Source organism: Microbulbifer maximicatervae (SeqCode), assembly GCF_052467825.1.
The window spans coordinates 640143-697813 of record NZ_CP174327.1 but is presented as its reverse complement, the minus strand read 5'-3'; the positions used below and the strand labels follow the sequence as shown (position 1 = coordinate 697813).

The following is a 57671-nucleotide window of genomic DNA, read 5'->3' as shown; positions in this document are numbered from 1 at the left end:
AGTATGTGGCTGGCGAGTGCACCAAAGGCCTGGCTCAGGTATCCATGAATACTGGCATTCCCGTCACCTTTGGCGTGCTGACAGTGGACTCCATTGAGCAGGCTATTGAACGCTCAGGCACCAAGGCTGGCAACAAAGGTTGTGAAGCCGCCGAAACCGCCCTGGAAATGGTTTCCCTACTCGGCAAGATTTAATTGCCGGCGCGCCGGCACAAAAGGTGTGTCGGTGCAGCCCATTCTGTGAAGTATCTACCGGAAAAGACAATGACCGTAACTGCATCCGCCCGCCGTAAGGCACGTCACTACGCCATGCAGGCGCTCTATCAGTGGCAGATGGCCGGCGCCAGCCTTAATTCCATTGAGGCCGAGTTTCACGCCGATAATGATATGAGCAAAACCGACGTGGAATATTTTCGTGATATTTTCCACGGCGTAGCGAAAAACCTTGATGAGGTAGAGGGCGCTTACACGTCGCACCTGGATCGCAAAGTGGAAGATCTGGACCCTGTATCCCGCGCGCTGTTGCGCATGGCCACTTACGAGCTGAAAAACCGTATCGATGTGCCTTACAAGGTTGTCATTAATGAGGCGGTGGCACTGGCGAAAAAATTTGGTCCCACCGATGCCTTCAAGTTTATCAATGGCATTTTGGATAAGACCGCTGCGGACCTGCGCTCGGCAGAGGTAGCCGCAGACAAGAAGGGCTGAGCCAGCAATTATGTCTAAAGCGCCGGGGGAGTTTGAGATCATCCGCGATTACTTCGCCCGCGCTCCCCAGGGCGAAGGTGTAGCCCTGGGGATTGGCGATGACTGCGCGCTATTGCAAGCACCTGTCAGCGGGCAGTTGGCCACTTCTATGGACACCCTGGTAGCAGGCCGTCACTTCCCCGCAGGTGCTGACCCATTCATGGTTGCGAGCCGTGCACTGCGTGTGAATATCAGTGATCTGGCGGCAATGAATGCCCGCCCCCTCTGGTTTACCCTTGCCCTGACCTTACCCGCTAGCGACTCCGTTTGGCTGGAGAAATTCGCCAGTGGCCTGCTGGAAACTGCTGGCAAGTTTGGGGTTTCCCTTGTGGGTGGTGACACCACCGCTGGCCCCTTGTCCATTACGATTCAGGTGATCGGCCATACCGAAAAGCCCCTCCGGCGGGGCGGCGCTTCTGTCGGCGACAATATTTATGTGAGCGGCCCACTGGGCGCTGCCGCGGCAGCCCTGCCCGTTGTTTTGGCAGAGCGGAATGTGACTGAGTCAGTGCGGCGGGAAGCGGAGCAGGCTTTCTATTTTCCCGAGCCGCAATTAGAAACTGCCAACGCGATTGCAGGCATTGCTACCAGTGCGTTGGATATTTCCGACGGATTATTGGGGGATCTGGGCCATATCTGCAAAGCGAGCGGTGTGGCAGCAGAAATAAACCTGGAGTCTCTGCCCATAGCCCCCCTGGCCAATCGATTGGCAGCTGATACTGCCGTAGAGCTGGCGGCCTGTGGAGGGGATGACTACCAGCTCTGTTTTACCGCACCGGCAGCCGCAGTTGAGCAAGTTCGTCAGCTGGGTTTCACACCCATAGGAAAACTCGTTGAGGGGGAGCCGCAGGTACGCTGCTCCTATCACGGGAACCCCTGGGTTGCTCAATCGCCAGGCTATAGGCACTTTTAAGTCATTGTGTAGACCATAGTGCCTTTGTGAGAATTCAATAACATGAGCATTAACAACCCGACATTTTCCCAGCTGTTGCGCGATCCCACCTTACTGTTGGCATTTGGGTTCGGCTCCGGGCTGGCACCCAAAGCGCCGGGTACGTTTGGTACCCTGGCAGCGATTCCTTTTTGGTGGTTGATGAAGGATTTGCCTCCATTCTGGTATCTGGCCATTGTGTTTGTTACCGGTGTGGTAGGTTGCTATCTATGTGGTGCAGCTGCCAAGAAAATGGGAGTTCACGATCACGGCGGTATTGTTTGGGATGAAATGGTGGGCTACTGGCTCACCATGTTTATGGCTCCTGCAGGTTGGGCTTGGGCGCTATACGGTTTTGTCCTCTTCCGGATATTTGATATTGCCAAGCCCCCGCCCATTGGTTGGGCTGATCGCAAGGTGCAAGGTGGCGTTGGGATTATGCTCGACGATATACTGGCCGCCGTTTATGCGTCCCTGATACTGCAATTAACGGCGTGGGTACTGGGCGCTTAGATTGATAGGGAAGATCAATGCGCAGCTATTTTGTATTTTTTTTAAGTCTCTTGATTGCTCTGAGTGCTAATGCACAGCAGGTTCAATTAAAGGGATTATTTGGCGATAGCGCCATGCTGGAAATTGATGGCCGCCAGAAAATTCTTAAGGCGGGACAAAAATCCCCAGAGGGTGTCACCCTGTTGGAAGCGACTACTCGTTATGCACGGATTAGTGTGTCTGGACGGGAGCAAAAGCTGACCTTGGATGCACCTATAGCAACCAGTTTTGCCAAGGCGGCGAAAGCAGAAGTACGGCTTCCCGCCGATAGCCGTGGACATTATTTAACAAATGCCTGGGTCAATGGCCTGAGAGTGCCGATGATGGTGGATACCGGCGCTACCAATATTGCTATTAATTATCCTACCGCTCGTCGCCTAAGGCTGAATCTGGATAATGCTGAGGAAGTACTAGTCTCTACTGCTAATGGTATTACTAGTGTTTATCGAGTGAATCTTAGCAGTGTCACCATAGGTGGAATCAAAGTTCACAATGTTGATGCGACAGTTCATGCCGATGACTTCCCCCAGGTGGTACTTCTTGGCAACAGCTTTCTCAGCCAGGTTGATATGGAACAGCAGGGCGGTGTGCTGGTACTGCGCGCCCGACACTGATTTAAAGAGGTATTAAGTTGACCATTCGTTTTGTGGAATCCTCAAAACTGCCCACCTCTTGGGGTATGTTTGAGATGCACGGTTTCGAGGAAGTGGAAACCGGAAAAGAGCACGTGGTACTCACCATGGGTGACTTCGATACCGAAGAGCCTCTGTTGGCCCGTATTCATTCTGAGTGCCTGACCGGAGATGCACTATTCTCCCTGCGCTGTGATTGTGGTGCCCAGCTACAACATGCGATGCATCGCATAGCGATGGAGGGGCGTGGAGCTATTTTCTATCTCCGCCAGGAGGGCCGCGGTATCGGTCTGTTAAATAAGATTCGCGCTTACCACTTGCAGGATTGTGGTGCGGATACGGTGGAAGCCAATGAGCAGTTGGGCTTTGGCGCGGATATGCGGGATTACTCAATTCTGAAAGCAATGATCGAACACCTGGGTATTCATGCCATTCGCTTGATGACCAATAACCCGCGTAAGGTAAAAGCGCTGGAGGACTTGGGCATCAATGTGACTGAACGCCTGCCGCACCAGTCTGGGCGCAATCCCCACAATGCCAAGTATTTGTCCACTAAAAAAGGCAAACTTGGTCACCTGATCGAAAATGAGGATGAAGAAGGAAAAGAGGAAAACTAACTTTCACTTTTCTTTAAGCACCCCAATAAAAAAGGCCGGAGTTATCCGGCCTTTTTTATTTTGTAGAAATTAATTAAAACTGGGTTCGAATATTTTAATTTCGCTATTAAACTATTCAGAGGCTTTTAATTCTTAAAGACCTTGCCCCCTTTCATCACAAAATCCACATCTAAAAGTTCATCGATATTATCCAGTGGCGAGCCATCGGTGGCGATAATATCGGCGTACTTACCGGACTCAATGGTGCCCAGTGAATCGCTCATATCGATCAGGTCGGCGGCGTTAACGGTAGCGGATTGCAGGATGGCCATATTGTCCATACCGGCTTCACTCATCAGTACCGCCTCGCGGGCATTGATGCCGTGCTTGGATACACCTGAGTCGGTACCGAAAGCAATTTTTACTCCGGCATTGACCGCTTTACGGAAATTGCCGCGCATGTCTGTGCCAACACGAATGGCTTTTTCCTTCTGAGCCTCAGATAAGACATCGGTATTTTTTGCCAGCTGTACCACAGTATCGCCGGCGAGAAGTGTCGGAACCAGATAAGCGCCGGTTTCTTTAAATAACTTATGGGCGCGGGGACCTGCGTAGGTGCCGTGCTCAATACTGTCTACACCAGCCTCCAGTGCGGCGATAATGCCTTCTTCCTGATGCGCATGACTGGCCACCTTGCGGCCCATACGTTTGGCTGCAAGGACCACCTCTTTTAACTCATCCATTTCCATCTGCTGACCAGTTCCGGTAGCGCGATCGGTGAGCACACCACCGGTAGAGGTAATCTTGATAAAGTCAGCACCATATTTGATCGCATGGCGGGTCGCGCGTCGGCACTCGTAGGGGCCGTCGCATACAGTTTTGGTCTTGTCATCATGCAGCTCCATTAGCTCTGGACTGACCCCGCTGATATCTGCGTGGCCACCAGTTATTCCCACCCTGCCGGCTGCAACAATTCGCGGGCCATCTACCCAACCTTTATTGATCGCATCGCGCATCGCATACATTTCTTCACCACTGTTACCAGCATCGCGCACAGTGGTAAAACCAGACCCCAGGGTTCGCATGGCAAACATTTGCGAGCGCATCTGGGTCAGCGGCATGGACATCTTGAGAGCCTCGGTATCATTTTTAGGGCCCAGCTCACCTTGTAAATGCACGTGCATATCCATTAAGCCCGGCATTACGAAACTATTCTTAAGATCAATGACTTCAGCGTTATCCGGGCTTACATAACCGGATCTGACAGCACTGATCTTGCCGTCCTCGATAATTACACTTTGCTCTTGCAAAGGTTTCTCACCGGGAACGGCGAGGAGTGTGCCTGCATGGATAACAGTAGTTTTTGCCAGTGTCGCGGATGAGAGAAGAGTTGCGATGCCGCAGAGAAGGAGACGCTTCATGATTTGTACACCTATTTATTATTTAGGTACACGCTAAATCAATCTGCGGAATATGACAATTGCGAGCTGATTACTTGGTGAGAGCCGGGAAATTAGTTTCTAAAAAATGAAAAAAAGGCCGGAAAATCCGGCCTTTCAAAATTTATAAAGAATTAATATCTACGGCGTGGCTGCACAAATACTGTGGTAGTTCGGCCGGGCAGAGTAAAGGTGCCGCTGCTCCTATCAAATTTTACTTTGTGCAGGCGTGAGTCTACTGATCGGCGCTGACGTGGGTGCTTGAATAGGTACTCACCAATAAGGTTTTCGCTGGTAAATTCCAATGATTCGTCATCGCCATTAAACAGCACCACAATTCGTTCAAAGCGGCGATCGATGCTGCCACTGGAATCGGATAACTCCATTACAATCAGCCCAGGAATCTGGTCGGGTCCGGTGTTGAGGAAATTGAGATGTGCCTCTACGGACTCTGCATCAGACAAGCGGAACAGGGGAGAGCTGTTGCGAATCGCCAGCTGCTCGCGGAATAGAGCAGAGCTCCACAAGCGGTGCCGGCGCTCGGGAGCCAATTCCGGGTTTGCCAGTAAAGGTTGCATCAGGGACCAGTTATCTTCGTTTTTATCTGCGATAGGTAAACCCGCACCCCAATTATCGGTGGCGAGGCTGAAGTCCAGCGCATTAAACCAGTCACCGGAGTTGTAACTGTCCCGATCCATCGACTTTGAGCGCAGGAAATCCTGGCCTGCGTGGATAAACGGCACTCCCTGGGCGAACAGAACCAGGGAATTACTGAATGCCTGGATACGCACTCGTTCAGCCAAGTCGGCGCTGTCACTGGCTTTGATCTGTACTCCGTCGAACAGCGTCTCGTTGTCGTGGGCGGCAATATAATTAATGGATTCCTGCGGGTCGGCGGTATAGCCGGTGGGCTGGCCGTTATAGACCAGCTCGCTGCCGGTAATGATATTGCCGTTGGCATCTTCAAAAGGATAATCCGCCAGGTTGCCGGCTAGGGAAACGCGGACTTTATCTGCCAGGGTTAGCAGTGTGGCACGCTCATCTTCTCCCTCAAACTTACCGTTGCTGTCGGTGAACAGACCGGTACCAAAGCCCTGCTCCTCAAAGCCTCCGAAGGGGTTGCCACCACGCACGGAATCGCGCAGGCGGTCGTTAAAGGTGCCGATACCGCTGCCGGCCATATTGCCCTGGCGGGCCTGTACAAAGCGAGCATCGTCAGCCACCTCGCCAAAATTCCAGCCCTCGCCGTACAAATAGATAGCGTTGCCATCGACACCATCGGCTGCCGGGGTCAGTGATTGCAGTGCCGCTTGCGCCTTGAGGATATTGTCGAGGCTGTGATGTCCCATCAGATCGAAACGGAAGCTGTCCACCTTGTAGGCCTGGGCCCAGGTGACCAGGGAATCGATCATCAGCTTTTCCATCATGGCGTGCTCACTGGCGGTATTGGCGCAGCAGCTACTCATTTCCACACCGCCTTCCAGATTGCGGCGGTGATAATAGCCGGGGACGATTTTATCGAGTACGGAGTTGTCGTATTGGCCATAGGAGCTGGTGTGGTTGTAAACCACATCCATTACCAGTCGCAGGCCGGAGCGGGATAGCCCCTGCACCATTTGACGGAATTCGCGAATGCGTGCAGGTCCATCGGGAGCGCTGCTATAGCTGCCTTCGGGGACCGTGTAGTGCAATGGATCGTAGCCCCAGTTAAAGCCATCGGTATCGCGAATTGCATCTACCTGGGCCTGCTGCTCGCTGCTGTCCGATGCGTAGTCTGAGAGGTCCGGTGTTTGCTGCTGCTGCATGCGATCCTCATTGACTGTGGCAAAGTCAAAGGCCGGCAGCAGGTGGATATGAGTGAGGCCGGCGCGGGCCAATTTATTGAGGTGGCGCATGCCGTCGCTGTGCTTGCGGGTGAAAGCCTTGAAGGTGCCGCGCTCTGCTTCGGGGACAGTTTGATCCGCAATACTGAAATCGCGTACGTGCAGCTCGTAGACACTGATATCTTCCGGCTGGGTTAACCTGGGCTTGCGCAGGCGGTCCCAACCGCGCGGCTTCAGGTCCCGGTCATCCAGCTTGACGATCTGGCTTTTGCCGCTATTGATGGAGAGACTCAGGGAGTAGGGGTCGGTGACCAGGTTGGTTTCAATCTGACGGCTGAAGTAGGAATACACCTCGACCTCGTAGAGGTAAAAGCTGCGGTCCCACTGCTTATCGATATCGGCACTCCAAACCCCGGTAGATTCATCGCGCAGCATGGATACCACGTGATCGGCGCTATCGCTGCTGGGGTCTGTAAACAGGTGCAGCTTTACTGCCCTTGCAGTGGGTGCCCAAAGATCGAGTTGGATACTCTCCTCGCGGACACGGGCACCGAGTTCACCGTCGTAGTAGAAGCGGTCATCGAGGGCTCCGGCCATCTGCACACCAGTTGCATCCAGTAACTTGCCCTTCGCATCGTAAGCGGCGAGTGCGAGTTGCTGGGTGACCAGATCACTGATGGAGGCCTGCCCTGGCAATTGCCAGGCACTGAAACTGGCCAGGTGCGGGAATTTTTGTTGGGCGCTGCCGGGCAGGGTGGCGAGAGGGGGGAGATCGATGGTGCCATCGGAACGGATATCACCGTCCTCCAGTTTTAGCTCGGCGCTGTTGCTGTAGTGCAATTTAACCTCGATACCTTCCTGCACCTGGATATCCCAGGCAAAGCTGCTGGTATCCACCCAGTGAGCTCTATCGCTGCTCAGGTCACCCTTGGCGAAGCCATCACTGCTGACGGAGACTTCTTTACTATTCGAGTCAAAAGCAAAGTAGATTTCGTCGTAATCGGCAGCCACGGTAAAGCTGACGTTAGCTCCATTGTTGCCGTAGCTCTCCTCCCAGCCTTCGTGCAAGGCTACCTTGAATTCATAGGAACCGGCAGGCAGTGCTGAGGTGATAAAGGTGTAGGTGCCATCTCCATCGGCATCCTGCATCCAGCTGCGCAGGCAACTGGGTTGCCAGTCTCCCGGGCACCCCAGCAGGGATTGGAAGTTGCCGGCTACAGTGGCGACCACGCTACTGTGGTTGTCGGTGATCCAGTGACTCTCGTGGTCGTAGATAAATTTAACTTCGCGGGCCTCATCCAGGCTAAGGGAAATATTACCGCCGTCCCTCTGGCCGCCCCAGCCATAATTTTCATCCCAGCTGCTGTTGAGAGCGGCTTTGTACTCCCAGTTGCCGGCGGGTATCCAAAAGTTGCCTTGCCATTTGTCGTCTTCGCTGTCATAGCTGAGCAGGGTGGCGACACAACCTGGTTGCCAGTCGCCATCGCAGCCCAGTTGGCTTTGTAGGTTGCCGGGAATATTGACCTCTGTGGGGTCTGGTGTGTCAGATGCCCACACCGGTATTTGGATGGAGCAGAAGACTGCCCCCAGAATCAGCCCCGCCTTTGTGCCGGGCCCTGTAAATTTTGTTGTTGGCATAGCGCTTCCCATTTTTTTTGTACTTGTTGCGGTTCTCTCAGTTGGTATTGAATCGCAGTCACGCATTGACGGCCTCCCACCCCGAGGAGGTGGAGGTCTGGGGGAGGTGGTTGGGGGTGTCATAAAAGCTTTATAAATTCGTCACTTGGTGGAAGCACCCGCAGGAGAAGATGCTTCTCGAGTAAACGCGATGGCGAAAGAAAAAGCCGGATCTATACTCAACTGATCGGGTTATGGTGAGTCGAGAAAGGTGATGCACTCGCTGTAATCGGATTCGAAGGCCGGCTTTTGCCGGCTTTGCTTTTTGTGGCGGGGCAATTACTAAGAGGCTTCCCGGGATTATCCTTGCTCCTATCCCCGGGTAGTGCTAATTTGCCCATAGCCCGCCAGGTACTTTGGCGGAATCCAGAACTCAATGACTGCGGAGGATGATTGATGATTGTTACAACCCTCCGTCGGGTCCAGTAGCAGCCTCCAGCTGCCCACGCCCGGCGATAGATTCCTAGACGTCGGGCTTTCCCTGAGAAAGCTCTGTTGGCCGCGTATCTGCGGTCGCTTGGTGCTTTGTTGCGCCCAGAGGGTTTCAATCTTGAGTAAATCTCACTTTACCCGCCGGTCTGTTAATAGATTCGGCACTAATTCCCTATCTATCAAAATTGAGCGGGAAGCTTCTCCGCTACAAAAACTCGGTTGGAAGTCTTTTTTCCAACAGCAGCTGACGCTCGAAGAACTCGAGCAGTGTTTGCCGCTGCGGATTATGGCTGTACACCGCAGTCGCCTGGAATTGGCCGGCGAGCAGGGGGCTGTGTCCCTTCCGCTAACCGGGAGTCTTGTGGCTAATTTGCCCGCAGTGGGGGATTGGCTGTTGCTAGAGAAGAGCAGTGGATATTTCGTGCGTTTGTTGAGCCGCAGCAGCCAGTTTGAGCGCATGGCACCTGGGGGGCATCAGGTGCAGATGATCGCCGCCAATGTCGATAGTGTTTTTATTGTTTCGTCCCTGAATGATGACTTTAACCTCTCACGTATTGAGCGCTATTTGGCTCTGGCTCGGGAGTCCGGTTGCAGCCCACACCTGATACTGACTAAGGCCGATCTGTGTGAAGACATTGCCCCTTTTCTTCAGGCTTTGCGCCCATTCGGTGAATTACCTGTTGCAATGGTAAATAGCCTGGATCGAGAAAGCGTGGCACAGCTGCGCCAGTGGTGCTTACCTGGGGAAACTATCGCGCTGTTAGGTTCTTCTGGAGTGGGTAAATCCACTTTGCTAAATGCGCTGTCTGGCGAATCCCTGGCTGAGACTGGTACCATTCGCGAAGCCGATAGTAAAGGGCGTCACACTACACGGAAACGCTCTCTTCACTCCCTGAGTTGGGGAGCGCTGTTACTCGATAGCCCTGGAATGCGGGAGCTAGGGTTGGTGCATGTTGAAGATGGCGTGGCGGAGACTTTTTCTGATATTGAGGCCTTGTCCAGAGAGTGTCGCTTCTCTGACTGCCAGCACCAGTCAGAGCCAGGCTGTGCGGTACAAGAGGCAATAACGGGCGGTTCGTTGGATGATCGGCGCTTGCGCAATTGGCAAAAACTGCAACAGGAACTAAGCCGTAACGGTCAAACTCTCGCGCAGAAACGGGCAGGGGAGAGAGCGCTATCCCAGATGTATCGATCTGTGCAAAACCAGGCACGTAAACACAAATATTCAGAGGATTAATAGAACTGGCGCCCGGGAATTTTCCCGGGTGCTTCTCAATTAATGAGAGAGTTTTAACGTGACAACGCCTAAGATAATGAGCAAAACTCCCAGGTAGCGTCCAAGGCTGGTGGAGTCTCCAAAGAACAGCACTCCTACCGCAAAGGCTCCGGCGGCACCAATTCCTGTCCAGACCGCATAGGAAGTACCAATAGGTATCTCTCGCTGCGCCAGCCACAGAAGAAATCCACTGACCCCAATAAATACCACAGCCATAACCACACCCAGAAGGCGGGTGTTACTGCCCTGTGAAATTTTCAGTCCCAGCACCCAACCAATTTCGCATAGTCCGGCGAGTATTAAGTAGAACCAGGCCATGATATTCCTTTAAAGAGACTCGGCGATTTGCTTCTAGCGGAGAAATCAATGTTGACATGTCAGTAAACAAGTCTTTCCCGTATTAGAACAGATATAGTTGAGAATAGCTGAGATGGCTTTATTGAAAGTCAGGTGGAGAGCTGTGCCTCGCTCCCATCCAGTAATTAATCTCAAAGTGCAGCCGGACCTGTTTGAGTTCTTAAAACGCTATCTATTAGTTACATTGCCAAGTGCATTGTTTCGGAGGAAGTTGGAGCATGCTAAATAAATAAAATCTTTACTGAGAGGGCTTTGCATCGTTTTCCAGATGAAATCTGGAAAACGATAAAACTGTGCGAAAGTCTATTTAAATCAGAGCCCAAACTTGCGCGAAATGAATTTTTCTATATCATTGTAATGATAATTATTATCATTTGGTGCTGATTCAACACCCCTGTAAATTTAAAATAACTATCAGATAAAGTAATTAAAACTTATGTCAAATAGATTGCCACCTGAATGGGCCAAGCAAGATGCAATAATGCTCACTTGGCCCCATGCGGATACTGATTGGAAACCGATACTAAGCGAAGTAGAAGCGGTTTATGTTTCTATTTGCGAAGCTATAACTGCTCGGCAAAAACTGGTAGTCGTTTGTCATGATGAGGTTTTAAAAATACATATTAGCCAGTTATTACATAGGGCTAATGTAATAATTCAGAATATTCAGTTTGTTATTGTTGCCACAAATGATAGTTGGGCGAGAGATCATGGCCCAATTTCAGTAGTGAACAGCCAAGGAGAAGTTGTTGCTCTCGATTTTACGTTTAATGGATGGGGAAGCAAATACCCGGCTGATTTAGACAATCAGATTAACCAGGAAATGTTTAAGCAATTGGGTATCTGTAATTGGCGAAAAATTGACGTCGTTCTTGAAGGTGGAGCAATAGATATTGATGAAAAGGGCAACCTTTTAACGACTGAGCGCTGTCTGCTAAATAAAAATCGTAACCACCGCATGACAAGAGCGGATATCGAGGGACTGCTAAAAACTGAGTTAGGTGCAAAGAATATTCTATGGCTGGATCATGGCGCATTAGAGGGCGATGATACAGATAGTCATATCGACACTCTTGCACGGTTCGCACCTGGCCAAACTATTGTCTATCAGGGCTGTAATGAAAGTGGTTATCGTTTTTTTGATGAGCTTGAGAAAATGAAGCAGAGTTTAGTACAAATGCGCTCGCTTGATGGGAAATCATTTAATTTGCTGGAATTACCATGGCCTAGCGGACAAGCAAATGTAAGTGGCGAGCGTTTACCTGCCACTTATGCCAACTTTCTAATTATCAATGATGCGGTACTAGCTCCTGTATATGATGTTGAAGAAGATACTGAGGCGTTACAAACTCTCCAGGTGGCATTTCCGGAGCATCAGATAGTTGCGGTTAATTGCCGGCCCATTATCGAACAGTTCGGTAGTTTGCATTGTTTAACTATGCAGCTGCCGAAAAACCTCTTGGCTAATTAGGCGTTAAAAATAATTTTTTGCATCTAATCTAAAATTAAACAATCTAGCGAATTTATTAATGAGTAACATAGTTAAAGTGGCACTTGTTCAACAAAATAACACTGTTGATTGCCAACAAAATATTGATAGGTCAACTCAGGGGATACGTGCCGCAGCGAGTGAAGGTGCTGATTTAGTAGTGCTGCAGGAGTTGCATCGTAGCCTGTATTTTTGTCAGTCAGAAGATGTGAATTTATTCGATTTAGCTGAGACGATCCCTGGACCCAGTACGGATTATTTTGGAAGACTTGCAAAAGAACTCGGCGTGGTCATAGTGACTTCTCTATTTGAAAAGCGTGCTGCAGGTATTTATCACAATACTGCAGTGGTATTGGATAAAGATGGCTCTATTGCCGGAAAGTATCGAAAAATGCATATTCCGGACGATCCTGGATTTTACGAAAAATTTTATTTCACGCCTGGTGATTTAGGCTTTGAAGTTATAGATACGAGTATTGGCAAGTTGGGCATATTGGTTTGTTGGGATCAATGGTTTCCTGAAGCTGCCCGACTGATGGCAATGGCTGGAGCAGAATTACTGATTTACCCAACCGCAATTGGATGGGACCCGCGCGATGATGCGGCTGAGCAGCAACGGCAACTTGAAGCCTGGAAAATTGTACAAAGGTCCCACGCGGTAGCGAATGGCGTACCAGTTATTAGTTGTAATCGTGTGGGCCATGAAAGTGATTCCAGTGGAAGTTCTGCCGGCATTGATTTCTGGGGTAATAGCTTTATCTGCGGCCCACAGGGCGAGCTACTTGTCTGTGCAAGTGAAAGTGATGGTGAGATACTAATTGCGAATATAGATATGGAGAAAAGTGAACAAGTACGCCGTATTTGGCCATACTTGCGAGATAGACGTGTCGATCATTACCAAGACTTAACGAAAATTTACCGTGATTAAGAGTTGATAGCTTGGGTCTGCCAGATTTCCTAGAAATTAGCAGACCCAATTTACTAAATGGCTAGTGGTTCGCGACACTGCTGAAGTTGTTGAATTAGGTATCTATCTCTAGCTAGTATTTCTTTACAGTCATCACCAAACCATTCCAGTGAAGCTTCAATGTTGCGGACTCTCTTGTCTGGATGTTGACTAATATGACTTACAAATTCCTGATAGTTAACAGCGCCATCAAACAGCGGGACAATACCTTCCCGCGAGCCAGAAGCAGAATATACATTAGCAGGCGAGAACACATTCAGGAATTCTGCAGAACTTACATTCTTTAAGTGGATATGATTAATATTATCTTTTAAAGCCTCAAAAGCTGGGATCACTTCAGTTTTTGATTCCCAGACATGGAGTACGTCAAAATTGATTTGAAGATTGTCACAAGCAACGCTCTGTAATAAATGCTTTGTTGCTGGGACGGAATCCGCATATGTATTGGGATGTGTTTCAATAATCAAATTGAGGTCATGTCGGGACATCCAATGACAGACCTTGCGCAACGTCTTTGTTAATCGTGCAAAGCCATGCTCAGATATGTTTGCGCTTGCTTCGGAGCCGGCAAAAGTCCTAATTTTCTTAGCGCCCCAATGTTTTGCTAAGTAACATAAATGTTCTACTTGTTTATGTAACTCTGCTTCAGTGGCATATAGCGCTAAATAATCACTTAACATCGTGATTTTTAGGCCGTAGTCCGCCAACCAATCTTTATTATATTCTGGTTGAGAGGCGAGATTTTTTGCGTGAGTTCCCCACAATTCAATACCCTGAAAATGATTATGCTTCGCCCACTTTGCCAAATGATCAATTGAAACCAGTTGATGGCGAAAAGAGATTGTACAGATAGATAAAATCATATGCACACCTCATTGGAACGTTCTTTATTAGTAATAGCTACATGGTTTTGCCATTGTTGAAATAATGTATGTAGCTGACGTTTGATTTTAAATTCTCGCTGATCTTGTTGATCCAGTAGCTGCATGATTTCTGTTTTAATATCTGTCGATGATTCGGATGGATAGTTTCCTTCAGTAGCGTAATTCGCAATTTTCATAGAGCGAAATTGAATCTGTTTATAGGTGGAAACTAACTCTTCAATAATGTTGCACCATGTTTCAAATTCATCAAAATCCAAATTCAGCTGCAACATAAAATATGCTAAGCCATGTTCGTAGGCATACTTTCGAATAGCCAATACGGGAAGCTGAGTGAGAGCATGGCTTAAATTAGAGGGGCAGAGCTGACTTTCAGGAGCCAAATGTGCCTTGACAATTTTTCGCACAGCATCCGTCATCGGATTATTGTTTAAGTTCAAACAGGAAGTAAAATAGTCATGAATTGCCTGATTGGAGCTTGGTTTAATTTGGCTGCTATCAAAGATATAACCGCCAGCAACAGCATCCGACTCAATTGCGTGTAATACTTGTTTTTTATTTTGCTCTCCTTCCCAGCGAAAATCAGGATCCCACATAAATAACATTTCTGGATTTTGGCTATTTTCCAGCATTACGTAGTGAGGGAATGGATTCTGGTTAAACTTATTTTCGCGTTCTGGCAACCTATACATATCTAGCATTACCATTATGTTCTGACTGGCAGATTTATTGTCTAGTAATGTTAGTAAGGCATTAATATTATCGCTTTTGGATAAGCCTTGGTTGTACCAGGACTTTACCTCGACACCATAAATTTTCTCGAACCAGTTTCGAAAGAAGTCATGGTTCAAATTCTCAGCGTGATAGTTGATACAATAATCATTATCAACTACAACATCGGCGTCCCATACACCAAAATAAAATGGTCTATGGTCAACATAATCATTTGCTTTGATACACTCGCATAGACAACTCACAAAACAATGTACTTTAATATCCTCAAACTCTTCTGTCTGCTCTTCAGCTTGTTCTGCTGGAGCTATTTCGACTCCTGATTTCTCTTGAGGATCGGTATGTTTGGGAGAAGCGCCATTCTCGCTCTTATAGTTAACCCGGCCTAATATAAACTCACTAAAGCTATCGACTGTATCAAAATCCTTCAAGTTCAAGGCATCATCGGGTATATCAATTCCCAGCTTTAATTCCAAGCTAATAAGTACTTGCAGGATCAGTACGGAATCAAGGTATAAATCTTCATTTAGCTTGGAGTGAAGCTGAACATCTTCTATATGTGTTAGATTCAACTCATTAGTAAGTATGCTCTGAATCGAATCTACTATTTCAGTCTTTTGCATAATTAATATATTGTTTGTTTGCTCAATAGATAGCCCCTACTTACTAGTTGGCTCTTTCAGCTTGTTTTCCTTCACTACTTTTATTTGTTCTGGTTAGTATGTTCTGTTGATAGTTCAGCGAAATCTGCTTACGGTTCACTTTACTGTTAGCCATTCGCATTATCTCATCGACCGGCTGTAATATTTGCGGTACTTGAAATAGTGCTAAGTGTTGACTGCACCATTGGCGTAGTTCGGAGGGGTCTATTGCTGGGGAAGCGACATACTGTAGGCAAACTCGTTGGCCCGCAAATTGATCATCTATCTTAAACACCACTACATCATTAACTTGCGGGTGTTCAAGTATGATATCTTCTACTTCTACAGGATATACATTTAGCCCTGATACGATGATTGTGTCATCCATTCGTGCAAGAAAATGCAGCCGACCATTTTCACTCAAATAGCCGACATCCTGTGTTTTAACAGTTTTAATTCCTGATGCAGTTTTTACATAAGCAACTATCTCTTGCTGCTTATTGTCGAGATTACCACAGGTAATTTCGACATGAGGTAATGGCTTTCCTTGATCGTTAGCAGCAGATAAATCTTGTCCTATACTAATACAGCCCGCTTCAGAGCATCCATACTGTTGATATAAGTTTTCTACACGTGCCTGAATCTTCTCAAATACCTGTTGTGGCATAGTGGAACCTGAAGTCATAGCAGCAAATAGTTTGCTATTGGCCGGCCATAAACGTAATAATCCCTGCAACATTACCGGAGAAGAATACAAAAGCGGACGCTGACAACTCTGCAGCTTCTTGATAAGATATTTAGGATTGATATTACTAATTATCAGTGGTGACTGACCTCGATTCAGAGCAACCATTACGCCACAAATTAATCCATATGAATGGGTAACGGGACAAGCGACAACTGGAGTCATGCTGTCCGGGTCGCTGAAAGCCTGGCAATAACTCTTTACCTCAATATCAATATCCGCCCAGCTTCGCAATATGCATTTTGGCTCACCTGTGGTGCCGGAGCTCATTTGAATAATACCTGCTTCAGATTTATTCAAATTAGTTGCCGGTAGCTCAATTAATCCTGCTAAGTCACCATAAATCAGCAATTCGCAGCCAGCTTTTTCTGCCATACGCTTTGCAGTATCCTTTGGAACACTGGGGTGGATAGGCATGGCAGATTTTTTCTTTGACTTTAAGTAATAACATAGAGTCAACCAAATAAAATTATCTTCAATACATACCGCAACAGCGTTACTCTCATTAATAGTATTTATTGATACATAGGACTGCTGTTGCTCGTTAAAGTCTTCTTTACTATAAAACTTATCATTTATTGTAAGCATAGGGTTTTCCTGGTACTGCTGGCACTGATATTGATGTCTTGGAGGTTTCCTTTTGGGCATCATGTAAAGCAGCGTCTGCTAACGGATTTCTTATGTGATGATGAAATTCTGTTTCACGATTCCCGCGAAATTTCTTATCCAATAGTGATTCGGTTTTAATTTCCGGCTGGAATAAATCGATTTGGGCTATGCGCTTTTGATCAGTTAAATTTGATTGCTGATATTTCCTAAAGCTCTGATAAACTAATTTCCAAAATTCACTTTCTGGAAATTGGTAGTAATCTTCAAGTAATACGGCCAGGTCAGATAAATTAAAAACCAATAAGGTATCTACTAAAAGTTCGCGCAAAGCTTCGACACTTTCCATCCAATAATATTGGTTTGGCCCGCCAAAACTATATTCTTCCTCGAAGTCAGTAAAAGTAGGCGCTAATTCCGGTTGTGCTAAGTAATTGTGAACGTACTCCATGCTTTCATGAAAATCGCGCACTATAACTTTTTCAGGCCAACCATCTTTATGTTGCAATAAGATATTTTGCCCGTGCGCCTCAATTGCAATACCGTGATGAACTAGTAAGTGCCATATGGGAATAACCACCTTTTCGAGCAGGTTCTCCAACCAACTATGACAACCATATTCGGCAATCCAGGGCTCGATAAAAGGGCTGCCATCTTGTTCTATTATACTTAGGGCTACAAAAGGTATTACATTTTTCTCATCACAGTATGAGAGGAGGCTCTGTCGAAAGATTACACCCAATTGACCATCAAGATTCTCAATCCATTCCTGATGTTCAGTGCCATCATTTGTAGGCCTTATTCCGGCGTACTCCGCCAGCAAAATCATATTTTGCTTCAGGTAGTTATCCGACTCCAGAATTTGTATTAACCAGTTTGATATAGCAGGTGCAGTACAAATGGTGTGACTTTCTATAGTGCGTAGTGAAGAAGTATTAATTATATTCAGAGGTAGTTTTATATTAGCTTTTTCAGGATGGCTAATATTTAATAATGTACGAATAGAAATGCTGGCTTGATATTGATCGCCAGCCTCTCCAAGGTAAAATACTTGTCCATCAGCAATAGCGGGCTCAAGTTTATCTTTTAAAAACTTCCACTGCCATGGATGGATAGGCATCAATGAAAATGCAGTACTATCGGAAGTTAGATTTTTAATTTGTGTATTTAACTGCTGGTAACATTGTTCACCAAGCTCAGTTTCCCAAAATATTTTTTCAGTTACAGAGTTAAATCGACGCTTCAAATAGCATCGTCTAATCGCCAACCAATGTAGTTGAAAATTATTGCCAAACTCTGGACCATAAAGTTTATGATCAAGCTCACTAAACCCAGTTCGTGCCTTGAAGCATGGATGATAAGGGTGCCCTTCATCAATTGCAGACTCTAACTGGGTATATGTTAATTCACGACGGCTTATATGGCGGTTTAAATGCTTATTGTTCCACTGGCAAAGTTTAACAGTTTGTTCGAGCTCAATTGCCAGCTTTTTCTTTACTACTACTGAAGTAGGCAAGTCCTCAACAAGGGCATTTAGTGTTATTGGTTGCCAATCAATGCTTTGAGATATATTTTTTATCCATTGTGCCTGAAGTTTTGTATCTACATGCTTTTCATCTCTTTGAGAAAAAAACATTTCTTCTGCATTGATTCTAATTCGACTAAAACCAGAAATTCTTCCTGAAGCACGATAAAAAGATCTTCCTAATGTAAAATAGAAAAAACCATCGTGATAAGAGTAATCACAAAGATGCTCGAACAACAATGCTTCCAAGAGCTGGCGAATCACTCTTTTTTCTTCAGCTAAGTGGCTGTCAGAATTTTTATAAGGAGAGATTTCTAAGTCTTGTTGAGATAAATGCTGCTGTGGGTTAACTGTGAGCAAGAGTCACCTCGTTAACTTGCTTATGGGTAGTCAAGCTTTCTTGATGCAGGTCGAAGAAAGGATTTCGTATATTAGTGTAAACAGCTAATTCTTTTTCCGCTTCCAGCTCATCAACATCTTCAACGCGAGTTAGAAGGTTTCCCTTGCAGGGAATACTAGAATTATTAAATAATCTATCTGTAAAGTTTTTGCCGACGCTTGTCAGTACCCTAGAATTTAGGAGATTAAGCTTGCTGTAACTTAATTTTAATAGTTTATTCTCATCAATAAGGCCATCTTGTCCCATACGGCCAATAATTGAGAATAACTGATTGACAAAAAGATAGTATCCAAACCGGTCTGCAATCATATTGTCAGGATAAAATAAGTCAGGATTATTCCTCAACTCAGGTACAGCTTCGAGCAACTTATCCTGCATTTTTTCCGACAGGTAGAAACCTTGATTGTCTCGATAGTAGTATCTAATTGGGCAGTCATCATAAATAGTTAATAGAGAATTTTGTTGGTGAGCCTCTAAACCAATACCCTGACTATCGTAAAGTCTAATTGTTGGTTCAATTGCACATTGCCAATAACAATTAAACCATTTTAACGCTGCTTCTTCTGCGCTAATGCCCTGCTTGGAAGCCAAGCTTAAAACTTGCTGAGCTAATTTAGACTGAGTTCCGGATAAGATAGGGTCTTGTACCAATGCAGCGATTGAAACTGTGGGTAGTTCTAGACTGTTTGTATCTTTATTGAATGGATTTTTCCGTATAATAGTTTCAAAGCCTGTTTCCTGCATATTAGGTAATTTAACAGTAATAAAGGCAGGATCTTCAATTAAAACAAACTGTGGAAATTTTTTCTTGAAGTTGCTTAATGAGAACAACTTTCCAACATTTAATCCCGGATCTAATTCGTGAGCCATATTTTTTCTTAGCGAATTAGTTATTTTTACAGGGATCGAGAGCTTAATCATATAATTCAGCTCACTGCAGTACAAAGTGCGGACAGAAGAAGTGGGCGTAAACATCTTACCCATAAGACCTAAGTCGACAATTAATCCGTCACGTTGTAAATGCTGAACATAGTCCTGGTGTAACAGCCACTGTGCTTGTAGGGGATGTACAGGTATTAGTTGTTTATCGATATCGATATCGATATCAATATCGGCCCCTAATATGTTATTGATAATTTCCTCAACGCTCTCGTCGAGTAAAGAATCTTGCTCCAGAAGATCTTTTGACACGGCAAAAAAGTGTAATTGAAATTTAGATTTCAATTCCGGCGTATACTTTTCATGTTGCCAAGAGTGAATGCCTTGGCGTGACTTGGGTGTTGGATGAAGCCAATGTCCAAATAACAGGGACTGTTCAGAACAAATATAATCGGAGCTATTAAGTGTAGGATCATCTAGTCGCTTAGTAAGATAATCCTGCATGATTTGAAGACTTTCTAAAGTGCGATTTAATAGTTCTATTTTGTTGGCTGGAGTATTTGGCTTATTGTTTTGGTTATTATCTTTTGCATAAATGTTATCTATTAACATCATAATCGCAGAAGTAAAATCTATGGGTTGCCAATTCCATTGGTTTGCTAATTTGCGATAGCTTTTAGTAAATACATGTCGACCGACAATTGAACGATAAGAAGCCTCTAAAGCAAGTGTAACTCCAGTTCCGTTCAAATAAAGTTCTAGTGCATAACCATTTTCTTCTTCAAGGGCCACACCAGTTTGTAATTGCCAATCAGAGCTTGTATGCCAAACACCGGGGTCAACTTCTCTTATATATGCATTAGCAAATGCTTGAAAAGAAGCCTTTTCCGCCAGCTCTTTTGCGGTGAATGGCATGACGATATTCTCCTGGAGATACTAAGTAAAAGAACTTACTCAGATGATAATGATACACATTCTCACCAGCAAGTAAGTTTACAATTGTTACTATTGTTTTAGAGCTGTATCTCACTTGGCGTTACTTAGACTGAAGTTTGATTCACTTTCAGCTTCGTAGGCCTGTATTGGTAGCAAAAATAGGCGGCCAACAAAAAGGTGCACCATTCTGCTAATGGCAGTGCAACAATAAATGATAAATCACTTATTGCTGCTGGTAATAAGTGCCAGCTGGGCAACATATAATAAAAGGCAATCAAAAATACAGCGGGGAATAATAAGCTGCGGTTAATAGCAATTAAAGCTGAAGGTTTTGGTTTGTGTATTGCTGTTAAGTAACAGGTTAAGACGATGTTAGTCCCATTAATTAAAAATAGTGGAAGCAACAATGGCAGCAATTGCATGCTGACTTGGGATATTTCCTGATCTTGTTCATTGGTAAACCAACTCAGAACAGTTTCTGGCCAAAAAACGAGCAGTGCAACGATTATGATACCCAGGCAGATGGTACTTAATATTGCAATTGACAAAAAAGATTTCACTCTATTTAAGTGCTGAGCTCCAAAATTTTGACTGACAACGATATGAAGTGCATCTGCTAAACCATAACTAAGCATGACACTTAAGAAAATGAAGTAATTGACCAGAGTAAATGCCGCTACACCATCTACGCCTAGCCGCATTATCATTAAAGTATTTAGAATGAAAAAAATAATACCAACAGATATCTCGTTTATAAACTCTGATATACCGTTATAAGCTGAGTTAAGAAGTAGTTTCCAGTTTCTTTGTTGTAATTCAAACTTAAGTGTTCTTTTCTTGCTAAAAAAATAACGGCTCAATACTAAAAATTGTATAACTTGTGCTATTGCAGTTGCATAAGCAGCCCCAGCTAATCCGAATTCCAAGTATACGATAAACCAGGCATCGAGAATAATATTGAGAACAGCGCCGATTACTAAAGCACATGTGGCTAATATCGGATGGCCATCAGCACGTACAAAATAATACAGCACCATTGTGGTTAACTGTAAAATGAACACCCAGCGAATGACGTCGAAATATTCCCTTGCTAATACAGCAACCTGGGCTGAAATATTGAGTATTTCAAAAAGTAAATCGTTGAAGGCTAAGCTGCCCAGCGCTAACAGAGTGTTAATAACCACAGCGGCAATAAGGGATTGGCTGAAGATGGCGTTTGCTGTTTTCGGATCTTTCTCACCTATGGCTTTACCTACGCTCACAGCCCCGCCTATTGCCAGCATGATGGCAATAGCTATCAACAAGGTGAAGTACGGGATCATTAGAGTGATTGCAGCGAGAGCGTCTGTACCTATGGTGTTGCCGACAAAAAAGCCATCAATCAGGTTGGCGCTTGTTATTGCAACTAAGCCGACTATTGAAGGTAGCACATAGTAAAAAAAAGTCTTGACGATACGACCGGAAAGCGCTGGATTTTGGGCTGACATTAAAGTGTCTCAAATCATGAGAAAATAGGTTCTGAGGCAGTATTATATATTCCACTTGTTGCAAATGATAGTGATTATCATTAATATCGGTGAATTTAGGTTGATACATAAAGCTGCATTGTGAAGTTTTGATGTTCTAAATGTGAATAGATTTTTGTTTGAGCCAATGCAATATTGTGTTGGGCACTAAGCATGTTGGTGGCGTGTCCCGTGCAATGGTTGTACAGGAAGTGCGCAGCAGTATTGATGTTTTGCAGTGCTAAATGTCTTGGTAAGTCATATGTGTATCCATTGAAAATAGTTTAGAAAATGTACTATTAAAATTACTGTCAGACGTCAAAAGTAAGAGCTATGTGTAGGTTCCAGTCGGGTTCCCCCATATTAAGGTCGTCGGTGGGCGAGAGTATTTTTGCGCTATGAATAATTTTGGATTCAAAAAATTCAAGTTTTAATTTGGTTGTGGATAAGAGGCTGTTGTGGCAACTGCGCATATTTTAATATTGGAAAGTGATACTAAAATAAGCAGACAATTGAGCGGCACTTTGCAAAAGCAAGGATTTAATGTCACTCAATGTCAAGATGTTAGTGAAGGGTTGATGGTAATGCCCGCAGACTATTTTGATCTTATTTTAGTTAATGCGTTTTTGCCCACCAATGATGATTTATCACCTTTACAGGCTATACGTAGCTGGGGGCAAACGCCTGTAATTGTTCTCTCTTCAATTAATACAACGGCAAAAAGGATAGAGAGCTTTCGGCAAGGGGCTGATGATTTTATATCCAAACCGATTGATTCCACCGAGATAGTGCTGCGTGTAAACGCAATACTGCGTAGAACTCACAAGGGGGAAAGTAACATTGAGGGTGAGATTGATGTCGATCATTTAAGGTTATTAAAATCAAAGCAGCAGGTTTTTTATAGGGGAGATAAGTTAGCATTTACACCTATTCAGTTTCGACTACTTTGGATACTCGCTGAGAACCGATTCAAGGTAGTTAGTAAGCAATTTTTATATCGTGCGGTACTCAACAGGCAATTTTCCCGTTATGATCGAAGCCTTGAGATGCATCTTAGTCGTATCAGGAAAAAGTTTATTGAAGTTGGTATATCGGCTGACCGCTTTGCTACGATTCATGGCAAAGGTTATAGATTTTCATAATAAAAGACTAGCTTAAGTTAAACGGTAAATTTAGGTGTACTAAGTATCGGTTTAGGCATTATTCAAGTATTTTCTCCTTTCTAAAATTCTAATCAGGCTTGTTTAACATTAGCAAGCTTAAAGCTGTCTTTGAGTTCAAAACGTTTTAATTATCGACGGTTTTTATTGGCTATTATGCTGCCGTAACAATTGTAAAAGTGGTTTTTTTCGGCCATGAAAGCAATTAACATCTTTGATAATGATTATCATTACCAAAGATGTTAATTGCTGAATACATCTTTTCGTTTAAAAGTTGGCTCGGCATAAAGTGATTTAATTAAGAAGTGGGGATATGAGCACTATTAATAAAGTTGAGGCTGAGCATGATAGCCAATTTTTAGCTTTTTCAACGGTAATTCACATTGACAGTGAGAGGATGATTAGGCGTTTATGTAAGCACTTCGCTCACAAAGTTAATGCCCACTGGAGCAGCGATTGCGGCCATATTGAGTTTGATATGGGTTTCTGTGATATGAACGGAAGTGGAGATCAATTGGATTTGCGTTGTGGTGCTAACTCTGATGAGGAGTTAAAAGAGATCATAGATTGTATTGATTCCCACTTCTTACGATTTGCGCAAGGTGTGGAATGTTCACTTCAGTGGAATCTAATGAATTCTTAATGGTAAAAAGATGTTAGAGAAAGATAAACTCAAGAGTGAAGTTAATACTCAGTGGAATATAGCTGAGGCAGGGAATATTTATGGTGTTAACCAGTGGGGCAATGGTTATTTCGATATAGATTCACAGGGTAATGTTGTCGTAAAAAACCCTAGTGATGATGAGGCAGACGCTGTTCCCTTGATGCAAATTATAGAGGGTATGCAGGACCGCGGTTTACACATGCCTGTTTTACTGCGTGTCGAGAATATTCTTGATAAAAGTATTAGCTCACTTAATGAAACATTCCGTCAGATAATCGAAAAACTGGATTACCAGAATAAATACCAAGGTGTTTATCCAATTAAAGTAAACCAGCAGGCCCAAATTGTCGATGAAGTAGCTCAGTTTGGTTCTCGCTATCAACATGGATTTGAAGTTGGTAGTAAAGCCGAAATGATTGCAGCTTTATCCACTATCGAAGAACTAGATAGCCTAATTATTTGTAATGGCTATAAGGACCAAGAATTTATAGAATTGGGGTTAGAGGCAACAAAACTTGGATTGAAATGTATCTTTGTTATTGAAACCTTAACCGAACTGCCGATTATTGTAGAGCGAAGTCAAGCGTTAGATATTTTCCCTCATATTGGCGTGCGCGTTAAAATGACGACTCAAGTGAGTGGGCATTGGAGTGCTACTAGTGGTGAGAGAAGTGTATTCGGACTGTCATCAAGTCAACTTATACATGTGGTTGATTACTTAAACGAGCATCAAATGCTCAATTGCCTTGAGTTACTACATTGCCATTTGGGCTCTCAGATTCCTAACATCCGCGATATCCGCGGTGGTGTACTAGAAGCCTGTCGCTATTACTCCGATTTATGTAAAGAGGGCGCGGCATTAAAGTATATTGATTTAGGTGGTGGTTTAGCAGTTGACTACACCGGTAGACAGTCAAGTACTGGACAAAGCCGAAATTACTCACTTGAGGAATACTGCGAAGATATCATTGATACAATTAAGAGTACATTAGATAGTAATAACTTACCCCACCCGATAATTGTTACGGAGTCTGGTCGTGCTACTGTAGCCTACACATCAATTTTGCTCTTTAATATCCTTGATGTTGTAAGTTTCGACTCAGAAGAGTTAAAAGAAGCTGAGGAAGATGAGCATCAATTGCTTCAAAATATGCGTGAAATTCTGACTTATTTGAAGCCTCAAAGATTGCAAGAGTGCTTCAATGATGCGCAGTTTTATCGGGACGAAGTTCGCGAATTATTCAAGCGTGGCCAAATAGATCTTCGTGTTCGTTCTGTATCAGAGACAATTTATTACAATGTTTTGCATCGTATAAAAGAGACTCTTTCAGAAATGGAGCGAATACCTGAAGATCTGGAAGGCTTGGCAGATTCATTAGCTGATATCTATTATGGTAATTTTAGTTTATTTCAGTCCTTACCTGATAGCTGGGCTATTGATCAGTTATTTCCTGTTATGCCTATTCATCGACTAAATGAGACTCCAAGTCGGCGTGCTATCTTGGCCGACATTACCTGTGATTGTGATGGGAAAATTGAGCGATTCGTAGTCAACCAGGAAGTCGAAAAAACCTTACCTCTGCATTCAATAAAGCACGGCGAGGAGTATTACCTCGGTGTTTTCCTAGTGGGCGCTTATCAGGAAACTCTAGGTGATCTGCATAATTTATTTGGTGATACGAATGTTGTCAGTGTGAGACTGAATTCAGATGCCAGCTTTGAGTTTGTGAAAGAGGTTCATGGGGATACTATTGAGGATGTTCTAAGTTATGTCGAGTATCAGCCGCATGAAGTAAAGACGCGTTTTCGTAATAAGGTTGAAGCGGCTGTTCGCAGTGGGCGTATTAGTGCTCGTGAACGTCAGCAAATAATTAAGACCTTCAATGCAAGTATGCAAGGTTATACCTATTATGAAAGAGATTAGAATAGAGTAGAAAACAGTGAGAGACATGACTTATTTAAATCTTTATCTGTATATATGAAGGCTTAAATCTAAGTATGTCGACGATGCCAGGTCTTCGATCTGGCTAAAATATTTAAGCCCTACTCTGTGAAGTTAGCTCCTGACCACGTTAATAAATTTTTTGTTTTTATATAGTTATGCTGTTAGCACCTATCCTGATTTAGTGTTTTAGGTTTATATTGGTTACTTTAGCGCCAGATAATTTTCTATAGTGATAGTATATACAATTATACAGAATCTATTCTTCTTTGTGACTAGTGCAGAACTCTGAATATACTTACTTTTATACTTTAGTGTGCTTGTACTAGAAAGATAGCCTCTCTATAAAAATTGTTAAGAGTTTTGATCTTTCTTGTTTCTTTGTCTGATTGTTACTTCCATTTTTTATTGCGTAAAGAGTAACGAGAAGTAAAATATTAAATTTTACGCCATTTAGGGACCCTCTGATCAACGAAGCATTTTTCCAGAATTAAGCTGAGCTGCTTGAAAATTCACTTTATTACGCACAAATGTGTAATTTTCGCGTAATAGTCCCCTAATTTTCATCTGAAACCCTCAATAGGCGGGTTTCAGGCGAACCACCCCTAGGCAGCCAAGTATTTTCTCCCTATTAATAAGTTGGTAAAGCCTGCCAGTAAGCACAGCCTCTCAGTATTCTTTAGCAGTCCCCGATAGCGGACCTTGTCATAGCCAAATATCCGTTTGATGTAGCGGAAGGGGTGCTCGACCTTCGCTCTTATCTGCGCCTTGATCTTTTCCGCTTTACGAAGTGCATCACGCCCTGGAAGAGTTTTTAGCTTGCTCGGCTTCATTGCTATATACCAATCCGCCTCCCGCTCTTTCAACTCTTCACGTTTCTCCGCACCAATGTACCCAGAGTCTCCCCAGATTCTTTTCTCCTCCCCGTGGAGAACTCGCTCTGTAGTTGTGACATCATGCGAATTCGCTGCTGTTGTATCTATGCTATGTATTACTCCGAGCACATCATCAACCCCGATATGCATTTTCATCCCAAAATGCCACTGATTGCCTTTCTTTGTTTGATGCATTTCCGGATCACGTTCTTTCTTTTCATTCTTAGTTGAAGTTGGCGCAGAGATAATAGTGGCATCTACAATCGTGCCTTCACGCAGTACCATGCCATTCTCAGCAAGATGTTTGTTGATTTCATCAAAAAGAGCTGCACCTAGCTGATTGAGCTCCAGTAAGTGGCGAAAGTTAAGAATCGTTGTTTCATCGGGAATTGGGTTACTCAAAGTCAATCCAGCAAAACTACGCATGGATTCAATTTCATACAGTGCATCTTCCATAGCGGGATCACTGAGATTGTAAAATAGTTGCATGCAATGAATACGAAGCATGACACTCAATGGATATGGCTGTCGGCCAAGTTTGCCTTGTGGGTAACAAGGAGTGATCTGAGCCTCTAGTCGCTGCCATGGGATGAGGGTTTCCATTTGAGAAAGAAACTTCTCTCGGCGAGTTATACGGCGCTTTAGCTTATATTCTGCTTCGGCAAAGGTGACTTGGTGCATGATTCATCGTAGTCTTGATGGGTAGGTGAATATTACCAAATTGACTCAGAATTATTCAGAGGTTCCTTAGTAAGGAAACTAGGGCTAGCTAATATTTATAAGGATTATGAATATGATTTTCTGATATTATCTGATCACAACATAAAATATTCTATCTTTTAAAGAATAGGGATGTGGACTTGAGGATCATAAATAAGATCACTTTGGGTTATATTGCACTGGCTCTGCTTCCGATCAGTTTTTCACATAGCAGTGAAACTCAGATTGAAACTATCGTTGTGACTGCGGGTAGATATGAACAGGATATTTCACAGCGGATGGAGAGTATTTCTGTTGTAGATAATGATGTACTCAGAAAAAGTGGTAATACCCATATTCAACAAAGCCTGGTGAGTGTACCTGGAGCAAACCTAGCAAGAGGGAATGGACAGGAATACCTGCCAGCCCTACGTTCTCCAGTACTGACTGGTGCAGGAGCCTGTGGTGGTTTGTTGACAGCAGAAGATGGGATTCCACTGAGAGCAAATGGATTTTGTAATATCAATGAGTTATTTGAATCCTTCAGCGAGACAGCTCGGCATGTCGAAGTTGTTAGAGGGCCTGCTGGTACCCTCTATGGCTCTAATGCAATGCATGGATTGATCAATGTTATCAGCCGCGATCCTGTAGAAGGAAAGAATGGATCTCTCAACACTGAAGCGGGGCCCCACGATTACTATCGACTGGGTGTATCAGCAGATCATCGCCTCAGTAGTGAAGGTGATGTGATCAGTGCCGATTTGTATTTGATGACTGATGGAGGATATAGGGATCAGTCAGGACTGGACCAGCAAAAGGCTAGCATCCAGTATACCCACCAGGTCGGTGATAGCAGAGTTCGAACTCGTCTAGTAGCGACAAGCTTAAATCAGGAGACGGCTGGTTACCTCGAGGGTGACGGAGTTTACCGCAATCGTGGATCGAATCGTACCAACCCTAATCCAGAGGCGTTTCGAGATGCCAATTCTCTCAGATTTTACTCTCTGATTGATATACCTGTGAATCAAACTAGTCAACTACATTTGGCTCCTTACCTCCGTAAAACTGACATGCGTTTTCTGCAGCATTATTTACCGGGGCAACCAATGGAGGAAAATGGCCAGGAGAGTGTTGGGATAAGAAGCGGTTATTATCTGGAGCTGGGTGAAAAGCTTAATCTGCTAACCGGTATTGATACTGAATTAAGTAAAGGATATCTCCTGGAAGCCCAAGAGAGTGTTACCGAGGGCTCTGAATTTCTGCAGGCAACCATACCAATGGGAAAGCACTACGATTATGAAGTCGTAGCTTGGAATGTCGCCCCCTATGCATCGGCAACCTGGAAGGTTAATGATCAATTAGAAATCACTGGGGGAGTCAGAATTGAATCTGCACACTATGACTACGACAATCAAATGCTTTCCGGGCGCACAGATGAAAATGGATTACCCTGTGACTTTGGAGGCTGTCGGTTTAGTCGGCCAAATGACCGAAAAGATAGTTTTAACAATATATCCCCCAAGTTGGGAGCGCTATTATGGTTAAGTAATGAACTACAACTCTTTACTCAATTGGCCCAGGGTTATCGTGTACCCCAAGCGACAGAGTTATATCGATTACAGCGAGAGCAGACGGTAGCAGAGCTGGATCCAGAGGAAATTAATAGCTTTGAAGTAGGGCTGAGGAAAATAGGCGACTCTTTGTCATATGAGTGGGTGGCTTATACGATGAAAAAGGAGAATGTAATATTCCGTGATGCCGACTATTTTAACCAGTCCAATGGCAAAACCCGGCACTGGGGAGTTGAGTTGGCTGTAGATTATGAATTCACTGAAAGCTTACGGCTAGAGGTGAGTACCAGCTATGCAGAACATCGCTATGCAGATCAAAGGGAGTTGCAAGGTGTAGAACTGGATGGAAAGCTTGTAGATTCTGCGCCAAAGACCTTTGGTAATTATCGACTTCACTGGTCCCCGAATTCTTTGGTATCAGCGGAGCTTGAATGGTTACATCAGGGTAGCTATTTTACAGATCCTCAAAATGCTCATCGGTATCCAGGACATGACTTACTGAACCTCCATTTGGCCTGGCAGTGGAAACAATATCAAATTTCTACTCGAATACTGAATATTACCGATAAAGCCTATGCTGAGCGCGCGGATTACAGTAGTTTTAGTGGTAGCCGCTATTTCCCTGGAGAGCCTCGTTCAATTTACTTTGGAATCAATTTTGATTGGTAGTGTAATAAGGCCTTACTTTTTGCTTTCGGATTTCATTTGAGCGTCCCGAATCAACGCTGCCATGCGATAAAAACCATGAGCCATTTTAGTGTAGGGCGTGAGTAAAAAAAATGCGAGAACTGCACCCAAGTGTAAATCCAATAGTAGGGGGAGTGCGGCTGTCCCCCCGAGGGAAAAAAGTAATAGACCGCTGAGTGCGATGAATAACAGTAGGCCAACAAACCCCATCTCCCCGCTCCAAACCCTTGCTGAGCCAAGTTCTGGATCAGCCTTGAGCTTTAGCTGAATAAGCTTGCTACACCCCACTAATATGAGTAATCCACCAGGTATACCAAGTAATTTGGGTACAGAAAAAATCGAGTATGGCCCTGGCATGTTCAGAAAGTAATACATTACTGTGCCCGAACAGGTAGCTGCAAAGCACAATAAGAAGCCGTATAGAACAGCTTGGTGTGCGTATCGTCGCTGGTTGCTGAATCGGTCTTCCTCTTCGAAGTTACATCCATCCCCGTGGCCCCCGGATAGATTCTTTAGTTTTCCTGCTGAAATTAATGCACTTCTAAATTGACCCCAGGTAATTTTTTCCCCGTCGATTTTCCTCCAGTAGCGACGTAAACTTATCCCCAGGCTAAACAGCGGATAAAGAAAGGCCGGTAAAAAAATACTGGTCATAGTGGCGTGAGAAACAATTGCGTAGAAGCCCTCACCACCACTGGGTTTCAATACTCTTATTACATAAAAGATGATGGCAAATCCGATGATAGTAGCCAGGGCGATCAGACTGCCGCGTTTTTGGAACATTCTAGCGATACCTCCCGGCCAGGCAAAAGTCTCCCAGCTTTTCTGTCGCGCTTCGGCCATGACTTGGGGAATATTAATATTGAATTCGTGGGGATCGGTATACTGGCAGGCATAGTAACAACCTCGGCAGTTGTGGCAGAGATTGGCCAACTGGGTGATGGTTCCCTCTGAGAAAGAGCGGTGTAGTTGAAGTGCTGGAAAAACGGCGCAGTAGCCCTCGCAATAGCGACAGGCATTACAGATTTTTGCTTGCCGCCGTGCCTCTTCCAAATTATCCATTTGCATAGTTAGCGGCTTCCCTGCCAGCAATACGCCCAAAAACGGTGCCGATCATCATACCCAACCCAGCCAGATATCCCTGACTTAGGATTGACCCGGCCATGGTTTCTCCTGCAGCCCACAAGTTTTTTACCGGCCCTGTGGCAGTGCTGCACTGGGCATTCTCATCAATCTTGAGCGCCAGATAAGTGAAGGTAACCCCGGTGCGCAAGCTATAGCAGTAAAATGGTGGCTCGCTGATGGGGCGGGCCCAATTAGTTTTTTCTGGTGTCAGGCCGGTAGTGGCGACACTATCCAGCTCGGTGGGGTGAAAAGCGTCACTACTGCCACAAGCAGCATTAAAGGTTGCTATGGTATCGATCAGTTTTTCAGAGGGTAAACTGGTTTTTTCCGCGAGTTCCTCCAAGGTGTTCGCTTCGGTCGGAGGAAATGCTGATGGCATAAACATTTTTAAAGACTTGGAGTCGATAATTGCAAAAGCCACCTGGTCTGGCTGTTGTGCGACAAGGCGGCCCCAGATGGCATAGCGTTTGGGCCAAATATCTTCTCCCTCGTCATAAAAGCGCTGGGCCTCCTTGTTAACGACGATGGAAAAGGGGACACAATCCAGGCGGGTTACTATGCCCCCATCAAACTTCGGCGCTCGCCCATCAATTGCCACTGCATGGCACTGGGTGGGATCTCCGACGGACTGCACGCCTTGCTCCAGTAAATCTTCCAAGACCACACCCCGGTTATAAGGTGTTCCGCGTATCAGGAAATTTTCAGCAGCTGGGCCCCAGGCTTTTTCCAACCACTCAAGATTGGCTTCGAATCCGCCGGAGGCTGCTACAACTGACCTGGGTTCAATTTGGTATTGCTGTCCCTCGTAAACATAGTCGACACGAGTAATATGATTGCCCTCTAGCTGCAGGTGCTTAACGTGTGCCCGATACAGCACATCAACACCTAATTTGCCTGCAGTTCGGTAATAGGCGTTAACCAGGGACTTACCGCCGCCAAGGAAAAAAGCATTTGTGCGCGTGAGGGATAGTGTGCCGGACAGAGGCGGCTGGAAATGAACGCCGTGCTTTTGCATCCAGGGAAGCGCTTTTTCTGATGAGCGTATAACCAGCCGAGCTAACTGCTCATTGGTTTTACCCCCGGTAACTTTTAGCAGGTCTTCATAGTACTCGTCTTCACTGTAATCACCTTCCAGTGGACCCAGGGGGCCTCGGTGCATACAGCGTATATCCCTGGTGTGGCGGGAATTGCCGCCTCGATAGGGCTTGGGGGCAGTTTCCAGGATAATCACCTTGGCCCCAAGTTCGGCAGCAGTTATAGCTGCGCACAGAGCGGCATTGCCACCCCCAATTACGGCGAGGTCGTAGTGAGTGTTCACCGATAGAAAACCCTTTTGCAATGGATCAGTGTTCCATTGCAAAAGGTAGGTGAAAATTGAGAATAAATAGACGGGCAGGCAATTCCTGCCGCAAAAAATCGTCAGCTGGTGGCGGGTTGTTCAGCTTGCTGCATGTCGATGTGAACAGATACAGAGGCCTGGCTTTCCAGCCAGTTGTCCATACGCTCTTCAAGAATATTCAGTGGCAGTGCTCCAGATCCCAACAGAGCGTCATGGAAACTGCGAATGTCGAAATTGCTATCCAGGGTTTCCTCCGCCTCTTTGCGCAGTTCTTTAATTTTGAGCTGCCCTAACTTGTAGGCCAGGGCTTGGCCGGGCCAAATTAAGTAGCGGTCTATCTCGACGGTCACATCGTGGAGCGGTTTGGCGCTGTTCTCCATAAAGTATTCGATCGCTTCCTCGCGGCTCCAGCCCAGCTGATGCATACCGGTGTCCACTACCAAACGGACTGCACGCCACATATCGTAAGAGAGAGCACCGAACTCGCTGTAGGGATTTTTATACAGGCCCAGGTCGTAGCCAAGACTCTCGGAGTAAAGGCCCCACCCCTCTACAAATGCAGTGTAGAAAGTCATACGGCGCAGCGGGTGAATATCAGTTTGCTCTTGAGCCAGGGCAATTTGCAGGTGGTGACCCGGCATCGCCTCGTGCACTGTGAGCGCCTCCATTTCCCATTTCGGGCGGCTGGGCAGGTTGTAAGTATTGGCAAAGAAGATACCTGCACGGCCAGCTTCGTTGGAGCCGGGCAGATAATAAGCTGTGGTTTGGGATTGTTCTGAATAACTGGGTATAGGTTTCACGCCATAGGGTAGGCGTGGCAAGGTGCCGAACAGAGCGGGCAGCTCTGCATCAATGCGCTTGGCAATATCGCGGTAATCCCGCAGTAACCCCTCCCGGCTGGTGTGGTAAAAGCGCGGGTCGGTACGCAGAAACTCGGTGAATGCTTTGAAGTCTCCCTGGAAGCCTGTCTTCTGGATAACTCTATCCATCTCCCCACGAATTCGCTTCACTTCCGCAAGCCCAATGCGGTGAATCTCCTCGGGGCTGAGGTCGGTGGTGGTATTCTCTTCCACTTTATGGGCGTACCAGCGCAGGCCGTCGGGGCGGCTGGTTAAAGCCGTATCCACCTGGGCCTCGGGAATATATTTTCGCTCAACAAATTCAGCCATACCCTGCCAGGCCGGTACCAGTTGTTTACTGTAAATGGCATAGGCGCGTTGCTGCAGGCTTTTCCGCTTAGTTGCTGGAATGGCCTCAGGCATTTGATTAAATGCAGTCAGCAATGGACTGTGCTCCGGCGCGGCAGGTACCAGTGCGCGTATTTGACGCGGTAGGTCGCGCAGGGTGATTTGTGGTGGTGTGACTCCTTTGCGCAGACCCCGGCGCATCAGCCCCTGGGTTTGTTCAATCAGAATTGGCAACCTTTCCAGACGGCTGATTATTGTTTCGTAATCGGTTGCAGTGCGCTTGGGCATGCTGTTGATCACTTCCGGTATACTGCGTTGGATGCCGCTCATATGGGTAAGCGGTTGCAGGTGATCCGGGAACTGGAAGCCTTTTACTTCCCCCAACAAATCCTGGTAGAGCAGTTGGTAATCCAATTGCTGTTCGGCTGGCAGATCGCTTTGATCGATATTACGTGCAGCCCCTAAAAGGATTCTGGTCTGCTTTTGACGCAGTTCCACAGACTTAAGAGAGTTATCCACCCAGCGATGATTTTGCCCGGGATAGCCCTCGTAGGTTGCCTGGCTGGGATAACTCTCCATGATCCAGCGATAGCGTAAATCCTGCAGGGCGGTGAGGCGCTCGGAGGCGCTGCTCTCAGGAAGGGATTTGTAAGCTTTTCGGAAGGTGTCCTGGTCCATCGCTGAGGCATTGAGGCTCACAACAAGTCCCAGGGATGTAAATAGGGCTTTTCTGATAAACGACATAATCCCCTCAAGTGAAAACGTGTGGCCCCAATAGTGGCCGGATTTAGTCAATGGGTGGTTTGTTACCACTGCCGGCAATTTATTGCCGGGCATTTGAAGAGCAGCCAGCCGCATTAGCTGGCTGCCAAAGGCGGGCTGGGTCAGTTGGCTGCCGCTGTGCGACTGCCAAACTCCTGGTGATTGATCAGTTGCAAGCGCCTGCGAATCTGTTCCTCAATACCGGAGGCATTGAGGCCGATGGCCGCCAGCAGGTCTTTGTGCTTGCCGTGCTCAATAATTTGATCTGGAAGCCCCAGTTGCAACACCGGTACCGACCGCGCAGTGCTATTGAGGTATTCGAGTACGGCACTGCCAGCACCACCAGCAATGGTGTTCTCTTCGATGGTAACTAAGAGTTGGTGACTCTCGGCAAGTTCATCGATCATTGTCTCGTCCAGGGGTTTTACCCAGCGCATATCGGCTACGGAGGCTCCCAGCTGCTCTGCAGCGGCCATAGCGGGGCCGAGTAAGGTTCCGAAGCTGAGGATGGCTACACCACTGCCCTGGCGCAACAGGCGCCCCTTGCCGATCGGTAGCTCTGCCATTTCCTTGTTGATGGAGGTACCCATACCGGTTCCGCGCGGATAGCGCACAGCAGTGGGGCCGTTGTGTTTGTAGGCGGTATAGAGCAGCTGGCGGCATTCGTTTTCGTCACTGGGCGCGGCGATAGCCAGGTAGGGCAGGCAGCGCATAAATGTGAGGTCAAAACTACCCGCGTGCGTGGGGCCGTCTTCGCCCACCAGGCCGGCGCGGTCGATGGCGAAAGTGACATCCAGGTTTTGGATTGCCACATCGTGCACCATTTGGTCGTAGCCGCGCTGTAAAAATGTCGAATAAATAGCAACTACCGGCTTCTGGTCTTCACAGGCGAGGCCCGCAGCGAGAGTGACGGCGTGCTGTTCGGCAATGGCTACGTCGTGGAAGCGGTCCGGGAAGCGCTTGGAGAACTCCACCATACCGGAACCCTCGCACATGGCCGGGGTAATAGCGACCAGGCGCTCGTCCTGTTCTGCGGCATCGCACAGCCACTGGCCAAAAATATCCTGGTACTTGGGCAGTTTCTTCTTGCCGGGTACGGCCACTTGCACCTTGGCTTCTGGCTCCAGCTTGTTCAGCGCGTGGTAGCCCACTGGATCTTCTTCAGCAGGGCCGAAGCCTTTGCCCTTAGTGGTGGCAATATGCAGGAGTTGTGGGCCCGGCTGGCTGCGCAAGTTGCGCAGGGTGTGGACCAGGTCGTGCATGTTGTGGCCATCCAGGGGGCCTACATAGTTAAAACCCAGTTCTTCGAACAGGGTGCCCGGTGTGATCATGCCTTTGACGTGCTCTTCGGTACGTCGCGCCAATTGCCAGGCTTTGGGGATGGCAGACAGTATCTTACGGCTGCCCTCGCGCATGTTCAGGTAGGTTTTACTGGCCAGGATTTTGGCGAAATAGGTAGCCAGGCCGCCGACATTTTTTGAGATAGACATACTGTTGTCATTGAGAACAACCAACATGTCCTTGCCGGTATGCGAGGCGTGGTTTAGGGCTTCGAAAGCCATTCCCGCCGTCATGGCGCCATCGCCAATCACCGCCACTACCTTGCGATCGTCAGGGGAGCCCAGAGCCATACCCAGGGCGGCGCTGATCGAAGTGCTGGAGTGACCGACACCAAAGGTATCGTAGGGGCTCTCACTGCGCTTGGGGAAGCCGGACAGGCCCCCTTGCTGACGCATGGACAGCATCTGTTCGCGGCGACCGGTGAGGATTTTATGGGGGTAGGTCTGGTGGCCCACATCCCAAACCAGCCGGTCCTCCGGGGTATTGAATATGTAATGCAGGGCGATGGTCAGTTCCACCACACCGAGACCGGCACCAAAGTGCCCGCCGGTCTGGCCGACACAATACAGCAGGTACTCACGCAATTGGCTGGCGAGTTCCGGCAATTGGCGTTCATCGAGGGCGCGCAGCTGCGCCGGGTCGTCGATCGAGTCGAGTAGCGGTGTCTGCGGGCGTGTGCGTGGAATTTCTTCGAGCATCAAATGTATCAGTTGCAACAGATGGTGATATTGAGGGGGATTGTATGCCCGTGGCGGGCATATTGCATCCCAAACCCCACAGGCAAGGCTGTGACTTAGTGTCCGCGCTGCACGATATAGTCTGCGAGCTGCTGCAGTAGCAGGGTATCGCCATCGAGACTTTGCAGTGCCTGGGAGGCCTGGGCGTGCAGTTTTGCCAGCTTGTCCCGGGCGCCGTCGACGCCGAGCAGAGAGACATAAGTGGGTTTGTTGCGCAGGGCATCGGCGCCCTGGGTTTTGCCCAGAACCGCGGTTTCAGCAGTGATATCGAGAATATCGTCCTGAACCTGAAATGCCAGGCCAATAGCTTGGGCGTAGCCGGTAATAACCTCCAGCTCCCTCTCGCTGGCACCCCCCAGCAGTGCGCCCATACGTGCGCTGGCACAAATCAGAGCCCCGGTCTTCAGGCGGTGCATGGGCTCCAGCTGATCCAGGGTCAGGGTTTGGTCAACGGAGTCCAGGTCGATAGCCTGGCCGGCGACCATACCTCGGGCCCCCGCCGCAGTGGCGAGCTCACGCATAAGTTGTAACTGCAATTGAGGCGCGAGCGGTTCTGCGAGAAGCAACTCGAAAGCCTGGGTTTGCAGTGCGTCGCCGGCGAGAATGGCTGTGGCTTCGTCATAGGCGATATGACAGGTGGGGCGACCTCGACGAAGGTCGTCGTCATCCATTGCCGGCAGGTCGTCGTGGACCAGGGAGTAGGCGTGAATGCACTCCAGGGCCGCCGCTGTGCTATCGCAATAGGCCAGGTCAAAATCGACACCCCGAAAAACCTGGGCACAGGCGTAGACGAGAGCGGGGCGCAGGCGTTTGCCGGGGCCCAGTGCGGCATAGCGCATTGCTTCGAACAGCTTTTCTGAGCCGTCGATCGGGGTGTTGAGCGCCTGCTGGATTCGGCTTTCGACGCGTGTGGAGGAGGCCTGTAGAAAGGCTTTCAGCTCCTCTGGCAGGTTTGCGGAACTCACTTAAACTGGGTCCCCGGAGTTGTCGTCGGCATCAAAGGGGAGCTCGCGGATATTGCCGCTCTCTTCAATTAACAGCTTCACTTTCTGCTCGGCTTTGGCGAGCTTCTGTTGGCACTCCCGGGTGAGTTTCACTCCCTTTTCGAAATCAGCGAGAGCCTCCTCCAATGGGAGATCTCCGCCTTCGAGTCGCTCAACCAGCTGTTCTAACGCCTCGAGACTCTCTTCAAAAGTTGCTGTTTTTTTCTTTGCCGCCATAGCATCGCCTCTTAATTGCGGGGCAACCTTAGCGGCTGGCGCTGCGGGGGTCAATTCCATGGCCCCCTCATCCGGGAGCCTCTTCTCAGTGTCGTTTAGGCGTGCAATTCCTAGAGGCTCGACTCCCGGGATAAAAGATAGTGCGCCAGGGCTTTTTTCTGCACCGCCGTAAAGTTGTAATTAGGCATTGGTGGTGTTGGGGCATCGAAGTAGTCAGCCAGGGTCTGCGCTGTGTATTTAGCGGACAGGTTGCGCAGGGGAAACTGGGCCTGATGGCAGTGGGCACAATCGTTAGACCGATAGAGCTGGGCGCCCAGTTGAACCACCTCGGCATCTATTGAAAGCGCGTTGGCCGTGGATGTTTTTTGCAGTTGTGGCTGCTGTGTTGTCAATACAGCTTGGCGAGGGGGTCCTTGGCTTACACGATAAACTGCACCGGCGTAGTCATCGGAAATATAGATATTGCCCAGTTTATCCTCGGCGATGGCGACAGGGCGGCCGTAAACCGTTTGGCGGTCATCGCTGAGAAACCCCCACAGGAAATCCCTCTGTTGAATTTCCCCGTCGTTACTCCAGTGCAGGGAGACAACTTTATAACCATCTTTCACGCTGCGGTTCCACGAGCCGTGCAGGGCGACCAGCGCTGCATGGCGATAATCCTTAGGCTGTTCCACACTGCGCAAAAATTTAATCCCGAGTGGCGCGTTGTGAGCGCGAAATTCGTACACAGCAGGAATTGAGTCAGCAATCTTTTGCTGGATTTCAGGGCTTGCATCCACCCCAAGATCCGGATCGGGAACCCGGTCACCGTAAGCGTAGGGCCATCCGTAGAATTGGTCTTTGCGAATCAGGTTGAGCTCATCTGGCGGCAAGTTGTCGCCGAGCCAATCGCGGCCATTATCTGTTGCGTAAAGTCCGCCATCTTTTGGAGACCAATCGAACCCCACACTATTACGCAGGCCGGTGGCGTATATTTCAAAATTATCTCCGTTTGGTTTCATTCTCATGATGGTTGCGCGGCGAGGATCTTTTTCAATACAAACGTTGCAGCTGGAACCACTGCTGAGAAAAAGCCATCCATCGGGACTCATATCAATAGTTTTTGTCCAGTGTCCATCGTCCTCAAGATTTTCAATAATTCTCTGGTAGCGCCCAGCGAGTCGCCCATCGGAATGATCAAAGGGAACCCGTCCAACTGCGTCACTTTCGGCAATATATAACCAGCCGTCGTGTAGCAATAATCCGTGGGGCCGTTGAAGATTATCAATAAGGGTCTTTTGCCCGTCACTGCGGCCGTCGCCGTCTTTATCTTGTAATAAAAGTGAAACTTTGCCATGTTTGGGCTGGGAGACGATGATGTCTCCATTGCGGGTCACTGTGAGCCAGCGTGCGCCGGGAACATCCCCTGCGAATAACTGGACCGAGTATCCATCTGCTGCGGTCAGCCGGCCTGTCACTTCTTTTTCTGTTGTTTTGACACCACCGACCAATTGGCGCCAAGGCACACTGACGCTGGATTTAAAGGTGGCTAAGGCGGTAGAAAGCACCGCTCCGAGGGCGATAAAAAATATTAGCGTATATTTCAACGTTTTCTTCATGGTATCGATTGAACTTGAAATAAAGATGTTTATAGTTGCCGCGCTTATCTATTTACCCCTATAGTTAACACGGGATTAATTTCCTGTCTTCCCTCCCTTTTGTAACAGGTAACTCAGTTTGTGAGATATCTCTTACACAAAATTCAGCAGATTTCCCCTACTTTTTTCTCCCTTGATGTCCATAATTAACTTGCAAGGACGCGAAAGGGACTGCACTACTGCGGCAATGGATAAATGGATTGCGCCGCTCGCCCTAGGGATATGGGCACCATCCTGTGAGACGCACCGCCCGGGCCGGATTGCCTGGGCGGTGTTTTACATTCTGCTTTAACCTGCCTGCAACGCTTCCACAATTTACACCTTTCTTCTGTAATTTGCTGTTATTCCATCAGCGGTATGTCGCTGTCTGGAATTTGTAATAGTTATCCGCTTTAATGTTGATAGGCCGGCCAAATTACCCATGGGCCGGCGGAGGGTGGCGCATTCAGTAATCTACCAGCAGAAGTGCCCGTATTACCCAAGGCAAAACTACGCCTGTGGGCATCTGTATTTTCGTTGGTAAAAAAGCTTTCAGACTCCTCCATCTTGTCTGGGAGCAAGCTTTTACTTTCGAAGGTGGCAGTTTTTTCTAATGCTGCGAATTGCGCCAGCCTCTGTCATCGTCATCCAGTCCCTTCGATCTGTCACTCCAAAACTTCTTTTTTCTTCTTTATAAAAACCATTGTGATTACACGGAAACAGTTCCGGGGCTGCCTTGTTCTATTCGACTGTGGGGAGGCGAGGTTATGCACGCGAGAATATTGCGTTTAAATCTGGCGGGACAACCGCTGGAGTGGCTGAGTTGGCAAGAGGCATCCTGTCTGTACGTGCGGGAGCTGGTTACATGGTCGCTGGGAGGTGTTGTCCAGCGGGTGAGAGGAGGCTTTAATCGCAATGGCGATCGTTCCAGCCTCGATCTGGCCGCTATTATCGCCTGTGGCGGTGCACGTATGGCCCGTCCGCGCCGGCGCCCACCTCTAACAAATCGAGCACTGTTTTTTCGCGATTCCCATACTTGTCTTTATTGCGGTAATTTCTTTAAAAGTGTGGATTTGACACGGGACCATGTTATTCCTGTTTCCAAAGGCGGAGTTGATTCCTGGGAAAATGTGGTCGCGGCTTGCAGGCGCTGTAACCAGCATAAGGGCAATCAACTTTTGGAAAATATCGATATGGAGTTGTTGGCCTTGCCCTTCTGTCCCAATGCAGCCGAATACCTTGCCCTGATTAACAGTGAGCGGATTCGCGGCGATCAGATGGAGTTTCTGCGCGGTCAGTTTTCACGGCGACGTCAACAGGGGTGGTTGTTGCACTAGCCCGTCGGATTGAAATGAGCAAAAAAGAAAAGGGGCCAACAGGCCCCTTTTAATTATGTCTTGTCGTTAGGTGAAGATACCGCAGAGCGGATCAGGCCTGCCAGGTATTCGGTGAAATTGTGCCCGTGGTTTTCCATCATTTTGGGGAACATGGAGTTTGGTGTCATACCGGGAAAAGTATTGACCTCATTGAGGTAGAGTTCGCCGGTCTCTGTCAGGAAAAAGTCTATGCGGGACAAATCCTTCAGCTTTAGGGCCTTGAAAGTGCGCAGGGATACTTCGGCTATCCATTGAAGCTGTTCTTCGTGAAGATCGGCAGCTTCGATAAAGGTGACCGCGCGGCTGCCCTCGGCATACTTTTCCTTATAAGTGTAAAAAGTATCTGTTGGGGCGCGTACTTCTCCCGGGCGGGTTGCGATCACATCATCGTTGTAGTGGTAAACCGCAACTTCCAGCTCTCTGGCTTTCAATGCTTTTTCTATCAGCACATAAGGGGAGAGTTTAAAGGCGTCCTCGATCGCGGCCTCTAACTCTTCTTTGTCACGGACCTTAAAGCAACCTACGGAAGATCCCTGATTGGAGGCTTTTACAAATACCTCACCCCAGTTCTCCAGGGCATCATGAGCTTTCTGTAATTCCTCGATTTCAGTGCTGTGCAAAAACTCGTAAGGTGTGTTTTCAATACCCAGGGCACTGAGCCACATCTTGGTTTTAATTTTGTTAAAGCAGATTTTGCTGGGCTCAGGTGCAGAGCCAAAATAGGGGATGCCGAACATATCCAGTTGCGACTGCAAATCGCCGGTTTCTCCCGGGTAGCCGTGAATTGCAGGAATTACGTAGTCCACATCCCAGGAGTTACCTTCTTCATCGCGAATTTTGCGATCGTAAAAGATATGGTAAACCCGGCCCTGGCTGTCGGTAAGGCAGCCACTGCTATCCATTTCCACCCGCAATAGGGCGATGTCCTCTGCCGCTGACAACTTGTCCTCGATAAAATCAGCAGTTCTGAGGGATACGTCGTGCTCGCTGCCGCCACCGCCGCAGATAAGCAAGGTGTTAATCATAAAATTATTCCGTCGTAGTGCCTGCCGAAGGTGCGGTTAATACCTGTTCGCACTGTTGAGGCAAGGTCTTTGGTTTCGGCTTTTTCTGTTTCGGCTGGGGTTTAGCGCCATTGAGAATTGCATAGAAGTCATCGCTAAACCACCAATCCAAGTCACTGCCACAGGCTGCAGTGGTCACTGGTGCCTGGGGCTTACAGTTGGTGCTTCCCTCTGGGCAGGCCAGGCGCACATGAAAATGGTAATTGTGCCCCCACCAGGGGCGCACTTTTCGCAGCCACTCGTTATCTTCGCCGGATATTTCGCACAGGTGGCGCTTGATGGTCGGGTGTACAAAAATTCGTTCGACCCGCTGGTCCTCTGAGGCCAAGCGCAGGATTTTGGGAACCCGGTCGTCCCAATTTTCAGGGATCAGGAGGTGTTTGCGCTCATCAGCCAAGGCAACAGCAGAGATATTATCACGCTCCCACGGGGTGAGGGGACGCTCTGCGGCCCGCCGATCCTGGGAATACCAGATGTCTACGTCTAGGCCGGTTTGGTGGCTGTTGTGCCCACCACTGCCGAAAGGGCCCCCTCGAGCCATAGACATGTCACCGATCTGGATTCTGCCCAGATCTTTCTGCGCCACGCTCTGGGAAAACTCCTTCAGGAAGTTAATGGTCTGGGGATGGGCAAAATGTCGATCGCGGCCAGTCCTCACCAACTGATAGCCCTCTCCCCTCAATGGCAGGGTCTCCCCGCCACTCAGGCAGCCATTGGTGTAGGTGCCAATACTCGATGGTGTCTGTGCACTGGGCCCTTCGACCTTATCCCAGTCGTTGGCACTTGCGGCGCCGCTCGCCAGGGCCGAGGCGAGAATCAGGGTGTGGGTTAATTGCCGTAAAAATCCCGCTTTAAAGGGGCTGACGGCCTCGGTAGTGGATACTGAATTTTGAGCTTTCGGGTGCATAGGTCCCTGGATACCAATAAGTCACAGTTGTCGGGCCACCTCAAGTGGCGCCCGACGAGTATAGACAGACAGAGTGCTAGCTCTGTGACGCAAGTATCTCTTTGCAGTTCCGTATCAGCTGCTCCATTTCTTCATCGGTGCCAATAGAGATACGCAAGTACTCACTGATCCGGGGCTTGTTGAAGTAGCGTACGAGAATATTACGCTCCCGCAGTGCCAGGTACAGGGCTTCTGCGCCGGGCTCCGGTGGTTTGGCCAGGAGGAAATTGGCCTGGGAAGGAATCACTTCGAACCCCAGGTCTATAAGCGCCCGCTCACAGCGCTCCCGAGTCGCGATGACCTTGCCGCAATTGTCGCTGTGCCAGGCGGTATCGTGGATCGCTGCGGTGGCCACACGCTGGGCAATGGCATCAATGGGGTAGGAGTTAAAGGAGTTCTTGGCTCTCAGCAATCCTTCAATCAGGTGCTTCTGCCCCATGGCAAAGCCGAGGCGAAGCCCTGCGAGGGCATAGGACTTTGACAGTGTGTGTATCACCAACAGGTTGGGGTAGCGATCGATGAGTGTTGCTGCACTTTGTCCGCCAAAATCGATATAGGCCTCATCAATAACCACCACTCTCTCAGGCTGTGAGCGCAAGAGCTGTTCAATTTGCTCTAGCGGCAGGTACCGTCCCGTGGGTGCATTGGGGTTGGGAATAATTACACCGGCTGCGGGAGCGGCATAGTCCTCAAGCTGGATAGAGAAATCGCCGTGCAGGGGAACAGTGCGGCTTTTGATATTGAAGAGCTGGCAATAAACCGGGTAAAAACTGTAGGTGATATCCGGAAATAGCAGGGGCTCGCTGCGGCGGAAAAAACTGTAAAAGCTCAGCGCCAGCACTTCATCGGAGCCATTGCCCACAAATACTTGTTCGGCAGAGAGATTGTGCTTATCGGCAATAGCGCGGCGTAATTCACAGGACTCCGGGTCGGGATAGCGGCGCAATGCATCGGCAAAGTCGTGCTGCTCCAAGAGCCTTAAAGCTTCGGGGGAGGCAGGGTAGGGGTTCTCATTGGTATTGAGCTTTATCAGGGTTTCACTCTTGGGCTGCTCCCCAGGTGTATAGGGTTCCAGCTGGTCGAGCCCTGGGCTCCAATAAATCTTGCTCATGATTCTACCTCTGCGGTACTACTTTGATTGTCGCTGGAGGAGCCTTCAGCGCCTTCTTTAGTTTCTTTTTTCTTGATGGGGATATCAAACAGGTCGGCCGAATTTCCAATAAATTCCTGCATGGGAACAGGGTTGCGGAATAGCATATTATCGTATTTCAGCTCTGTGGATATCGGTGGAACCTCGCTGAATTCGTCCATGTTGTTAACGCTTTCAGCTAAACCCAGGCCGAGGAATGCCAGTGGCAGTGTCAGTGCCACTGTCCAGCGCCAGCCCCTGGCGAGGTTGGTGGCCAGATAGCAGGCGGACCAGAGCATTGCCGGTAATATGATGGCGAGTACCAGGAAGTCCAGGACCTGAATAGTGGTGCCGATGGCAAAATTGAAATTGATTAGCCCCCTCAGCCATTCCCAAAAGGTGTAAGTAAGTGCACCTATGGCGGCGATGGATAGATGGGTGAAAAAGTGTGTTTCATGCCTGACTACCCTGCCGATAAACGCCCAGACTCCGGCGTAAATCACCATGCCAATTATGGCCGTGGCAAGAATGTTGACGGCAATGGTCCATTGATAGTTACGGGCGTAACCGAGGTAGCTCATCAGTACGCTGGCGAAGCCAAAACACAACAGCAGCAGTATTGCTCCCAGGGGGTGGGACAAGCTGGAAAACAGGTTTTCCAGTGAATGGAGAGGGGTAGCTTCAGGTACCGGGTCATCCGTATGGAAAACCCGGAAGCGTGACTTCCCACACTGCAGCAAGTCACCGGAGGATATCCTGTGTTGAGCGATGGTATCGGGTTTAACGGACTTGTCTTTCAGGTTTCCCAAAAGCTGGCAGCCGTTGATCGAATTGAGGTCGTGTAAGACGTACTGGCCGTCCTCTCCCCGCTTGATTTCGGCATGGTGGGCATCGGAGTGGATGTCCTCCAGAATTGCATCATTGTCGTAAGCGCGGCCCAGGGTAAATTTATCCCCGTCCATTCGGTAGCGCAGCTGCACCCGGTGGGCGCGATTGAGTTCTTCAATAATCAGGGCCATTGGATCTCGCTCGTAAACTTCTGGGTAAAGGCGTCGGCGGACTCCTGGGTAAAGCCGGACAAGGTAAAGTGGCTGACCAGTGCGCGATTTTTCTGATCCACACTTAGGCTCAGGAAGAAAATATCGTAGAGGTCTGGGAAGTCCTTGTAGCGCCTGACGCAGTAGCTGGTGCGCGCGATCAGGGGCTCGCGATTGCGATCCGGCTTGGACACTGAGGTTTCATTGCCGCGCTCCTGAGAGGTAAATCCTTGCTGGCAGCGGAAATTGGTTACATCTTCTTCTCCAGCGCTATTGCCTGGGTAAAAGGAGTCCATCTGTCCTTCGTACTCCGCATAAAAGCGCGCGGGCAGAAGATCCTCCGCCTGCAGCCAGAAAAATTCGTACTCTACCCGCCCGGTGTTGAAGTCGTCGGAAAGGAAAATAACATCTTGTCCGGTGCAGCCTTTATCAATTCGCTTGATCGGATTGGTTTCGCTCTCTTGGGTGTTTCCCCAGCATTTAATGGCTGGAATTATTTCACCGACAACCTGGGCCTCACCGAGGGCGCGACGCTGCCAGTCGGCCCTCAGTATTGAGTCGATAATTTTTTGCTGGTTATCCAAAAGCTGTTGATAAGTTACTTGCTTCAGGTTGAGAGTGCCGCCTTCAGCGCGGTAGTGTTTTAAAAGTGACGACAGCTTATCCACTGGTACCAGGAAGCTAACCTGGTTGCCTGCAGTCGCCACATTAATGCCCACTACCTGCCCTTGGGTATTGATCGCTGGCCCACCGCTCATTCCCGGATTAATAGATCCGGCAAAGTGAATACGATCGTAGAAGCTACCGCCGGCAATACCGTTATAGGTCCCGGGAATCAAGGTCATGCCCAGGTCCAATGGGTTGCCCAGGGAGACAATGGTTTCCCCTTTTTTGGGGGTGTCTGTCGCCAATTCCAGGTATTCGCCTCCCGGTTTCTCCTGGCGCAGCAGCGCCAGGTCATTGACTACATCAATATCCAGTAGAGTTAATTTTCCCCGGGTGCCATTAACTGCAAGGTATTCCAGGGAATATTCGTCCGGCTCACTAACCGCTTGAGCCACTACGTGGTAGTTGGTGGCGATCAATCCATCGGGGGAGATTTGAAAGCCTGACCCCAGGCCGGCTTTTGAATTGGAGGATTTTTCGATAAGTCGAATTTGATAGAGGCTGCCGCGATAATCACTGTAGAGCTTTTCATAGCCTTGCGCCATTGCAACAGTGGATAAGCAGCACAGAATCCAGGCGAAGAGCCACGTGGAAAGTTTCGGCATTTTGAATTGATTAAATTGTGGACAGAAAGCGTGATACTACGGGATATAGGATAGTGCAACAAGCGCCCATCACCGGCGCTATCTACCGGTGATGGATTTGTTTTGGATGGTTAGAGATAGTCCACAATTTTTGGCTGTGTCTCTATCACTTTTTGGTGCGACTCGAGATAAAAGCGGCTGAAGAGTTTGTCGGCTTCTTCCGGGGCGATAAAGCCCTCGCTAAAATCAGGGCTAACTGGATCGAGATGCAGGCGCGCGCAGTTGATCACATGAGCGGCCATCTGCGCCATATTTTCATCCCCAACAGAAATTCGGATGGTGGTTGGGAATATACCCGCCGCTTCCATCGCTTCAGGTGATAGCTCTGAGTGAGATGTCAGGGCAGGGCAGAGCACCATGGTATTTGTCTGGCCCAAGCTCACCATCTGCCCGAAAGCGGGCTCCAGCGCGTCAAAGAAACTTTTAAAGGCTTCGGTGGGAATTTGCGCAGCTTCCATGTCAATGCTGAATAATGGTGTGGGGAACTGGTAGCGCATCAGCGATTCTCGCAGCCCGGAATTGGGATGGGTTTCCACTGCATGGCTGTTGACACGAATCTTGCTGTGACTGGCAAAGAAATGGCTGAGGCTCAAAGTATTAATACACTTGGTGAGCATACGCATTTCCAAGGTGCGCATACCGCAATGCACTTCCCAGGCCTTGTCTGCATCCAGGAAAGCCCCCTTGATGTAATAAACATCCCAGAACATGCACTGATCCCAATTAAGGCCTTTTGCGCTGTCGCCTTTAGGGATAAACATGCGGTGGTTTTCGCCGATAACCACACCGGCAGTGGCGGCGCCGGTGCCACCGATATCCTTGGTGTAGGAGTGAACAACAAAATCCGGTCTCTCTTCCCTATCTTTGCGGCGTAGTGGCTGATATAGAAAAGGGGTTGCCAGGGTGGCATCCAGGCTTACCAGGATATTTTCCCGGTGAGCGGTTTTACAAATAGCCGGTACATCCAGCATGATCCCGTGGGGATTGCATGGCGATTCAATATAGACATGTATTTTTGCTCCGGCACTGATTGCGTCTGCGTATGCTTGCTGGGTATCAGCCAGTAGCTTTTCGAACTCTTCACCGGTAGTGCCATCAAACCAGGCCAGATTGATAGACAGTTTATCTTTGCGGGCGTAGAAATCCTGTAACAGCTGGTGAGTGCCGCCATAGATATTCCTGGAAACAATTAAGATATCCCCGTGGCGCAATTGATTTGACAGGAGTGCATCGATTGCAGCCATACCGGAATTAAAATTCCAGGCCATATATTCACTGGCTTCAGGTCCGCATTCCAAATCCACAATAGCATTGGCCAGGGAAATGGAAGTGGGGTTGAGTAAACGTGAATAAATATCGTGGCTCGGCTCGCGCCCACGGAAAGCATCGTCCACCCACTCGGTGCAGGCATAAATGTAAGTTGCTGTGCGGGCAATTACCGGGGTTGCAGAAAAAATAGCGGGAATATTATCGAACAGGGGGTAACCGCCCCGTGTGGTGATATTAAAGTCGTCCCCTTGCAGGCTTTGAAAGCTGGCTCGCAATGGGTTTTGTAAGGTGTCCAATAATTTAGCCAGCTGGAAACTCATAAATCGCTTGGCATTGAAATAGGCAATCTTGTCAGACTTGTCTAAGCGCTGGAGCGTGTCGGTTACCTGGCTCCACAGCTGGCTTAGATTGCCCTGTGCCTGGTAGAGCAGGGTTGCGGTCTGTTCTAACAGTTTTCCATGTTCTGATTCACTATCAATACAAAAGTGCTGCAATTGCTCTTTTGCCAGTTCATCAATATTTTTTGCCTCGGTGCTGTTGCGGCGGGGAGAGAGAATTTTTACATCTTCTAGGTTCGCTTCCATTGTGTCCTCACTACGTGATGCTTTTTGTTATATGGTGACTCTAACAGTCCTGTGCGGCGTATAAAACACTTGGTGGGCAATTAGTATGTAATTTGCTGTGTTTTGGCGTGATCGATCTGTAATTTGGAAATCTGTACAGTAGCTTCCAGTTGAGGGGGTAGGTGGCTGTGGTAATGGTTACCGGCCATGGAAAGGCAGCCCCCACAACATTTAAACAGGATTTAATTTCCTCGCAGCCTTAGGTGGTGCGATGAAATAAAGGAATTCAGCGCAAGCTGAACGGTCAAGCTGGAATCGACAGGTGTAGAGTCTTAGTCGATTCTCTTGGATGAGCTTGTCCGGGCATGGATGCCAAATTTTGCTCTTGATAGTGTTGTTGTAACCGTCGATGGTTGGGACCATCATTTCGGGCCGGCAGTTTTGCGACTGCCGGCTTTTTTTTAATTTGGGCTCCATTTTGAGAGCTATTACCCATACAATATTTTCCAGTCTTCAAGCCTGCCATGTAGCACCCAATAAAGTTCTGTGACGCAATTCAAATTAGATTAAGTTGGTGAATGGGATCATCGATTGATTTCAACAAGTTCCAAGAACAGTTTTATATTTATTTAAAAAATATGGCCTGATTTTGGTCTCGGCGTCGCAATAGTGGAAAAGGAATAATCCTTGTGTCTCGATTCTACTTAAGTTAAGCGCTGATTAAATATTATTTTTGGCGTACGGTGACTCTGTGTGCTCTATGTGTCCCTTTTAAATGTATGGTGTGTGCTTCCCTGTAATAAGGTGTGATCGACCTGTAGTCCTTAAGTCTGTACATTGAGGCCCAGTTGAGGGATTACAGGTGGTTGTGGGAACAGTTGCCTCGCCATGGAAGGGCAGCTCCCACAATAAAATTTCGGATGGATTTAATTCCCCTATCGCCCTGTGCGCGTTAGGGGGTTAGGGATTCAGCGCAAGCTGAGCGGTCAAGCTGAAATCGACAGGTGTAGAATCTTGGTCGATTCAACTGGATATGCTTGTCCGGGCACGGATGTCGAATTTGCTCTTGATAGAGTTGTTGTAACCGTCGATGGTTGGGACCATCAACTCGGGCTGGTAGTTTTTTGTTCTGCCGGCTTTTTTTAAGGCTGGAGCCGGTTATGATGATGCAGTCACGGATGTATTTTACAGAAAATAAATCGTCCTTTGGTGACACCATATAACAAATTCAGATATAGGGATGAAACAGATGAAAACTTGTGCTGAGCGCCCCCTGCTTAACCTTGAGGTACCCAAAGAGGGGCTGACCGTTGAGCTAATGTTGCAACCGCAAGAGCAGGTGGACAAAGAGGCGCAATATTGGCCTCTTTTTAATGCTGGAAATGATAGCGAAGAAGAGTACTTTGGTAATTGGAATATCAACATTCAAAGCGGCGGTGTACTTACTTTAAAAGTAACCTTAGACCTTTCTAAGGTACCAGGAAGAAACCTTGAATTTGTTCGATATCGCCAAAATCACAAGCTGGATGGTTTGATTGCATTAACTCCAGACTTTCGCCATCAATTTCGAGCCAGAGCCAAGGAAGTGGAAGGTGAATACACTACATTGATTATCAAGATCAAAGACAAAGAAGAGATTCCAGATAATTTTGCTTTCTTGTGGATGTGTGTGGATGCGGATACAGGCATGCATTTTGTTTCCGGCGATCCCGAGGCGGCGATTAACCCGGTTCCGATGTAAAGCATATTGTTTCTTTCACTGCTTGTGAAGCTTGGGGTTGAGAGCAGAGCTCTTGGAATGCTGGTAGAGTAAACCACTCTGCACTCATCCCCTGGTTAATTAGTTCTTCTGTGTGATAATTGGCTGATTGCCACTCTTGAGCCAAGGCGTATATTTGTGCTGCAGTATGCTTGATATAAGTGCTATCGGGAGCTTCATGTAGTAGGTCTTTGATTAGGGAGATTGATTTAGCAGTTTCTCCGAGGTAGGCAAGCGCTTGTGCTTGGTAGCGTCTGTCTCTGAGGGTCTCAGCCTGAGATGTAAGCTCTAGAGTTTTGGAAAAGTACTTTTCCATTTGAGCTTTATTAGACAGCATCAGATATGTTTCTGCAATATGTACATACATTTGTGGCTTTTCGGGAGATGATCTTAAGACTTCTTTGTACTGCCTTAATGCTTCAGGGTATTTTTCTTGGTAGAAATAGACGGTTCCGAGATTGGACTTGGTTGACCAGTCACGGTGTTTTGCCGGGATAGAGGAAATGATCTCTTCAGCTCTTTTATAATTACCTGTTTCCAATTCTATCACTCCTAAAAGATTGTGAGAGCGCCATTTTTTAGGGTAATTTTTTATTAAGAATTCAAGAGTCTTTCGTGATGAATCGTAGTCACCTAGTGAGAGCTGATTCATTGCCATATAGTAATAATTGTTAAAAGATGGGTTAAGTGCGGCTGCTTCTGTTGCGTAACGTAAGCTTTCTTCATAACTTCCTTGAACCCACAAAAAGCGAGAAAATTGAGCTAGATTATTTGCTGAAGGGTGGCCTTTTTTCTGGAGTTTTTTGAGTATGAGGTCGAAGCCTTCTTTATCTGTGCCTAGGGACTTAATCCTCAGTTTGGCTTCTAAAATTGCTGATTCATCCGCGCCAAAACCTTCTGCACTAGTAAGTATTCCCAACGCACTTGACAGTAATTTATGGTCATCAGTAATAGAGAATAGGGCTCCAGCAGCTGAAGCATAGGCCAAATACAAGTTGGTGTTTATAGGGTATTTCCCTATCAACTCTTTAAGTTGCTCTAGATCTTCTGAAACTATTACAGAATCTCCATCAAATTTGGATAAGATACTCAAAAATTGATTATAGTCAGCGGGCTCCATTCGAGCTTCTTTGTTAGGGTCTTTACGGTAGTTTTTTGAAAAAAGCTCAACGGCACTATTTCCGATTGTATATTGGGCTTCTTGCCTTTTGTTGCTCAGAAATACAAAAGAGGTTTGCTCGCGAATCTGACCATCAGCTGGGCTGATACGTTGTAGCTCAATATTGCATCGCATCTGGATGCAATCTACGCGTGCCAACAAAGCATCTGTTACCCCTCTATTGTGCAAGTTCTGAATTTGCTCTTCAAGGCTAGCTTCTTTGAGAGGGCTATGGCTGACTAAGGCGGTAGATTTTAGTTGGGCAGGTGCGCTAAGCAATGCTTGCCTTATCATTGCTTCAATTAGAGTTTTTTCATTTTGCTCATAATCCTTGCCGTTCACTTCTACTGGTAGGACGGTTAAGTATTGTGGTGGAAGCTGCATGTAAGTCTTCCAGCCCCAAAATGTTACAGCGCAAGTAGCGGTTATAGCCGCCAATAATGATCCTATACGCGCCCGCCTTTTACGGGGGCGAATCAATAGCTGGGTAACTGTTTCCGAATATTGCTGTGTATCAGCATCAATACCGTGTTTTCTTACAAGCTCTAGTGCCTCAAAAACCTGCTGAGTGCACTCTGGGCGTTGTTCGGGCCGCTTTGCTAGCATACGGTCTAGTAGAGCCGCTAATGGTTTAGGGATATCTGGCCATGACTGCTGGGGGGGAATATGAGGGCGTTGAGTAATTTGGTGGGCAAAAGCCAAAGCGCTTTTATCCCCACGCTCAAAAGGCTTTGAATCACATATTAGTTCGTAGGCAATAGCTCCGAGGCTAAAAAGGTCACTTCGCGCATCTAGCTTGCCTCCCTGGAGTTGCTCTGGAGACATGGCTTGAACACTACCAGCAATATGATCTTCTCTGGTTAAATCCTGATCGCAGTCTAAAGCTTTAGCAATGCCAAAGTCACTGATTTTGGTGATGCCATCATTGGTGACTAAAATGTTCTCTGGCTTGAGGTCCCGATGGATAATTCCCAGGCAATGTGCCTTCCCCAAGCCTTGACAGATTTGCATCAATAAGTCTAGCTTTTCTGCTAAAGTTGGTGAATTTTCACGCATCCATTCTTTGAGAGTAACGCCTTCAACTAGCTCTATTACCAAAGCGATATTGTGATCTTTCTCAATAACATCGTACAGTCGTACAATGTTTGGATGGTTCAACCGTGCTAGTAACTGGGCTTCACTGCGAAAACGAGCCTCAGCAGAGTTGCCGGTCATATCTGATCTGAGTTGCTTTATGGCTACCTTGCGGCCGAGTTTGACATCTTCTGCCAAGTAAACAACCCCCATACCACCGGCGCCGAGGGTGCGTTCAACCCTATAACGGTCTTGATATTCCTCAGTTTTCTCTAACGCAACTACGTCCATTGTAATGTGTTCTTTTCGGATGGATGGGGAATTTTACCTGATAGTACAATTTCGTGAAGGTATCTGTCGCCTCTTAAGAGGAAATGGTTCACGTTATTCCATTCTGTTCGACTTGCTTTTGACTGTTTAGCTGTCAATCCTACCAGAACATAGTGTTGGATAACTGGTGCGTAAATCATCAAAATTCGCCAAAGTACAAATAGGTTGAAAGCCAATTGTTGTGAACCAGACTGGAGCCATGCCTAACTCCAAAGTTTTTCGTATATAGGCTTTGGCGGAAAGCATATCGCCGCAGGCCATGTAAACCTGGGCGCGGCTGTAATTGACAAATAGGCCGTCTGGAGCGGTGTTATCCATCTTTAATAGTGTCTCAATGGCTTGCTCACCCTGCCCCAGTTCAGAATAGGCCTTTGCCCGCAGTAACAGTCCAAGCCAGTCCTCCTGCTTTTGTGCCAAGGTTAGGGCGCGCTGGGCAAATTCTTGTGATTGCAGCTGTCTATTTTCCAGGCGGGCAATCTCTGCCAGCAGCAGATATACGTGGGGATCGTTAGGGGCCCGTTCAGCAACATGACTCAGGCAGTTTTTTGTATCCTGCAGCTGCTGTTCGATGTAATAGGACAAGCAAAGGTTGAAGGTATCCCGGTCTCCTAAATGCTTTAAGCCCACCTCACTAAGGAGCCGGATAGACTCTTTGGGTCGGCCTGAATCCAATTCATTGGCTGCAAGCAAGGAGATAGCATCAATATATTGATTGTTGAGACGGATGGCCTGTAAAAGATGAGGCCTCGCTTTTTCCATTTGCCCCATCAGGGTCAGGGTCAAAGCCTTTTGGCGAAGATAAAGAGGGCTGGTTCGAATGTTGAGTGCTTGGTTAATGACTTCAAGCGCACGGTTGTAATTCCCCCCTCGCTGATAGGCTTTCGCGCGCAGGAAGTAGTAGAGAGCCTGATCAGGTAGTTGCAGCTTTAGTTTTGCAAGTAAGGACTCTGTAAGCTCTGTATCTGCCAGGAAGATGGCAATACGCAACTTAGTGATCAACACCGTTGGGTGGTTGGAAATCTTTGTTGGTATGTTGTTGAGAAGCCCTGTGAGTCGGCCGCGTATTTTGGTATCCCGCGAGTGATATAGGTGGGTGGCTAATAGATCCGCTAACAGTTCATAGTAGGAGGGGAAGTAGGGGTTCCTTTTTAGCAGAGCCTCAACTTTGGTAATTGCCTCGGCAACATTAGCTTCATTATTGCGCTGTTCGAATATCTCGAGGTATTGCTGGTAATCTTCAGGGCTAAGGCTGAACTGAACTCTTAGGCTTCCTGTTGGGTGGTTGGGAAGTAGATAGTGCAGTTGCTGCAAGACACGTGCGCGGCTCTCCAGCGGTGCATCCAGGTTCAGCATGGCACTACGGTTGGCGACTTCAGCAAACCCCTCGGTTTCTATAAGGGCAAATGAAGCTTCACAGGCGGCGGCCTCACAGTTTAGGGCAAATTGCATCAGCAGCTGTGCGTTGAGCGCTTGCGCCTGCTCCCGCAAAGGCTTGCCTTTTAGTTGCTGGGATTCCGAATAGGGTACCAGTAGTAGCGCTGGTTGATCGGAAAGCCCCTGTTTGATGGAGCTGAGAAGGTTATTGGCCAGTAGCTTTTCCTCTCGGCTGCGCAGGTTTGATAAGTCTGGCTCAATAATCGCAATGTACTTTGCCGAGGGTTCTTTACTTCCCCATAGAGAAAGTTCAGGAAAAACAGCGGCGGTTAAGCCGAGTAACATCGCACCGGATGCCAGGAGTATGCCGGCTAGAAGTTTGTGTCCTTTGTTTGTACGTCGATGTTGTACATGAAAGTCTTCCGTGGTGATCGTGATGTCATGGTCATCGGCGGTTTCATGATCCGATGTTAATTGGCTCAGTATCACATCCAAATTGGTGGCTACAACGGCAGCACTGACGGGGCGTTTGTCCGGGTTTTTGGCCAGCAGCTTATCCAGTAACTTGCACAGCGCCGTAGGAAGTCCGGGGTTTATGGCCCCTGCGGGTGGGTGCGGGTTGTTGATGATCCGATCGATAATAATGTATGGGCTTCCATGCTTGCCGAAGGGAGGCTGATCACACAGTAGGTGATAGGCGAGCATTCCCAGGGCAAATAAGTCACAGCGGTTATCCAGATTCTCGCCGAGGGCCTGCTCGGGAGACATTGCGTACCAGCTGCCAGCGATATGCTGCTCGCGGGTAATTTCTTTCGTATCCTGCCAGCTCCGCGCAATTCCAAAATCAGCGATTTTTGCGATGTTATTGCTGTCAATAAGGATGTTGTCAGCTTTCAAGTCGCGGTGAATAATTCCGGCAGCATGGGCACGCGCAAGACCGGCAGTGATTTGCTTGAGTAGCTGGATTTTCTGGCGGAGGCTGGGGTTAAACTCCCGTGCCCAATAGGTGAGTGGGCGGCCATCAACATACTCCATAACCAGGGCTACATCGTTCTGCTCCTCAACAACATCATAAATTTGTACGATATGGTTGTGGTTTAGTTGTGCGAGCAGTAATGCTTCCTGGCGAATTCGCCGTGAGGCAGATTCGTCTTCAGGGTTGTTGAGCAATCGCTTTATAGCGACCTCTCGGTTAAGTCGCTCATCTTTGGCGAGGTACACAACTCCCATTCCCCCGGCTCCAAGCTGCCTGATGATCTTGTACCGGCCGATATAAGAGGGTGGTTGCGCTGACATTGTAATTCTTGCCGAGGGATAAGAGATTCAGCTCCGCCACCCTGGCAAATAATTACTGAATAGATAATAAGGGGCTTAGCCTTAAGCCCCCTGTCTGGAGATGAAGCTATACCGTTTCCGGCTCTGCTCTTGCCTCGAGTTGGTTGCCTTTATAAATTTCGAATTGCGGGCAACCAATACGGATTTCCCAGGATCGACGCTCTACCAGGCTCGATGTATCCACTGCATCAGGTAGGGATTCAGAGATTTGTTTGCGGGCGCGGAAAATTTGGGTGTTTAAGTGGTTAACAGTGATACCCAGCTCGTGAGTGGCTACCTGAATAGAAACCCAGCCCTGGGAGTCAGTGTCCATGCCGCTCTGCATATCTTTGTGGCGGGCACGAGCAAGGTACAACAAGAGATAGTTGTGGATTCTTGCTGGTAAGGATTGCTTCATGCCTTCCCGCTGAAGTTGTAACTGCACATGCTCTTCGTGGGAACTCACAGAGAACTTCAGCTCAAAGTCGATAATAGACAGTTGTTGCAGTGACAACTCTTTCGTTGCCCCTTGGTTGTCCGCCAGGAAGAGCTGCCAGCTATGCAGGCCGCAATCGATACGATCGCCATGATTTACCAGGATCTTATCGCCGTCCTCAGCAGATGGGCCGGTGAACTCGTACAACCACTGTCCTGTTAGGGGGCTGTACTGAAGACTGGCGAGAGGCTCATTTTCGTCGGGCAGCAGGTGGTATTGTTCCAGCGGTTGTGCCTCGCCGGAGTGAATATCGATCAGCAAATTCTCGGGAGCGTCGAGGTTTTCGACGATCCAGGCTGGGTTATTAGCCCGGCCAAAAGCGATTTTGTCACCGGTCTGGAGTGGGTAGCTCTTAGCGGGCACCAGCTGCTGGCCATTTAGCCAGGTACCATTGCGACTCAAGTCGCGAATATTCCAATGAGTACCGGTCCACTGCACTGCGGCATGGATGCCCGATATCTCAGCACTTGTGATTCTTGTGTCTACTGCACCCTGCCGGCGCCCAATGGTGTGGTGTGCCATTAAGTAAACTGGTTGTTCCCTATCTGGATGCTGTAAGCAAGCCATATTCCTACCCTTCTGCCGTGGCCAACTCAAGTTGTGGCCTGATTGCGACAAAGCTCATTCATACTGGTGGATGCCCGCTGTGCTTGTCCTGCGAATACCTCAGCAGTACGGAGTCTTGGCTTACCATCTGCGGCGATTATTTCCCTTGAGCTGAGACACTACTTGTTGTGATGGGCGCTGCTCTGCGCCGCTGTCTCACTGCTTGTCTCGGAGAGGATTGCCCCAGTTCTGAATGATTTAGTCACTACGATTTTTGGAAATTGTTCTATTTTTGCGCTCCCTTGATAACTGTCTCTAGAGGGAGTGCAATAATTGTCAGTAATTGCTTCCATTTTCGCTGAAAAGTTGTGCCGCCGTCAAAAATCTTAAAGACCTTTTCGTACTTTTACTTGTGACTTGGTTAATGTTCTCCAAGTACACGGCTGCACACTAGTTTAATGGATACTTACATGCATCTTTGTCGATCGCATCTTCTTTAATCGATGGCTACACAATATATTTCACAGTTGTGCGCCAGTGCTAGCGGCATTACTGCTAATTTGGTAAATGGATACCACTTTTACTGTTATTGAAAATAAGTCTCAATTGTAAAAGAGAATATATATTATTAACTGTTAAATTTGGCACTTATGACGGCTTGTATGTCATTGTTGAAAAGGTTGATTTGAAGTAGCTGCTTTGGCGCGTTATTAATCAAATGCACTTAGGTGACACTTTGCAGCTAAAGAATGAAAATTTAGCGGTGGTGAAGCCCGAAGCAAAACGCTGGGGCACTCTGACGATCTTTAACCTTTGGGCCAACGCTGCACAAAGTCTCGCTGGCTATACCCTGGCGGCAACTCTATTCCTCGGTCCCAATACGAATGCTTGGCTGGTTCTCGCTGGGATCGCTATTGCAGCAATTTTAATTATCATCTTATTAAATTTAATCGGTGAACCGAGTGTTAAATACGGTATACCGTTTCCTGTATTGGCCAGGGCGAGTATGGGGATCCGAGGTGCTAACGTCCCTGCGTTGCTTCGGGGGAGCGTGGCAATATTTTGGTACGGTGCGCAGACTTGGTTTGCTGCCCATGCCATGTCTTTGTTGCTGAGAGAGTGGTGGCCACAAGCTGTCGGAGGGCAGTGGCTGGCAATGGACCGGATCGATTGGGCTTCCCTCGTACTTGTCTCCTTATTTCAGGCTCTTCTATTTTTCAAAGGTATCAATACGATCCGTTGGTTTATCAACCTGGCTGCGCCATGTGTCTATGGAGTGATGCTCGCGCTGTTGTGGATGCTAGTGGTTCGAAGTGACGGACAGTTTGTATTTGCAGTTGCTACTTTCTTTGATCGGTCTATAGCATCCTGGGGCGATGGCTTGGTCCAGCTCATCAAAGTCACAGGTACTATGTTGGCTCTCTATGCGCCGATAATCCTAAGTTACGGAGATTTTGCTCGTTTCTGTAAGAACGAGTCTGTTATGCGAAGGGGGAATTGGCTGGGAATCACTATAAACATGACTGGCTTTGCGATAATTGTTCTGTTCACCACTATCGCCGCCCAGTCAGTTTTCCACCAGAACTTGGCAAACCCCACTGATATCGTGCAGAAGCTTGGGAATCTGGAGCTGTCATTGATCGCCGCGGTTGTTTTTTTTACAGCAACGGCCGGTATCAATGTGGTGGCGAACTTTGTGGCTCCAGTTAACGATATTTCAAATTTTCTGCCAAAGTACCTGGGGTTTCGCAGGGCGGCATTGATAACGCTGTTTCTGGCCTTTCTGATTAGTGCTTTGTGGCCCGCTGTTATCAAACAAATCGGTTTAGTGGCGTTCGTAAACTGGGTGGGGGTTTTTCTGGCGCCTGCCTACGGTGTCATATTGTCTCACTACTACTTAGTAGAGAAGCGCCAGATGGATGTAGGGCAGTTGTATTACAGCGAAAGTGATGGGCGTTATTACTATTTCTGTGGCTGGAACCCGCGAGCACTGCTGACTTTATTGGGGACATGTATTGTCATCACAATGCTAGCTTTTTTCTTACCGAAAGGGTTGATGGCAGGCGTCGACTGGCTATTGGCTGCGGCTGCTGCTTGCGTAGTTTATTGGAGTGTTGCGAAGCGCAGTTAGGGGGGAGCCCGGAGGTATTTCCGGGCTCAGGGGGCGTACTTTTTTGTTGTTAGATACGGATACCTTCGATATCCAGGATCATCTCAACTTTCTGGGAGGCTG

Annotated in this window: 43 protein-coding genes (2 of these 43 cut by a window edge); 16 read left to right on the top strand and 27 right to left on the bottom strand. The window is 47.6% G+C overall.

Annotation, left to right across the window (positions count from 1 at the left end; translation table 11 throughout):
- The 6 genes from ribH to ribA form a co-directional block, all read left to right on the top strand.
- Positions 1 to 194, top strand: the 3' end of a protein-coding gene (gene ribH / locus ACJJII_RS03060; RefSeq protein WP_108735355.1) for a 6,7-dimethyl-8-ribityllumazine synthase. The gene continues 277 nt to the left of window position 1, outside the view; only the last 194 of its 471 coding nucleotides appear in the window; the start codon falls outside the window, past its left edge; it ends in the stop codon at positions 192 to 194.
- 69 nt (positions 195 to 263) lie between these two features.
- Positions 264 to 707, top strand: a complete 444-nt coding sequence (gene nusB, locus ACJJII_RS03055) for a transcription antitermination factor NusB (protein ID WP_282931196.1) — start codon at positions 264 to 266, stop codon at positions 705 to 707.
- 10 nt (positions 708 to 717) lie between these two features.
- On the top strand, positions 718 to 1659 hold the full coding sequence (gene thiL / locus ACJJII_RS03050; protein WP_444918237.1) for a thiamine-phosphate kinase: 942 nt from the start codon (positions 718 to 720) through the stop codon (positions 1657 to 1659).
- A gap of 42 nt (positions 1660 to 1701) precedes the next feature.
- Positions 1702 to 2190, top strand: coding sequence for a phosphatidylglycerophosphatase A family protein (locus ACJJII_RS03045; protein WP_444918236.1), 489 nt, complete (start codon positions 1702 to 1704; stop codon positions 2188 to 2190).
- Positions 2191 to 2207: 17 nt separating this feature from the next.
- Positions 2208 to 2843, top strand: coding sequence for a retropepsin-like aspartic protease family protein (locus tag ACJJII_RS03040; RefSeq protein ID WP_444918235.1), 636 nt, complete (start codon positions 2208 to 2210; stop codon positions 2841 to 2843).
- Positions 2844 to 2860: 17 nt separating this feature from the next.
- A complete protein-coding gene (ribA, locus tag ACJJII_RS03035) occupies positions 2861 to 3478 on the top strand; it encodes a GTP cyclohydrolase II (RefSeq protein ID WP_108734569.1) in 618 nt (205 codons plus the stop codon).
- A gap of 125 nt (positions 3479 to 3603) precedes the next feature.
- On the opposite strand, the gene ACJJII_RS03030 is transcribed toward ribA, so the two are convergent.
- Positions 3604 to 4878 carry an amidohydrolase family protein gene (locus ACJJII_RS03030; protein WP_444918234.1) on the bottom strand — a complete coding sequence of 425 codons (1275 nt, stop codon included), beginning with the start codon at positions 4876 to 4878 and terminating at the stop codon, positions 3604 to 3606.
- Between the two features lie 152 nt (positions 4879 to 5030).
- The gene (pulA, locus tag ACJJII_RS03025) at positions 5031 to 8357 is read right to left on the bottom strand and encodes a pullulanase-type alpha-1,6-glucosidase (RefSeq protein ID WP_444918233.1); all 3327 of its coding nucleotides are present in this window, start codon (positions 8355 to 8357) and stop codon (positions 5031 to 5033) included.
- A gap of 589 nt (positions 8358 to 8946) precedes the next feature.
- On the opposite strand from pulA, the gene rsgA reads away from it, so the two are divergent.
- Positions 8947 to 10065 (top strand): ribosome small subunit-dependent GTPase A, encoded by a 1119-nt coding sequence (gene rsgA, locus ACJJII_RS03020; protein ID WP_444918232.1) that lies wholly within the window; start codon positions 8947 to 8949, stop codon positions 10063 to 10065.
- Between the two features lie 39 nt (positions 10066 to 10104).
- On the opposite strand, the gene ACJJII_RS03015 is transcribed toward rsgA, so the two are convergent.
- Entirely contained in the window at positions 10105 to 10422 is a 318-nt protein-coding gene (locus ACJJII_RS03015; RefSeq protein WP_108734565.1) for a DMT family transporter, read from the bottom strand.
- A gap of 475 nt (positions 10423 to 10897) precedes the next feature.
- On the opposite strand from ACJJII_RS03015, the gene ACJJII_RS03010 reads away from it, so the two are divergent.
- A complete protein-coding gene (locus ACJJII_RS03010) occupies positions 10898 to 11932 on the top strand; it encodes an agmatine deiminase family protein (RefSeq protein WP_444918231.1) in 1035 nt (344 codons plus the stop codon).
- 58 nt (positions 11933 to 11990) lie between these two features.
- Positions 11991 to 12878, top strand: coding sequence for a carbon-nitrogen hydrolase (locus ACJJII_RS03005; RefSeq protein WP_444918230.1), 888 nt, complete (start codon positions 11991 to 11993; stop codon positions 12876 to 12878).
- Positions 12879 to 12931: 53 nt separating this feature from the next.
- Here the strand turns inward: ACJJII_RS03005 and ACJJII_RS03000 are convergent, their stop codons facing one another.
- From ACJJII_RS03000 to ACJJII_RS02975, 6 genes are all read right to left on the bottom strand, one after another.
- The gene (locus tag ACJJII_RS03000; RefSeq protein WP_444918229.1) at positions 12932 to 13780 is read right to left on the bottom strand and encodes a sugar phosphate isomerase/epimerase family protein; all 849 of its coding nucleotides are present in this window, start codon (positions 13778 to 13780) and stop codon (positions 12932 to 12934) included.
- Positions 13777 to 15153 (bottom strand): DUF6005 family protein, encoded by a 1377-nt coding sequence (locus ACJJII_RS02995; protein WP_444918228.1) that lies wholly within the window; start codon positions 15151 to 15153, stop codon positions 13777 to 13779. Before ACJJII_RS02995 ends, ACJJII_RS03000 begins: the two co-directional genes overlap by 4 nt.
- Positions 15154 to 15196: 43 nt before the next feature.
- Complete coding sequence (locus ACJJII_RS02990; RefSeq protein WP_444918227.1) at positions 15197 to 16504, bottom strand: AMP-binding protein; 1308 nt, start codon at positions 16502 to 16504, stop codon at positions 15197 to 15199.
- Positions 16488 to 18407: an IucA/IucC family protein gene (locus tag ACJJII_RS02985; RefSeq protein ID WP_444918226.1), complete on the bottom strand. Its 1920-nt coding sequence runs from the start codon at positions 18405 to 18407 to the stop codon at positions 16488 to 16490. The genes ACJJII_RS02990 and ACJJII_RS02985 overlap by 17 nt, the downstream gene beginning before the upstream one ends.
- Entirely contained in the window at positions 18394 to 20241 is a 1848-nt protein-coding gene (locus ACJJII_RS02980; protein WP_444918225.1) for an IucA/IucC family protein, read from the bottom strand. Before ACJJII_RS02980 ends, ACJJII_RS02985 begins: the two co-directional genes overlap by 14 nt.
- Before the next feature lie 125 nt (positions 20242 to 20366).
- Positions 20367 to 21749, bottom strand: coding sequence for an MATE family efflux transporter (locus tag ACJJII_RS02975; RefSeq protein ID WP_444918224.1), 1383 nt, complete (start codon positions 21747 to 21749; stop codon positions 20367 to 20369).
- Between the two features lie 476 nt (positions 21750 to 22225).
- On the opposite strand from ACJJII_RS02975, the gene ACJJII_RS02970 reads away from it, so the two are divergent.
- The 3 genes from ACJJII_RS02970 to speA all read left to right on the top strand — a co-directional run bounded on the left by ACJJII_RS02970 (position 22226) and on the right by speA (position 25515).
- The gene (locus tag ACJJII_RS02970) at positions 22226 to 22909 is read left to right on the top strand and encodes a response regulator transcription factor (RefSeq protein ID WP_444918223.1); all 684 of its coding nucleotides are present in this window, start codon (positions 22226 to 22228) and stop codon (positions 22907 to 22909) included.
- Between the two features lie 331 nt (positions 22910 to 23240).
- On the top strand, positions 23241 to 23570 hold the full coding sequence (locus ACJJII_RS02965) for a DUF2218 domain-containing protein (RefSeq protein WP_444918222.1): 330 nt from the start codon (positions 23241 to 23243) through the stop codon (positions 23568 to 23570).
- Positions 23571 to 23580: 10 nt separating this feature from the next.
- Positions 23581 to 25515, top strand: a complete 1935-nt coding sequence (gene speA, locus ACJJII_RS02960) for a biosynthetic arginine decarboxylase (RefSeq protein WP_444918221.1) — start codon at positions 23581 to 23583, stop codon at positions 25513 to 25515.
- 623 nt (positions 25516 to 26138) lie between these two features.
- On the opposite strand, the gene ACJJII_RS02955 is transcribed toward speA, so the two are convergent.
- Positions 26139 to 27089, bottom strand: a complete 951-nt coding sequence (locus ACJJII_RS02955; RefSeq protein WP_444916445.1) for an IS5 family transposase — start codon at positions 27087 to 27089, stop codon at positions 26139 to 26141.
- Between the two features lie 179 nt (positions 27090 to 27268).
- Here ACJJII_RS02955 and ACJJII_RS02950 point away from each other — a divergent pair, with 179 nt between their 5' ends.
- Positions 27269 to 29347 carry a TonB-dependent receptor gene (locus ACJJII_RS02950; protein WP_444918220.1) on the top strand — a complete coding sequence of 693 codons (2079 nt, stop codon included), beginning with the start codon at positions 27269 to 27271 and terminating at the stop codon, positions 29345 to 29347.
- Between the two features lie 12 nt (positions 29348 to 29359).
- Here ACJJII_RS02950 and tcuB read toward each other — a convergent pair whose 3' ends face one another.
- The 7 genes from tcuB to ACJJII_RS02915 all read right to left on the bottom strand — a co-directional run bounded on the left by tcuB (position 29360) and on the right by ACJJII_RS02915 (position 38674).
- Positions 29360 to 30433, bottom strand: coding sequence for a tricarballylate utilization 4Fe-4S protein TcuB (gene tcuB, locus ACJJII_RS02945; protein ID WP_444918219.1), 1074 nt, complete (start codon positions 30431 to 30433; stop codon positions 29360 to 29362).
- Positions 30420 to 31808 (bottom strand): FAD-dependent tricarballylate dehydrogenase TcuA, encoded by a 1389-nt coding sequence (gene tcuA, locus ACJJII_RS02940; RefSeq protein ID WP_444918218.1) that lies wholly within the window; start codon positions 31806 to 31808, stop codon positions 30420 to 30422. Before tcuA ends, tcuB begins: the two co-directional genes overlap by 14 nt.
- A gap of 101 nt (positions 31809 to 31909) precedes the next feature.
- Complete coding sequence (locus ACJJII_RS02935) at positions 31910 to 33760, bottom strand: DUF885 domain-containing protein (protein ID WP_444918217.1); 1851 nt, start codon at positions 33758 to 33760, stop codon at positions 31910 to 31912.
- 140 nt (positions 33761 to 33900) lie between these two features.
- Entirely contained in the window at positions 33901 to 35817 is a 1917-nt protein-coding gene (gene dxs, locus ACJJII_RS02930; protein WP_444918216.1) for a 1-deoxy-D-xylulose-5-phosphate synthase, read from the bottom strand.
- 95 nt (positions 35818 to 35912) lie between these two features.
- The gene (locus tag ACJJII_RS02925) at positions 35913 to 36806 is read right to left on the bottom strand and encodes a polyprenyl synthetase family protein (protein WP_444919253.1); all 894 of its coding nucleotides are present in this window, start codon (positions 36804 to 36806) and stop codon (positions 35913 to 35915) included.
- A gap of 15 nt (positions 36807 to 36821) precedes the next feature.
- On the bottom strand, positions 36822 to 37136 hold the full coding sequence (locus ACJJII_RS02920; RefSeq protein WP_413663362.1) for an exodeoxyribonuclease VII small subunit: 315 nt from the start codon (positions 37134 to 37136) through the stop codon (positions 36822 to 36824).
- A gap of 50 nt (positions 37137 to 37186) precedes the next feature.
- A complete protein-coding gene (locus ACJJII_RS02915) occupies positions 37187 to 38674 on the bottom strand; it encodes a PQQ-dependent sugar dehydrogenase (RefSeq protein ID WP_444918215.1) in 1488 nt (495 codons plus the stop codon).
- 785 nt (positions 38675 to 39459) lie between these two features.
- Here ACJJII_RS02915 and ACJJII_RS02910 point away from each other — a divergent pair.
- Entirely contained in the window at positions 39460 to 40029 is a 570-nt protein-coding gene (locus tag ACJJII_RS02910) for an HNH endonuclease (protein ID WP_282931208.1), read from the top strand.
- 53 nt (positions 40030 to 40082) lie between these two features.
- On the opposite strand, the gene ACJJII_RS02905 is transcribed toward ACJJII_RS02910, so the two are convergent.
- The 6 genes from ACJJII_RS02905 to ACJJII_RS02880 all read right to left on the bottom strand — a co-directional run bounded on the left by ACJJII_RS02905 (position 40083) and on the right by ACJJII_RS02880 (position 47407).
- Positions 40083 to 41093, bottom strand: a complete 1011-nt coding sequence (locus ACJJII_RS02905) for a D-alanine--D-alanine ligase (protein ID WP_444918214.1) — start codon at positions 41091 to 41093, stop codon at positions 40083 to 40085.
- A gap of 4 nt (positions 41094 to 41097) precedes the next feature.
- Positions 41098 to 42039: a penicillin-insensitive murein endopeptidase gene (gene mepA / locus ACJJII_RS02900; RefSeq protein ID WP_444918213.1), complete on the bottom strand. Its 942-nt coding sequence runs from the start codon at positions 42037 to 42039 to the stop codon at positions 41098 to 41100.
- Positions 42040 to 42115: 76 nt separating this feature from the next.
- Positions 42116 to 43189: a histidinol-phosphate transaminase gene (hisC, locus tag ACJJII_RS02895; RefSeq protein ID WP_444918212.1), complete on the bottom strand. Its 1074-nt coding sequence runs from the start codon at positions 43187 to 43189 to the stop codon at positions 42116 to 42118.
- Complete coding sequence (locus ACJJII_RS02890) at positions 43186 to 44226, bottom strand: FHA domain-containing protein (protein ID WP_444907242.1); 1041 nt, start codon at positions 44224 to 44226, stop codon at positions 43186 to 43188. The genes hisC and ACJJII_RS02890 overlap by 4 nt, the downstream gene beginning before the upstream one ends.
- A complete protein-coding gene (locus tag ACJJII_RS02885) occupies positions 44217 to 45515 on the bottom strand; it encodes a S1C family serine protease (RefSeq protein ID WP_444918211.1) in 1299 nt (432 codons plus the stop codon). Before ACJJII_RS02885 ends, ACJJII_RS02890 begins: the two co-directional genes overlap by 10 nt.
- A 110-nt stretch (positions 45516 to 45625) precedes the next feature.
- On the bottom strand, positions 45626 to 47407 hold the full coding sequence (locus tag ACJJII_RS02880; protein WP_444918210.1) for a trans-sulfuration enzyme family protein: 1782 nt from the start codon (positions 47405 to 47407) through the stop codon (positions 45626 to 45628).
- A gap of 1219 nt (positions 47408 to 48626) precedes the next feature.
- Between ACJJII_RS02880 and ACJJII_RS02875 the strand changes: the two genes are divergently transcribed.
- Complete coding sequence (locus tag ACJJII_RS02875) at positions 48627 to 49127, top strand: hypothetical protein (protein WP_444918209.1); 501 nt, start codon at positions 48627 to 48629, stop codon at positions 49125 to 49127.
- Here ACJJII_RS02875 and ACJJII_RS02870 read toward each other — a convergent pair.
- The 3 genes from ACJJII_RS02870 to ACJJII_RS02860 form a co-directional block, all read right to left on the bottom strand.
- Complete coding sequence (locus ACJJII_RS02870; RefSeq protein WP_444918208.1) at positions 49108 to 51669, bottom strand: protein kinase domain-containing protein; 2562 nt, start codon at positions 51667 to 51669, stop codon at positions 49108 to 49110. The two genes, ACJJII_RS02875 and ACJJII_RS02870, sit on opposite strands and share 20 nt — an antisense overlap.
- A gap of 126 nt (positions 51670 to 51795) precedes the next feature.
- On the bottom strand, positions 51796 to 54378 hold the full coding sequence (locus ACJJII_RS02865; protein WP_444918207.1) for a protein kinase domain-containing protein: 2583 nt from the start codon (positions 54376 to 54378) through the stop codon (positions 51796 to 51798).
- Between the two features lie 106 nt (positions 54379 to 54484).
- On the bottom strand, positions 54485 to 55459 hold the full coding sequence (locus ACJJII_RS02860; RefSeq protein WP_444918206.1) for an FHA domain-containing protein: 975 nt from the start codon (positions 55457 to 55459) through the stop codon (positions 54485 to 54487).
- Positions 55460 to 56174: 715 nt separating this feature from the next.
- Here ACJJII_RS02860 and ACJJII_RS02855 point away from each other — a divergent pair.
- The gene (locus ACJJII_RS02855; protein ID WP_444892047.1) at positions 56175 to 57569 is read left to right on the top strand and encodes a cytosine permease; all 1395 of its coding nucleotides are present in this window, start codon (positions 56175 to 56177) and stop codon (positions 57567 to 57569) included.
- Positions 57570 to 57618: 49 nt separating this feature from the next.
- Here ACJJII_RS02855 and ACJJII_RS02850 read toward each other — a convergent pair whose 3' ends face one another.
- A protein-coding gene (locus ACJJII_RS02850) for a YceI family protein (protein WP_282931220.1) crosses the window boundary here: on the bottom strand, positions 57619 to 57671 show its 3' portion. The gene runs 511 nt beyond the window's last position; only the last 53 of its 564 coding nucleotides appear in the window; its start codon lies beyond the right edge, outside the window; its stop codon occupies positions 57619 to 57621.

Bases quoted from the DNA above. Each gene is read 5' to 3' on its own strand.
- nusB (WP_282931196.1), top strand. From the start codon at position 264: ATGACCGTAACTGCATCCGCCCGCCGTAAGGCACGTCACTACGCCATG.
- thiL (WP_444918237.1), top strand. From the start codon at position 718: ATGTCTAAAGCGCCGGGGGAGTTTGAGATCATCCGCGATTACTTCGCC.
- ACJJII_RS03045 (WP_444918236.1), top strand. From the start codon at position 1,702: ATGAGCATTAACAACCCGACATTTTCCCAGCTGTTGCGCGATCCCACC.
- ACJJII_RS03040 (WP_444918235.1), top strand. From the start codon at position 2,208: ATGCGCAGCTATTTTGTATTTTTTTTAAGTCTCTTGATTGCTCTGAGT.
- ACJJII_RS03030 (WP_444918234.1), bottom strand. From the start codon at position 4,878: ATGAAGCGTCTCCTTCTCTGCGGCATCGCAACTCTTCTCTCATCCGCG.
- pulA (WP_444918233.1), bottom strand. From the start codon at position 8,357: ATGCCAACAACAAAATTTACAGGGCCCGGCACAAAGGCGGGGCTGATT.
- ACJJII_RS03015 (WP_108734565.1), bottom strand. From the start codon at position 10,422: ATGGCCTGGTTCTACTTAATACTCGCCGGACTATGCGAAATTGGTTGG.
- ACJJII_RS03010 (WP_444918231.1), top strand. From the start codon at position 10,898: ATGTCAAATAGATTGCCACCTGAATGGGCCAAGCAAGATGCAATAATG.
- ACJJII_RS03005 (WP_444918230.1), top strand. From the start codon at position 11,991: ATGAGTAACATAGTTAAAGTGGCACTTGTTCAACAAAATAACACTGTT.
- ACJJII_RS03000 (WP_444918229.1), bottom strand. From the start codon at position 13,780: ATGATTTTATCTATCTGTACAATCTCTTTTCGCCATCAACTGGTTTCA.
- ACJJII_RS02995 (WP_444918228.1), bottom strand. From the start codon at position 15,153: ATGCAAAAGACTGAAATAGTAGATTCGATTCAGAGCATACTTACTAAT.
- ACJJII_RS02990 (WP_444918227.1), bottom strand. From the start codon at position 16,504: ATGCTTACAATAAATGATAAGTTTTATAGTAAAGAAGACTTTAACGAG.
- ACJJII_RS02980 (WP_444918225.1), bottom strand. From the start codon at position 20,241: ATGCCATTCACCGCAAAAGAGCTGGCGGAAAAGGCTTCTTTTCAAGCA.
- ACJJII_RS02975 (WP_444918224.1), bottom strand. From the start codon at position 21,749: ATGTCAGCCCAAAATCCAGCGCTTTCCGGTCGTATCGTCAAGACTTTT.
- ACJJII_RS02965 (WP_444918222.1), top strand. From the start codon at position 23,241: ATGAGCACTATTAATAAAGTTGAGGCTGAGCATGATAGCCAATTTTTA.
- speA (WP_444918221.1), top strand. From the start codon at position 23,581: ATGTTAGAGAAAGATAAACTCAAGAGTGAAGTTAATACTCAGTGGAAT.
- ACJJII_RS02955 (WP_444916445.1), bottom strand. From the start codon at position 27,089: ATGCACCAAGTCACCTTTGCCGAAGCAGAATATAAGCTAAAGCGCCGT.
- tcuB (WP_444918219.1), bottom strand. From the start codon at position 30,433: ATGCAAATGGATAATTTGGAAGAGGCACGGCGGCAAGCAAAAATCTGT.
- ACJJII_RS02935 (WP_444918217.1), bottom strand. From the start codon at position 33,760: ATGTCGTTTATCAGAAAAGCCCTATTTACATCCCTGGGACTTGTTGTG.
- dxs (WP_444918216.1), bottom strand. From the start codon at position 35,817: ATGCTCGAAGAAATTCCACGCACACGCCCGCAGACACCGCTACTCGAC.
- ACJJII_RS02920 (WP_413663362.1), bottom strand. From the start codon at position 37,136: ATGGAATTGACCCCCGCAGCGCCAGCCGCTAAGGTTGCCCCGCAATTA.
- ACJJII_RS02915 (WP_444918215.1), bottom strand. From the start codon at position 38,674: ATGAAGAAAACGTTGAAATATACGCTAATATTTTTTATCGCCCTCGGA.
- ACJJII_RS02910 (WP_282931208.1), top strand. From the start codon at position 39,460: ATGCACGCGAGAATATTGCGTTTAAATCTGGCGGGACAACCGCTGGAG.
- ACJJII_RS02905 (WP_444918214.1), bottom strand. From the start codon at position 41,093: ATGATTAACACCTTGCTTATCTGCGGCGGTGGCGGCAGCGAGCACGAC.
- mepA (WP_444918213.1), bottom strand. From the start codon at position 42,039: ATGCACCCGAAAGCTCAAAATTCAGTATCCACTACCGAGGCCGTCAGC.
- hisC (WP_444918212.1), bottom strand. From the start codon at position 43,189: ATGAGCAAGATTTATTGGAGCCCAGGGCTCGACCAGCTGGAACCCTAT.
- ACJJII_RS02890 (WP_444907242.1), bottom strand. From the start codon at position 44,226: ATGGCCCTGATTATTGAAGAACTCAATCGCGCCCACCGGGTGCAGCTG.
- ACJJII_RS02885 (WP_444918211.1), bottom strand. From the start codon at position 45,515: ATGCCGAAACTTTCCACGTGGCTCTTCGCCTGGATTCTGTGCTGCTTA.
- ACJJII_RS02880 (WP_444918210.1), bottom strand. From the start codon at position 47,407: ATGGAAGCGAACCTAGAAGATGTAAAAATTCTCTCTCCCCGCCGCAAC.
- ACJJII_RS02875 (WP_444918209.1), top strand. From the start codon at position 48,627: ATGAAACAGATGAAAACTTGTGCTGAGCGCCCCCTGCTTAACCTTGAG.
- ACJJII_RS02870 (WP_444918208.1), bottom strand. From the start codon at position 51,669: ATGGACGTAGTTGCGTTAGAGAAAACTGAGGAATATCAAGACCGTTAT.
- ACJJII_RS02865 (WP_444918207.1), bottom strand. From the start codon at position 54,378: ATGTCAGCGCAACCACCCTCTTATATCGGCCGGTACAAGATCATCAGG.
- ACJJII_RS02860 (WP_444918206.1), bottom strand. From the start codon at position 55,459: ATGGCTTGCTTACAGCATCCAGATAGGGAACAACCAGTTTACTTAATG.